Annotated in this window: 48 protein-coding genes and 2 pseudogenes (1 of these 50 running past the window's edge); 41 read left to right on the top strand and 9 right to left on the bottom strand. The window is 29.9% G+C overall.

All coding sequences use genetic code 4. From position 1 onward, the window contains the following. Positions 1-945, bottom strand: the 5' portion of a protein-coding gene (gene lepA / locus NW238_RS02590) for a translation elongation factor 4 (protein WP_216505535.1). Its footprint begins 849 nt before the window's first position; 945 of the gene's 1,794 nt are visible here — the first part of the coding sequence; it begins with the start codon at positions 943-945; its stop codon lies beyond the left edge, outside the window. Between the two features lie 82 nt (positions 946-1,027). Between lepA and NW238_RS02585 the strand changes: the two genes are divergently transcribed. Together NW238_RS02585 and NW238_RS02580 are read left to right on the top strand one after the other, a co-directional pair. Next, complete coding sequence (locus NW238_RS02585; RefSeq protein WP_216505534.1) at positions 1,028-1,756, top strand: phosphotransferase; 729 nt, start codon at positions 1,028-1,030, stop codon at positions 1,754-1,756. 14 nt (positions 1,757-1,770) lie between these two features. After that, entirely contained in the window at positions 1,771-2,361 is a 591-nt protein-coding gene (locus NW238_RS02580; protein WP_216505533.1) for a hypothetical protein, read from the top strand. A gap of 79 nt (positions 2,362-2,440) precedes the next feature. Here the strand turns inward: NW238_RS02580 and NW238_RS02575 are convergent, their stop codons facing one another. Then, a complete protein-coding gene (locus NW238_RS02575; RefSeq protein WP_258451767.1) occupies positions 2,441-5,626 on the bottom strand; it encodes a hypothetical protein in 3,186 nt (1,061 codons plus the stop codon). Between the two features lie 303 nt (positions 5,627-5,929). Between NW238_RS02575 and NW238_RS02570 the strand changes: the two genes are divergently transcribed. The 6 genes and pseudogenes from NW238_RS02570 (at position 5,930) to NW238_RS02545 (ending at position 11,264) form a co-directional block, all read left to right on the top strand. Then, positions 5,930-9,667: a DEAD/DEAH box helicase gene (locus NW238_RS02570; RefSeq protein WP_216505531.1), complete on the top strand. Its 3,738-nt coding sequence runs from the start codon at positions 5,930-5,932 to the stop codon at positions 9,665-9,667. Positions 9,668-9,913: 246 nt separating this feature from the next. Continuing rightward, positions 9,914-10,129 carry an ATP-binding cassette domain-containing protein gene (locus tag NW238_RS02565; RefSeq protein WP_258451778.1) on the top strand — a complete coding sequence of 72 codons (216 nt, stop codon included), beginning with the start codon at positions 9,914-9,916 and terminating at the stop codon, positions 10,127-10,129. A gap of 100 nt (positions 10,130-10,229) precedes the next feature. Beyond that, positions 10,230-10,493, top strand: a pseudogene (locus NW238_RS02560) (ATP-binding cassette domain-containing protein); the annotation flags it as partial. Further along, on the top strand, positions 10,486-10,761 hold the full coding sequence (locus tag NW238_RS02555; protein WP_216505529.1) for an ABC transporter permease: 276 nt from the start codon (positions 10,486-10,488) through the stop codon (positions 10,759-10,761). The pseudogene NW238_RS02560 and the gene NW238_RS02555, both read left to right, overlap by 8 nt. 22 nt (positions 10,762-10,783) lie before the next feature. Then, a complete protein-coding gene (locus NW238_RS02550) occupies positions 10,784-11,125 on the top strand; it encodes an ABC transporter permease (protein WP_216505528.1) in 342 nt (113 codons plus the stop codon). After that, the gene (locus tag NW238_RS02545; protein ID WP_216505527.1) at positions 11,061-11,264 is read left to right on the top strand and encodes an ABC transporter permease; all 204 of its coding nucleotides are present in this window, start codon (positions 11,061-11,063) and stop codon (positions 11,262-11,264) included. The genes NW238_RS02550 and NW238_RS02545 overlap by 65 nt, the downstream gene beginning before the upstream one ends. A gap of 18 nt (positions 11,265-11,282) precedes the next feature. Here the strand turns inward: NW238_RS02545 and NW238_RS02540 are convergent, their stop codons facing one another. The 3 genes from NW238_RS02540 to NW238_RS02530 are packed head-to-tail and all read right to left on the bottom strand — an operon-like array spanning position 11,283 to position 14,178. Next, positions 11,283-12,569: a glucose-6-phosphate isomerase gene (locus NW238_RS02540; protein WP_216505526.1), complete on the bottom strand. Its 1,287-nt coding sequence runs from the start codon at positions 12,567-12,569 to the stop codon at positions 11,283-11,285. 11 nt (positions 12,570-12,580) lie between these two features. Continuing rightward, positions 12,581-13,822 carry a glucose-6-phosphate isomerase gene (locus NW238_RS02535; RefSeq protein ID WP_216505525.1) on the bottom strand — a complete coding sequence of 414 codons (1,242 nt, stop codon included), beginning with the start codon at positions 13,820-13,822 and terminating at the stop codon, positions 12,581-12,583. A 2-nt stretch (positions 13,823-13,824) separates the two neighbouring features. After that, on the bottom strand, positions 13,825-14,178 hold the full coding sequence (locus tag NW238_RS02530; protein ID WP_216505524.1) for a S1 domain-containing protein: 354 nt from the start codon (positions 14,176-14,178) through the stop codon (positions 13,825-13,827). Positions 14,179-14,433: 255 nt separating this feature from the next. On the opposite strand from NW238_RS02530, the gene NW238_RS02525 reads away from it, so the two are divergent. The 6 genes from NW238_RS02525 to NW238_RS02500 all read left to right on the top strand — a co-directional run bounded on the left by NW238_RS02525 (position 14,434) and on the right by NW238_RS02500 (position 21,426). Then, a complete protein-coding gene (locus NW238_RS02525; RefSeq protein WP_258451766.1) occupies positions 14,434-15,321 on the top strand; it encodes a hypothetical protein in 888 nt (295 codons plus the stop codon). A 75-nt stretch (positions 15,322-15,396) separates the two neighbouring features. Then, the gene (locus tag NW238_RS02520) at positions 15,397-16,755 is read left to right on the top strand and encodes a glycine--tRNA ligase (protein WP_216505522.1); all 1,359 of its coding nucleotides are present in this window, start codon (positions 15,397-15,399) and stop codon (positions 16,753-16,755) included. A 2-nt stretch (positions 16,756-16,757) separates the two neighbouring features. Further along, positions 16,758-18,659, top strand: a complete 1,902-nt coding sequence (gene dnaG / locus NW238_RS02515; RefSeq protein WP_216505521.1) for a DNA primase — start codon at positions 16,758-16,760, stop codon at positions 18,657-18,659. Then, on the top strand, positions 18,659-20,158 hold the full coding sequence (locus tag NW238_RS02510) for an RNA polymerase sigma factor (RefSeq protein ID WP_373422571.1): 1,500 nt from the start codon (positions 18,659-18,661) through the stop codon (positions 20,156-20,158). The genes dnaG and NW238_RS02510 overlap by 1 nt, the downstream gene beginning before the upstream one ends. Next, positions 20,158-20,925 (top strand): Nif3-like dinuclear metal center hexameric protein, encoded by a 768-nt coding sequence (locus NW238_RS02505; protein WP_258451765.1) that lies wholly within the window; start codon positions 20,158-20,160, stop codon positions 20,923-20,925. The genes NW238_RS02510 and NW238_RS02505 overlap by 1 nt, the downstream gene beginning before the upstream one ends. Before the next feature lie 9 nt (positions 20,926-20,934). Continuing rightward, on the top strand, positions 20,935-21,426 hold the full coding sequence (locus NW238_RS02500) for a dUTP diphosphatase (RefSeq protein WP_216505519.1): 492 nt from the start codon (positions 20,935-20,937) through the stop codon (positions 21,424-21,426). Between the two features lie 203 nt (positions 21,427-21,629). On the opposite strand, the gene NW238_RS02495 is transcribed toward NW238_RS02500, so the two are convergent. The 3 genes from NW238_RS02495 to NW238_RS02485 form a co-directional block, all read right to left on the bottom strand. After that, a complete protein-coding gene (locus NW238_RS02495) occupies positions 21,630-22,562 on the bottom strand; it encodes a hypothetical protein (protein ID WP_216567820.1) in 933 nt (310 codons plus the stop codon). Between the two features lie 104 nt (positions 22,563-22,666). After that, positions 22,667-22,852, bottom strand: coding sequence for a hypothetical protein (locus NW238_RS02490; protein WP_258451764.1), 186 nt, complete (start codon positions 22,850-22,852; stop codon positions 22,667-22,669). Between the two features lie 281 nt (positions 22,853-23,133). Continuing rightward, complete coding sequence (locus tag NW238_RS02485) at positions 23,134-23,964, bottom strand: TIGR00282 family metallophosphoesterase (protein ID WP_216505517.1); 831 nt, start codon at positions 23,962-23,964, stop codon at positions 23,134-23,136. Positions 23,965-24,093: 129 nt separating this feature from the next. On the opposite strand from NW238_RS02485, the gene NW238_RS02480 reads away from it, so the two are divergent. Then, the gene (locus tag NW238_RS02480; RefSeq protein ID WP_216505516.1) at positions 24,094-24,330 is read left to right on the top strand and encodes a hypothetical protein; all 237 of its coding nucleotides are present in this window, start codon (positions 24,094-24,096) and stop codon (positions 24,328-24,330) included. A gap of 46 nt (positions 24,331-24,376) precedes the next feature. Here NW238_RS02480 and recA read toward each other — a convergent pair whose 3' ends face one another. After that, positions 24,377-25,393 carry a recombinase RecA gene (gene recA / locus NW238_RS02475; RefSeq protein WP_373422573.1) on the bottom strand — a complete coding sequence of 339 codons (1,017 nt, stop codon included), beginning with the start codon at positions 25,391-25,393 and terminating at the stop codon, positions 24,377-24,379. 559 nt (positions 25,394-25,952) lie between these two features. Here recA and NW238_RS02470 point away from each other — a divergent pair. The 26 genes and pseudogenes from NW238_RS02470 to NW238_RS02345 form a co-directional block, all read left to right on the top strand. Continuing rightward, complete coding sequence (locus tag NW238_RS02470; RefSeq protein WP_216567817.1) at positions 25,953-26,174, top strand: hypothetical protein; 222 nt, start codon at positions 25,953-25,955, stop codon at positions 26,172-26,174. A 14-nt stretch (positions 26,175-26,188) separates the two neighbouring features. Next, positions 26,189-34,939: a hypothetical protein gene (locus tag NW238_RS02465; protein ID WP_258451763.1), complete on the top strand. Its 8,751-nt coding sequence runs from the start codon at positions 26,189-26,191 to the stop codon at positions 34,937-34,939. After that, complete coding sequence (locus tag NW238_RS02460) at positions 34,939-43,752, top strand: hypothetical protein (RefSeq protein ID WP_258451761.1); 8,814 nt, start codon at positions 34,939-34,941, stop codon at positions 43,750-43,752. The genes NW238_RS02465 and NW238_RS02460 overlap by 1 nt, the downstream gene beginning before the upstream one ends. A 479-nt stretch (positions 43,753-44,231) precedes the next feature. Continuing rightward, positions 44,232-44,540: a 30S ribosomal protein S10 gene (gene rpsJ, locus NW238_RS02455; protein WP_216505512.1), complete on the top strand. Its 309-nt coding sequence runs from the start codon at positions 44,232-44,234 to the stop codon at positions 44,538-44,540. Positions 44,541-44,600: 60 nt separating this feature from the next. After that, positions 44,601-45,260 (top strand): annotated as a pseudogene (rplC, locus tag NW238_RS02450) (50S ribosomal protein L3); the annotation flags it as partial. A 181-nt stretch (positions 45,261-45,441) separates the two neighbouring features. After that, positions 45,442-46,464, top strand: a complete 1,023-nt coding sequence (gene rplD, locus NW238_RS02445) for a 50S ribosomal protein L4 (protein WP_216505510.1) — start codon at positions 45,442-45,444, stop codon at positions 46,462-46,464. 2 nt (positions 46,465-46,466) lie between these two features. After that, positions 46,467-46,913, top strand: a complete 447-nt coding sequence (rplW, locus tag NW238_RS02440) for a 50S ribosomal protein L23 (RefSeq protein WP_258451760.1) — start codon at positions 46,467-46,469, stop codon at positions 46,911-46,913. Between the two features lie 71 nt (positions 46,914-46,984). Beyond that, positions 46,985-47,830, top strand: coding sequence for a 50S ribosomal protein L2 (gene rplB / locus NW238_RS02435; protein WP_258451759.1), 846 nt, complete (start codon positions 46,985-46,987; stop codon positions 47,828-47,830). Then, the gene (gene rpsS, locus NW238_RS02430) at positions 47,830-48,105 is read left to right on the top strand and encodes a 30S ribosomal protein S19 (RefSeq protein WP_171110856.1); all 276 of its coding nucleotides are present in this window, start codon (positions 47,830-47,832) and stop codon (positions 48,103-48,105) included. Before rplB ends, rpsS begins: the two co-directional genes overlap by 1 nt. A gap of 2 nt (positions 48,106-48,107) precedes the next feature. Beyond that, a complete protein-coding gene (gene rplV, locus NW238_RS02425) occupies positions 48,108-48,443 on the top strand; it encodes a 50S ribosomal protein L22 (RefSeq protein ID WP_171110851.1) in 336 nt (111 codons plus the stop codon). A gap of 13 nt (positions 48,444-48,456) precedes the next feature. Next, positions 48,457-49,110, top strand: a complete 654-nt coding sequence (rpsC, locus tag NW238_RS02420) for a 30S ribosomal protein S3 (protein WP_216505508.1) — start codon at positions 48,457-48,459, stop codon at positions 49,108-49,110. Beyond that, entirely contained in the window at positions 49,110-49,541 is a 432-nt protein-coding gene (rplP, locus tag NW238_RS02415) for a 50S ribosomal protein L16 (RefSeq protein WP_216505507.1), read from the top strand. The genes rpsC and rplP overlap by 1 nt, the downstream gene beginning before the upstream one ends. Beyond that, positions 49,541-49,735 carry a 50S ribosomal protein L29 gene (gene rpmC / locus NW238_RS02410; protein WP_171110846.1) on the top strand — a complete coding sequence of 65 codons (195 nt, stop codon included), beginning with the start codon at positions 49,541-49,543 and terminating at the stop codon, positions 49,733-49,735. Before rplP ends, rpmC begins: the two co-directional genes overlap by 1 nt. Then, positions 49,735-50,004, top strand: coding sequence for a 30S ribosomal protein S17 (gene rpsQ, locus NW238_RS02405; RefSeq protein WP_171110843.1), 270 nt, complete (start codon positions 49,735-49,737; stop codon positions 50,002-50,004). Before rpmC ends, rpsQ begins: the two co-directional genes overlap by 1 nt. Further along, positions 50,004-50,372, top strand: a complete 369-nt coding sequence (gene rplN / locus NW238_RS02400) for a 50S ribosomal protein L14 (RefSeq protein WP_216505506.1) — start codon at positions 50,004-50,006, stop codon at positions 50,370-50,372. The genes rpsQ and rplN overlap by 1 nt, the downstream gene beginning before the upstream one ends. Before the next feature lie 15 nt (positions 50,373-50,387). Then, a complete protein-coding gene (rplX, locus tag NW238_RS02395) occupies positions 50,388-50,708 on the top strand; it encodes a 50S ribosomal protein L24 (protein ID WP_216505505.1) in 321 nt (106 codons plus the stop codon). 2 nt (positions 50,709-50,710) lie between these two features. After that, on the top strand, positions 50,711-51,256 hold the full coding sequence (rplE, locus tag NW238_RS02390) for a 50S ribosomal protein L5 (protein WP_216505504.1): 546 nt from the start codon (positions 50,711-50,713) through the stop codon (positions 51,254-51,256). A gap of 2 nt (positions 51,257-51,258) precedes the next feature. After that, positions 51,259-51,444, top strand: a complete 186-nt coding sequence (locus tag NW238_RS02385; protein ID WP_171110835.1) for a type Z 30S ribosomal protein S14 — start codon at positions 51,259-51,261, stop codon at positions 51,442-51,444. 2 nt (positions 51,445-51,446) lie between these two features. Then, on the top strand, positions 51,447-51,842 hold the full coding sequence (gene rpsH / locus NW238_RS02380; protein WP_171110832.1) for a 30S ribosomal protein S8: 396 nt from the start codon (positions 51,447-51,449) through the stop codon (positions 51,840-51,842). 10 nt (positions 51,843-51,852) lie between these two features. Continuing rightward, positions 51,853-52,392, top strand: a complete 540-nt coding sequence (rplF, locus tag NW238_RS02375) for a 50S ribosomal protein L6 (protein WP_216567812.1) — start codon at positions 51,853-51,855, stop codon at positions 52,390-52,392. 18 nt (positions 52,393-52,410) lie between these two features. Beyond that, a complete protein-coding gene (gene rplR / locus NW238_RS02370; protein ID WP_246526107.1) occupies positions 52,411-52,767 on the top strand; it encodes a 50S ribosomal protein L18 in 357 nt (118 codons plus the stop codon). After that, the gene (rpsE, locus tag NW238_RS02365) at positions 52,767-53,387 is read left to right on the top strand and encodes a 30S ribosomal protein S5 (protein ID WP_216505502.1); all 621 of its coding nucleotides are present in this window, start codon (positions 52,767-52,769) and stop codon (positions 53,385-53,387) included. The genes rplR and rpsE overlap by 1 nt, the downstream gene beginning before the upstream one ends. A gap of 91 nt (positions 53,388-53,478) precedes the next feature. Next, the gene (gene rplO / locus NW238_RS02360; protein WP_216505501.1) at positions 53,479-53,919 is read left to right on the top strand and encodes a 50S ribosomal protein L15; all 441 of its coding nucleotides are present in this window, start codon (positions 53,479-53,481) and stop codon (positions 53,917-53,919) included. 269 nt (positions 53,920-54,188) lie between these two features. Beyond that, positions 54,189-55,892: an APC family permease gene (locus NW238_RS02355; protein WP_216505500.1), complete on the top strand. Its 1,704-nt coding sequence runs from the start codon at positions 54,189-54,191 to the stop codon at positions 55,890-55,892. Between the two features lie 205 nt (positions 55,893-56,097). After that, positions 56,098-57,042, top strand: a complete 945-nt coding sequence (locus NW238_RS02350; protein ID WP_216505499.1) for a 2-dehydropantoate 2-reductase — start codon at positions 56,098-56,100, stop codon at positions 57,040-57,042. A 377-nt stretch (positions 57,043-57,419) separates the two neighbouring features. After that, a partial coding sequence (locus tag NW238_RS02345; RefSeq protein WP_258451757.1) for a hypothetical protein occupies positions 57,420-57,671 on the top strand: 252 nt, incomplete at its 3' end.

Here is a 57,671-nt window from a genome sequence, read left to right as displayed (position 1 = left end):
AATTTTCTCTAGACTTTCTTTTAATTCCATATAATCGCGTGTGTCAACTGGGTAAAATCCCGTAAAAACAACCGGTTGTTTCTTTTTGTAACCAGGCAACGGTTTTTCCGCCGGGTTTTCTTCTAAGGTTATAGTATCACCAACACTTACATCTCTTGCATCTCTAATTGTGGCAGCAACTCATCCAACCTCACCAGCTTCTAGATAATCTTTTTTAACTTCGCGAGGTGATTTTACCCCTAATTCAGAAACTTGATTAATACGCCCTGAAGACATAAATTTAATTTTGTCATTACGCCTTAATTTACCTTGCACAATTCTAACTAACATTACAACTCCACGATATTCGTCAAAATATGAGTCGAAAATTAGTGCTTTCAAAGGTTTTGAATCATCTGCTTCAGAGGGTGCAGGTATGTATTTTTCAATAGCTTCAAGTACTTGTTCACAGTTCAATCCGGTTTTAGCAGATATACAAACTGCATTGTCAGTTGGTAGTCCAATTACTCTTTCAATCTCAGCCTTTGTTCTTTCGATGTCCGCAGATGGTAAGTCAATTTTGTTTATTATTGGAATAATTGTTAAGTTATTTTCAAGAGCTAAATAGACATTGGCTAATGTTTGTGCTTCAATACCTTGTGTTGCATCAACAATTAATAATGCACCTTCAGTAGCGGCTAAAGAACGTGAGACTTCATAGGTAAAATCGACATGGCCTGGTGTGTCAATAAGATGGAAAATATAATCTTTGTACTTTATTTGTACCGCGTTCAACTTAATTGTAATTCCTCTTTCTCTTTCTAGGTCCATTGTGTCTAGGGTTTGTTCCTCCAATTCACGTTGGCTAACTGTTTGAGTAAGTTCCAAAATTCTATCAGCTAAAGTACTTTTGCCGTGGTCGATATGGGCAATGATTGAAAAATTTCTAATTTTTGTTTTGTCCATTATTTGCTCTCCTTATAATATATGTATTAAATTTTATAATAAAATGCAAAAAATACAATAAATTCCATTTAAAAGGAGAATTATGAAAACAGAAATTACAACTGGACATACCAACATTTCTTATCGAATCGGTGATGAATTTGTTCAAGAAAAGCAATTTAATGGCTTCAATCACAAAATTGATTACCACATATTAAGTAAATTTAATTTTGTTCCTAAACTTATTGAAAATAAGCTAGATATTATAAAATGAGAATTCATTGAAGGTAAACAACCAACACTTGATTTCTCAAACATTGAACTTATTGCTCAACAAGTAAAACAAATCCATGATTCAAAATTAAGTTTTCCTAAATCTAATCACGCTGCGAGAGTAAAAGAATATCGCAGAATATTAAAACAAAAAAACCGCAGTGTTCCTGTTTTGGAAGAATATTATCGCTGTGTGAATTTGACGCTATCTAAAATGGATAAAACAACTCCGTTGCACAATGACCTATGACCATTTAATATGATTCAGACTAATGGCAAAATATTCTTTGTTGACTGGGAATACTCGACCCTGGGAGATAAACATTTTGAATTGGCATATATTATTGAAGCAAGTAATTTAAGGGGTGATTTAGAAACAAAATTTCTAAATGCTTATGGAAATTACAATTATATTCATCTATTGCGTCATAAGATTTTAGTAAATTATTTGGTTGTTTTGTGGGTGCAAACTCAAACAAAACCTCCATTTAATACTGAAGAATATGAAAAAAGAATTTATAATTATGGTAATGAATTAAAGAAATTAACAAATTCTTAAAACACGGAGGTAGTGTGAAAAAATTAAAATTAAGTAAAATAATTTACTTTTCAGTTGTGATGTTGCTGCTAATGGTTTTTTTGTTTATTATGCAGTTAAAAGAAATTGCAAACATTAATAAAGGTAACTATTTTAATTGAACAAATTCAGAAAATGTTACTTTGTATTTTGTATCTATTAAATGGTTTATGGCCGGTTTTATCTCTAATATTAAAAGATTATCAGATTGATTACAGGAACCTATGAATAGCGGGATGAATTCAAGCAAAGTTGTGATTTACTATTTTGGAGTAGCTTGTGGCGCTATTTTGTCTGTATTGCTTAGCATTTGAACTATAGTAGTATTTATTATGGCTTTATTTTCAATATTCCAAAAAAGTTTCATTTTAGCACCAATTGTATTGCTATTTATTGTTGTGGCAGGAGGTATTATTGTAAGTATTTTCTTGAATGGATTATTTAGTAAGTATATAAATAATGATGAAGTAAATAGATATTTAAATATACCATTTGTTGTATTGCCAATTATAGATGTTGTTATAATAGTTTTAAGTTCTATTGCTTCTATACATCATAAAAGAAAAAATAAAAATAATCTAGATTAAAAAAATAGTAACCGCTGAATGGTTGCTATTTTTATACTCATTTTACAATTGAATTAGCAAATCGAAAAATGATTAATCACTATAGGTTTAATTTGTTAAATTTATTAATAATATCGTCAATCTTTTCACTAAATGTTTTTTTGAAAGATTCAAATTCATTAGTTAGTTCATCTGGTTTTTTATCTATATTAATATTTTTAATAAATGTTAAATATTCTTCAAGCAATGAGGAAATGAGATCATAATTATGTCCAAGATAAGTATAAAACATAAATTCTAACAAACAATAATTTGTATCGTTGTGATTATTAGGATTAATTTCACGGATGAATGCTTGAATTTTATCGTGAAAACTAGGCTCCGAAGTTAGTATTATTTTTTCAAAGAATTCTCAGTAGAAACTTTTTTGAGTAGAAATTAATGATTGTATGCTCTTACAATATTGTTTGTTTTCTATTTTTAAGGTATCAAATTTCGATATCTTATCTATATGGAAAATATTATTAATTTGATATGGATGGAGATTTAAATTAAATTCGTGCTTATATATCTCTACATAAATTTGATTTAATTTTGATAAAAATGATTGAGCTTTATCGTTTAAATCGGGACCCATAGATATGACGGTTTTCCCACGGTTTTCATGTATTGTTATATTTCTATCAATTTTTTTCAAGAGATTTAACTTATTATCAGTATCTTCATCGAGTATTAATTTATATCCTGAGACATTGTTATTAAAATTAATTCTCAATCGGCCCTTACCTCAATCAATGAAAGTGCAAAGATTAGTGTTAATGTTATTTTTTAAATTAGAATGTAGTTCGATAAAATTACGTATATTTCTAGCTTGCAATTCTAATGAGAGTGCTTCAATCACTATTCTTCCTTTTTCATTTAGTATTTTAAAAAATTCTTCATCGCTTATATTATCAAGTGCTTTCAACCTTAATGAAAACTCTAGTGAATATTTAGAATCAAGAGAACTTCTTAATTCTTTAAATATCGCATCTTTTTTTATTCTTAATTTATCTGCAACATTTCTAAAGTAGGTTTCTTCATCTAAAAATTCTAAAATATCATTAATTTCCTTTTCAAAACTGTCAATATAAGAATTATCAGAATCTATCGGCATTCCGATAATTTTCCCGAGGAAAGAAGAGGTTATGCGAGATAAATCTAAGTCTTCTATACTTTCACGTTTAGCTATATTTCCTAATGAGCTAAAGTGATTTATGTTTTCTAGAATTATTTTTTGAACACTTGTTATGCTATTTCGAATTAAATCATTAGCGTTATTAATAGATCTTTCTTTCATCTTGAAAAATTTGTATGAAAACCGTGTTGGGTTTAGTGACAACAATAAATCATTCGAGATAAATCTAATCAGATTTTCTAAATCATAGATATTTAATTTAGTTTCTTCTTTCGAAGATCATGTTTGATGATACTTATCTAAAATATCGAAAGAACTTGGATTCGCTTCAATTTCATTTATTAATTTACGTAATTCGTTTTTATCAGTATATATGTTGTTTACAGATTTGGATTCACACTCATTTAGTAACGCGTTTAACTCATTTAAGATTATTTGTATTTTACTATGGTAAGGTTTATAGGGTCCTTCATCATCATCATCCTTCGTAAATAGAGAATATTTTGCAATAAAATCAAAAATTTTATTATTTTTTATATTTGATATCAGTTGGTCATAATTTATTTCATTCAACATTGCAGCTGACATCATGTTTCAAAAATCAGCTAAAAATTTTATTAGATTTTCGCGTGTCAAGTTTAAGTTTTTGGCGAAGGGATATTTTTCAATATTTTTAATAAGATTGATCAATTCTCTTTTACTGACAACTTCCATGGCTCCCATATCGGGCCCAAATGAAAAAACCATACCTAAAAAATTTGTTAATAACATGTCAGCTTCTGTGTAAGATCTTACTATTAGTTCCTGTATTGATTCTTGATGGAAATCAATATAGATTTTTTGTACGTTCTTAAATCATGATGTAAGTTTACTTAAATCAAAACCTTTATCATTTAATTGGTTACGAATTTTTGTTATTTCATTGTTGTCTATAGTTTTTTGATTTTTTCTAATTTTAATACTGATTAAATTATTTGTGTCTTTTTCACTTAAAATGGTTCTGATAGTATTAAAAATAATTTCTTCTTCTGGTGAAGATTCATCTATATATTGATTTTCAATTAGATATGTTAATATTGCCTCGACTGCTAAGTTCAAATTATTTATTTGTTCGGCGGAAATTATTTTGCTTAAATAAGGATTATAGTGAAACATGTAATTTTGACGGTTTAATTTATTTTGTTTTGTCCCCAATACAGATTCAATATTATTATAAAAAACTGATGCGTATTTTCGAGGGTGTCAACTGAATTTCTTTGGATTATTTTCCTTAAAATCCATAACTCTTAAGAATTTCAAAATTTCAGAAATGCTCTTAATATAATTGAATTGATTTGTGTTCTCACTATCTTTAACTTGATCGACGATAAATTTAAATTCATCATTTCTTTTTCAAATTGCATTTTCATTTGTAATTTGTTCATTGAGGTACCCTGATTTTGAATATAACTCATTTAGTAATCGAGAAGAAAATGCTGAAATATAAATGTATTGACCATAAAATTCTTTCTGTTTGGGAGTGATGTTTTGCGGGTTAGTGTTTAGATACTTAAATAATTCATATTTAATAATCATTTCCGCTTTTGCTTTAATTAAAAACTCACGAGTTTTTTTATCTCAATCTTTGCTGGGATCAGGAATATAAAAAGCAAAATTTTCGGAGCCTCTTCCTACAACAGGCATTGAGTTTGCTAACATATTAATTGGCATTACTCGGTATTTATTCGAAGAATTTTTTTTCTTTGCTTCTAACACAACTTTATCTATTTGGGATTGGTTTTTGAGATCGATAGTCAACTGAGATATGTAATTATTCTTGTCAACCATATTTATGTTTTTTAAATTAGTAATTTCTTCTTCTGCTTTTTTTAATGAATTTTGCTTATTTATATTGTTAATTTGTAAAAAATAGCGGTATTTTTCGCTACGCAAATCGTTGGTTTTAAGTTTGTTTATTTCTTTTTGCGCATATTCCTTATTTTCAAGAAAATTTAAATTCTTAATATCAAATCTATTTAAAATGGTTGTAGATGCTAGAATTGCCGAAAATGCTGTTACTGTCGTTGTGGCCAATATTAACCCAATTCCGAATGCATGTTTTTTTGACATATTAATTACCTTTCATAAATTTACTGTTATTTTTTTGTTTTTTAAAATTATTTATTTTCGAACTTACTTATATAAATATAAATAATTATTCATTTTAAATTATACGGAATAGTGATAATGATTGCAGTTTTCCACCGCCTAAACTATTAAAAATATGAAAACTTCCATATTTTTCGGACGATAATTAGTTTTTTACTTATAAAAAGACAAATATTTTTATTATGGTTTTCCAAGTTTTATTATATTTAATAATTAAACTTATATTTATATATATAATTAAATAACTAATGTAAAGGGGTCTGTATGTTTAGTGAAAACGAAAAAAGATATAAAACAATTTTGAGTAATTTATTGGATGTTAGTCCTAATGATAAGGCGGTTTTTACAAAGGTTGATAATAACTACTTTTTTGATTTACATAAATTATTTAGTGAAGAAACTTATCGTAAAATTTGAAACAAAAAAGAATTTAAAATCGAAATCATAGAGGAAAAATTAAAATTTGCATCTCAACAGTTGAGTCAAGCGCAAAATTATGAAGAAGCATTAAATCTAATTGAAGATTTTGATTTATCAATCTCTGATTTTAAGTTGAGATTATTAAAAAAAGATTTTGAAATTGGTATTAAAAAAATAACTGAAGAATTGCAAATGCAATTTCAAAAACAATCAATAAAATGAAAAATGTTTTTGAATAGAGCCAAGGAAATTAACGAACAAACTAATATTTGACCAATTCATTTGGGTTTCATGTATATAAAAGTAAATATTGATGGAAAATCAATTTACGGGCCATTATTTTTGAAGGAAGCTTATGTAATAATTGAAAATGCTCGTCCAAAACTTTATTCTAATTCAGATATTAAACCAAATGAAAAACTGCTATTCTTATTGAATAATGCTAACTTTGATTTAGACACCAGTATGAATATTTCTGACTTAACAATCAAGGATCTTATTGATTTTGTTAAATCCGAATGAGAAAACATTTACCCTCACATACCGGATATTTTTGGAGAATTTGAAAAATTAAGTCCAGAAAATGTCTTGAACGAATCTCTTGAATTTTGCCCTGGTGTTGTCTTGGGTCTATTTCAACCCGCCGGCGGTTATATAAGAAATCGGATGATGGAAATAATCAAAAATGATGATGTTGGAAAAATTATTAAAATAGAATTCAAAAAATCTAATTACACTAAAGCGGTTGATAATTTAATTTTCAATCCTCGTAGCAGTATTTTTAAAATTACACCAACTAACTTTAGTCAAGATAAAGCTATAGCATCCTCATTGCAACAAAACACTGTAATTTGAGGTCCTCCGGGAACTGGTAAGTCGCAAACAATTGTTAACTTGCTAACTAACATTCTGGTTTATGGTAAAACTGCAGTAGTTTGTTCGCAAAAGAAAGCTGCTCTTGAAGTAATCCGTAATCGTATGGGAATGTTAAAACCATTTTGTTTATTTATGCTTAATTCAGCCGAAATGAGCAAAAAATCCTTTTTCAAACCCCTGAAAGAATATATTGATTATATTGAACAATTTGATTCAGTAAGTAATCTAAAAGCATTGAGAGTTCTAAGTAAAAAGGAACTTAGATATATCAAAAACATCGCAAATTTTTCTCAAGATATAAGATTTGGTGAAGTGGCAAAAATATTGCCAACTTTGAATAAATATATGGGTGATTTAAATATCAAACGATGAGAGGTTCTCTTGAATCTTCCAGACACTTCATTTTTTAAATATCCAAATGAATGTAAGTTTGATAGTGTTAAACAAATTGAAAAATGAATGCTTAAGAACAATAAACTTTGTTGAAAATTCTGATCGCGCAAAAGAAAAGATGCAATAAAAAAAGCAGAGAAGATTTTTGAAGAATTTAATAATACAAATATTAACATTAACGAATTAAAAGATATCAGCAAAGATATGGATTTAGATCATTTCAATTTCATAACATCGTTACTTGCAATTTTACCACCTAAAGACAAGCCCGAGGTTAGTGATCAAAACGAGCTAAAAAAATATATTGCTAAATTGATTATTGATCGTGTTGAAAATTTGAGTGATGAAGAAAAAGAAGATTATGGTGAATTTGCACTAACTATAAGATTAGGGAAAACGGAACCATATAAATTTGTTAATAGATTTTCTAACTTGATTAAAAAATTATTCCCTGTAATTATTGTCACTCCTGAAGCCGACTTATCTGCATGAAATAAAGAAGAATTTGACTATGCAGTGTTAGACGAGTCAAGCCAAATTTTTATTGAAAAAGGACTGCCAGTATTATACCTAGCGAAAACTAAGGTTTTAGCTGGCGATGACCAACAAATGAAACCATCAAATTGATTTGGCATCAGAGTCACCGATGAAGATTCTGTTTACGGTATAACTGAATCATTGTTAGACTATGCTTTAGGTTTGGGTATTCACAGCATTTTATTAAACAAAAACTACCGTTCAAATCATGCTGCCCTAATGACTTTTAGTTCTAAACATTTCTATAAATCAAGTCTAGATGTTATTGATTCGGCGCATGTTAATTCTTCATCTAAACCAATTAAAGTAATCGAGGCCAGTGGTGAATGAATAGATAACCAAAATGCAGTTGAAGCAAAAATTGCTCTTGATTTAATTTCTAAGAGCTTAAAAGAATACAAAAAAATAATTTTATTGTGTTTTAACGCTAAACAGCAAGAGGCGATAACTAAAACGATTTTTGAGATTCATCCCGAAATTGAAAATGCATTGAAATCTAATCAATTGTTATTAAGGAATATTGAAAATATACAAGGTGATGAGGCTGATTTAGTAATCGCTTCTCTAGGTTATGATTCAAACGCTAAGATACATTCAACATATGTAGGTCGCCCGGGCGGAAAGAACTCATTGAATGTTGCCATATCAAGAGCAAAAGAAAAAATGATTGTTATAAAATCACTTCATTCAAGTGACATTAATGTTACATTCGATAACGATGATGTATATACATTCAAAAAATGATTAGAATTCTTGGAATTATCAGATGCTGAACGTAAAGATTTTTTATCAATTGACTTAGAGGAAACAAGAACCAATACAATAGACTTATCACAACACAGTAATTTGTTCAATGAAATACACGATTATTTATTAAAATGTATTGAAAATAAGCCTTGAATTCAATTATATGTAAATAACACGCTTGGTACTTTAAATGTTGATTTTTCAATAAAGTCTAATGACAAAAATATATTTTCAATCGTAGTTGATGACTATAAATATGCTAACAATCCTAAAAAATATTTAGAATTTCAAGATTTATGTAAATTTATTGAAGCGAAAAACTACAAATTGTTCAAACTAGACAGATTAAATTGAGAGTACATCAAGCAAGAAATTACTGATTTAATAAATAACATAGTTCTTAATGAGCAAAAATTAGATGATACCTTAGACAATATTGAATATATATATCCTTTAGCATTGACAACTTCAAATGGTGCAGAAATATTACATGAAGCCAGTGAAGAAATAAATGCTCCTAATGATGATATTGACCAAAAATTAGATGTTTATCCATCCATAGAAAACGTAGAAATAGCAACAATTACGAGTGATTATCAAGAAAAAACAATTGAAAATTCAGTTAATAAAGAAGAATTGGAACAAATTTCCGATATAGAGGATGTTCAACAGCCCAATGAATTAAGGGTTAATGATAATGAGAATCTCAATTTCTATAAGAAACTATTACTTTCATCTTCGGCACAAATTCATAATTCATTAACGGTTCAAGATTTAAATAAACCAACTGATGATCTTTTTGTCGATCAAAGAGATTCAAATGATGTTTTGGGTAAAAAAGAAAACAAGAACGAAAACGAAATAAAGCAAGATTTTAAGGAATCTTTAAATATTCACTCAGATAACGTTGATATTACAATTGATAAAGTGATTGACGAAGATGGAGAATGAGATATTGATGCCAAATTAATGGATGAAGAATCTGGTGATGATTTCGATGAATTATTTGAAGAAGGTATTTACGATTAGACAATCCTTACTTTAAATTATAAATAAAACCGTGTTTATTAATTTATTACACTCGGTTTTATTTTTTATTTTATTACTAAATTTAATAATTAGTTTTACAAATAAATTCATTATAAGGGCTATAAGTAAAAAAATATATTTCATTGAGTGATTAAACTTTGTTTATATTTTTTAAATATTAGTAAGCGAAATCTTTGAATTGAATGACATAAAATACGAAAATATTTTAGACATAAAGCACCTTAAATTTGAAAAGGTAAAGTCAATGTAATTATGGGGCCTAGTGGCGCTGGGAAATCAATATTGTTGAAGATGTGAAATAAGATGACCTCACCAACATCAGGTAGCATTATTTGCAATGAACGCGATCTAGATTTAGTTCCTTCTTTAGATTTAAGAAGAGAAGTGGGTATGATATCCAAATCACCAATTATTTTAGGAGAAACAATAGAGTATAACTAAAAATTGTATTTCAATTTCTATCTAGAACAGTACCAACTAAAGAAGAAATGACTAAAATATTATCAGATGTTAAATTAGATAAAAACTTGAAGATGAAGCTAAAAGTCTTTCGGGTGGAGAAAAACAAAGATTTTTGCTCCCAAGAGTTTTATTAGTTAGTACGAAAGTTTTTCTTTTGGACGAACCTTCATCTATGCTAGATGAAGACACTGAAGATTTAATTTTAAATTTATTGTCAATATTTACTAAAGAAACTAAAAAAACTATAATAATGGTAATTCACACTCCTGAAGTTGCTACTAAATATGTCCAAACATTAACGCATATATATGAAGGTAAAATTAAGGAGTTAGATCATGAATAGTATCCATAATGTAAGTTACATAAGATTGCTTTTTGTATATCTTTATCTTGCGGCTGTTATTGCTATTGTTTTAATGATTGTATTAAAATGAACTAATGATATTTTAATTGCGACTATAAGAATTAGCGTTCAACTATTTATCATGGGATATGCTCTTGGCTATATTATTGATAATCAAAATCCATTTATTACAATCGCTTTTTTATTAGTTATGAAATTTTTTTGCAATTTTAGACATTTTAAAAATAAAATGTCTAAAAAAACTTAAATTAATTACAGATATTGCCATGATGTCATGTAGCCTCGCTGTAATATTCTATTTTGTATTTGTTGTCGTTGGTATCCCAGTTTGATATAACCCTCAGTATGTAATTCCATTGGCGGGTATGCTGGTCGGTAATTCAATGAACGGTATTTCTCTTGGAATTAAAGTATTGGTTGAACAAATGAACGAAAAAAGAGAAGAAATTGAAGTAAAATTAATGCTCGGAGCAACTCCTAAAGCTGCTTTTAAAGCAATACTGTTAAAAACTTTTTGATTCAGCAATTATACCAACAATCAACTCCATGCTAGGAATGCGAATAATCTTCTTACCTGGTATGGCGACTGGTCAAATTCTTTTGGGTGCTAATCCTTCAAACACAATTATGTATCAAATAGCAATTATGCTGGAAATATTAGCTTCAGTATCGATTTGCGTCATGATTACATTAAAATTCGGTTATCGCACATATTTCAATAAATTTATTCAAGAAAAAAGTGGCAAATAAAAAAAGCGTTGCCGCTTTTTAAATTTCTGATAATGTTTTGATCATGTTGGTTTTATAAACTTCAACACCAGGTTGATTAAATGGATTTACGCCTAATAAATAAGCTGACATTGTTAAAGCAATCATAAAGAATTGGAATAAATAACCCAGCGTAAACTCATCAGTTTTATCATATTCAATAATAATATTTGGTATTTTTGCAGTCTGATGGTGAGCGCCCAATGTTGCTTCAAAGATTGCTCAATTTACTTTGTGCACTTCTTTGCCATCTAGATATGAGATTTTATCTAAGTTTTCTGAATCCTTTGAAATTTTGAAGTTTGTATTTGGATTTTTTAAAAACAGAGAAGTTTCAAATAAAACTTTATTGCCATCTTGTATAAATTGACCAATTGAGTGCAAATCTGTTGAAAATTGCGAACTCGCAGGGAACAGTCCTCTACCGTTTTTGCCTTCGCTTTCAGCAAATAGTTGTTTTCATCACTCTTGAAAGTATTGTAATTTTGGTTCATAACTAACAAGCAACTCTAATGAATAGTTTTTAGATAAATAATGTCTTGTAACAGCGTATTTGTAAGCATCGTTTTTAACAATTTCTTCACTAGAATTATTTTTTAGAGCCTGTTGAGCGCCTAATAGTAAAGATTCTGTGTTTAGTCCCGCACAGATGAATGGGAATAATCCGACAGGACTCAAAACACTAAAACGACCACCAACATCATCGGGGATAATTAATTTATCATAACCTTTTGATGTTGCTAAATCATAAAGAATACCCTTTGATTTATCGGTGGTAGCAACAATTAAATCTTTTGCTTTGATTGAACCAACTTTAAGTTCCAATAATTTTCTAAATTCTCTGAAAGCTATTGATGTTTCAAGAGTTTTACCACTTTTTGAGATTACATTAATAGCAAAACGTCTATTTTCAACATACTGTAATTGTGAAACTAAACTTTCGGCGCTTACACAGTTGCCAGTAAAAAGAAGTTCCATTTTAGGTTTTTTATTTGAATAAGGCCCATAAATAAATTCATATCCTGCTTTAGCGCCTAAATACGAACCACCAATTCCAATAACTACTACAACCTCAATATTTGAATTAATTCAACGTTTAGCTATGTTTTGCATTTTTTCATATTCTTCATCTTTGAGTTTCTTGGGCAAGTCAATTCAGCCTAATCAATCTTTTTCAATAACTGTTTTAGTTTTAATTGCATTGTGAATTTTAGATACTCTTTCTTGGTATTCATTAAATTCTTTTGAATCGATAGCTTTCGATACATTCAATTCTATAGTTTTCATATATACTCCTTTTAAACCACAAACGGGTTAGATTTATTTAAATATGATTCATAAATTTGTGATCAGTAAATGAAACAAACATATGCTCCTAAGACACCTTCTGAATTATTATTAAGTATTATCTGACATAAAGGGATATTAGCGATGTGCGACAATGTTGTCAAAACTCCATCTGTTATTAATTTATTCGCGTCACTTAACCTATTTTGTTTAAATGCTGGAATTCCGTCACTCTCATTCAGTTCGGGCGTAATTCTGAAATCGGTTTTTTCTTGGTAAAAAGTAATATAGGAAGCGAAAAATCTATGATTCATACCAATCGTGTACGGTGCGTATGTATAAATATCTTCAGGAAAGCACATGGTATTTGTAAGATTGTTGTGTTTTTGTATATTTTCGTTACTCAATCTAGCTTGAATTAATAAGATTTTATTGAGGCCTTGGTTACCGCCGATTAAAATATTCTGCTTTTTTTCATGTTTAAGAACACTGTTTATATACCCATATTGGAAGGCTAAATTATTTTTTATGTCTTCACTGGTAAAATCGATTGAGGCGGATGTATAACCATCTAATACATTATTAATATTTATGCCATTCATATGCATTAAAAGTAAGTTTATCTCACTAAAAAAAGAAAATCTTTCGTCTAAAATATTTGGACTTATAAGTCTATTTTCTTCAATAGTTTCAATGAAATTTAACTGGTCTTCAAGGTATTGTTTTCCAATTATAAAACAGCGTTCAAGTGTCCTATAATAACCGTTTTTTAATTGTATATAATTTAAAAATACTTTGATGAATTCTACGAATGAATCAGTAAAAATATTGAGTTTGGTAAAAATGAAACTTGTTTTTTCAAAGCAGTAAGTTCTTTTAAAATATTCATATTTGTCGAATCAATTAGTATAGTTTTCATCGCAATTTATAATTTCATATTTGATTTTATTATCACCTAGAAGGTCATAAAAATAAACGAAATCCATTGCAGCGTTGATATTATCCCGCGTTCTGGAATCGGTAAATATGATTATATTTTTGGTATTTTGTTTGATTATTCTTTCAGCAAAATTAGTAATTTCATTTAAATTGAATTGACCAAAGTTTAAAGCTAGTTCATGAAAACCAAAATTTTCGAAGCCGACTATAGTCTTTAATTTAATCCCTCGGATAATTCCTGTTGCTTTTTCAATAAGGCTTTCATTATTGAAATCGGGGTGGTAATTGAAAGCTTTTAGTGTTAATTTAGACATTGTTAACTCCGGTTATTTTGCATATCTCAAACATTAACTTCAGCATCAATAGATTTTTTTAAGTTTTTAAAACCGTGTTTTGTTTCCTTTAATTCTTCAACAAATGGTGAGCGAGCAAAATAACTGTGGTTTGCCTTAAAATTTCCAATTCCAGTTTTGTTTTCGTTGTCTATTTCCTCTACGATAAAGTTAACTTTATCTCTTATTTTAAACTCATTGAACAAGTTTTTCCAAGCTCAATCAGTTACATTTTTTTTAGGAATTTCGAATACATATTTTTTGTTTGTGAAGACCGTCAATCCATCAATACAAATATGTATTATTTTCCCAAATAATATATCACCTTTTTTATTCATATTACAATTATAAATTAATATTTAAATTTACTGCAAAATAATAAAATAAACGCATATTTTTTTTAAAAAAAATCTGCCGTTATGATTTTTTTCGAATCGCTCTTAAATTCAATATAATTCGCATTATAACAAAGATTATTGATATTTATATATTTAGTATATAATTCTAATATCAATTATTATATGGGTTTTTGGTTGTAAAAATGCGAATTGCATACCCGTTGTAGTTGAATTAAAATTAGTAAAGGAAATATTATGAATCAAGCAAATAAAAAAATTATTGACTTAGAATACTATGTCAATTTAGATCAAGATGAACTAATTAATTCATTAAAAAAATATGTTGAAAAGGTAAAAACCATCAACGCAATAATAACTCATCAACAAGTTAGTCAAACTGACTACTTTCGTGTAAAACATAATTTTGATGACATAGATGATTTGTTACAAGATTTGGTAACAATTAAGGCATACATACATGTTAAGGAAACAATTAAAGTACATGAAGAATTAAATGTAGAGTTTAAACAACTTTTATCAAAACTATGTATCGACTATACCGCTAAGGATACCACTGATAATCAAGCGTTTTACAAACCTGAAAATTCTAGTGAAAATGTTTCTATAGCTTGAGAAACATCAAATGTATTGTTAGATGATAAATTTATTATTTTTGTACCAAAAAATGAATACAAATATGCGGTTATAACTTCAAATACAACAGCTCAAGATTTAGTCGTTGCACCTCAAAAAGAAAATTTTGAACCAGCGCAAGAACCCGAACTAGTTGTGGCAACTGAAAAAGTTGAAACCGAAAAAGTCGAACCGGCATCAGTCTCAGATCAACAAACATCTGAACCAATTAATGTTGAAGTTGTTGATGCAAGCAGCGAATACGAAAAAATGTCAAATGACGATGTAATAGTTGAGCATGAAAACCTAGAATCAAAAGTTGACATTTATGAAACAGAAGAATTACTAATTCCTTACGAGCAAGAAATTAAAGCAACTAAATACAATTTACCAGCGAAAAACAAATTTGCGACAACATTGTTAGTGATTGCAATAATTATTCTTTTAGCATTCGTTGTAGTAATTGGATTAAGATTATTCGAAATCATTACAAAGACAGCTTTATTTTAAATAATTGTCAAATTTTAATTCATTGATTTAAATAGTCAATGAATAAATTTTATGATATGAAATGAGGAAATAAATATGTTAAACAAAGACAAAAACATAACTACTCTAATTAACCATCTTAAAGCCTCTGGTTTTGTTTTTCAAGGAAGTGAAATTTATGGCGGATTAGCAAATACATGAGACTATGGTCCGTTGGGAGCTACATTAAAAGATAATATTGAAGTAGTATGAAAACAATATTTTGTTCAAAGCGAAAAAAATAATTATTTATTAGATTCAAAGATTTTGATGAATCCGCAGGTTTGAGTAACTTCGGGCCATGTTGTCAATTTTAATGATCCCTTAATTGAAAATAAAGTAAATGGTAAAAGATATAGAGCCGATAAATTAATTGAAGAATTTAATCCTAATATAGTTGCTGAAACATTGAGTTTCGACGAAATGAAAGAATTTTTAGTTAAAAACGTTACCAAATATGAAGGCGATAAATGCGAATGAAGCGACATCAGAAAATTTAATTTGATGTTCGAAACAAAACAAGGTGTTACAGAAGAAACAAAAAGCAAGATTTATCTTCGTCCCGAAACTACTCAAGGTATTATGGTTAATTTTAAGAATGTCCAACGTTCAATGAGAGCAAAAATGCCAATGGGAATTGGTCAAGTTGGTAAAAGTTTCAGAAATGAGGTTACACCAGGTAATTTCATTTTCCGTACTAGAGAATTTGAACAAATGGAATTAGAAGTTTTTTGTCACCCCTCACAAGCTGACGAGATTTTTGATTATTACATCAATAAATCGATTAAATTTATTAGAAAATTAGGATTAAGTGAGCAAAATACAAGATTAAGAGCTCATGACCCTAAAGAATTGTCACATTATTCATCAGCAACCAGCGATATTGAATATTTATTTCCATTTGGTTGAGGTGAGTTATTAGGTATTGCTAACCGTACAAATTATGACTTAACCGCCCACCAAAATGCTACTGGCGAAAGTTTGGAATATTTAGAACCAACCACTAATGAAAAATATATCCCCTACGTAATTGAACCATCTATGGGTCTAGATAGACTTATGTTTGCAATTTTAATTGAAGCATATGACGAAGAAGATTTGGAAAACGAAAAAAGAATTGTTATGCATTTTTCTAAAGAACTAGCTCCATACAAAGTTGCTGTTTTGCCGTTAGTTAAAAAATTGAATGATAAGGCAACTGAAATTTACGAACTGCTTCTAGAAAAAGGCATTAGTGTTGTTTACGATGAAACTGCTTCTATAGGTAAAAGATACCGTAGACAAGACGCAATTGGCACACCAAAATGTGTAACTATTGATTTCGATACTTTAGAAGATGAATCTGTTACTATTCGCGACAGAGACACCATGGAGCAAAAAAGAGTAAAAATTAGCGAATTAATTAATCACATTTAAATATGAATACAAATTTTAAGCAATTACAAGACGAAATATTATCACGCTACGACATTGTTGAGGTAATAAATAAATATATTGCTTTGTCTAAATCAGGTCAAAGTTTTGTTTGTTTATGCCCTTTCCATGATGATTCTAACCCTTCGATGCATGTTAGTGAAACTAAACAATTGTTTAAATGTTTTGTTTGTGGCATTGGCGGAAATTTGATTTCATTTTTGATGAAATTTAAAAAACTTACTTATCCCGATACCTTGAAACTGCTAGCCGATGAAGCAAGCATTAATTATGATTCACATATTTTTTATCAAAAACCCTCGAAATATTCACAATCTGATTTAGAAGTTTTAGATCTTTTAGATAAGGTCAATTCATTCTTTAAGCTGGAATTTACTAGACTTAAAAATACTACATTAAACAGTTTTTATAACTCAAGGGATTTATCAAACGATCTTTTAAGGAATTTTGATATTGGTTTTGCTTCTAAAGAAAACTTTTTGGAATTCTTTGCTGGCGAAATCAAACAAAATCCAACATTATTTGCTAAAGCAGGTTTAATTAATCCAGAATCATTGCAACCATCATTTAACAATCGCGTTACGTTTGGTATCAGAAATGATGATGGAAAAATTGTTGGATTTAGTGCCCGTACTTTAGACAAAGACGTTAAACCAAAATATATAAACAGTGTTGAGTCTCATTTATTTCAAAAATCTGAACTTCTTTACAATTTCTATAAAGCTAAAGATTTTCTTGAAACAAAAGAATTAATAATTACAGAAGGTTTCTTCGATGTAATCGCTCTACATAAAGCAGGCATTATTAATGCGGTTGCTTTGATGGGTACAGCTTTAACTCACAAGCACTTCAAATTATTGAATAATAAAACTATAATTATGTTTTTAGATGGGGATAATGCCGGACAACACGCAACCCTAAAATCATTATCTTATTTACTATCTAAAAATATTCACGCGAAAGTAGTTAAAAACAAAACCAGACTCGATCCTGATGAAATACTCAAAAAATATGGTTCCGAATATTTAAATAACCTTATCAATGATTCAGTAGATTCGTTAGATTATATTTATGAAAATGGTAAAAATCAATTTTTATTAATCGCCGGTGGTGATAATAGACTTAATAATATTCAAAATTTTGTATCTTATTTTTCGAAATATATTGAATATTCAGAGTCAAACGTAAGAGATTTCTATTCTGAAAAAATTTACAATGACTTTAAATATAAAATTATTTTCAAAGGTAATTTGCAGGAATCTAATGAATATTCAATACCTGATGATTCTTATTTAAATAATTCGCAAATAGATACAGCAACATTCATGAATATGTACCAAGTTCCTGATTATGTACCGGATTTGCCTGAGGACCCATATGATATTAATCTAATTCCTCACAATGGAATTTCATCACCTGTTAACATTGTTAAAAAACACAAATTACCCACATTAAGCTGGATTGATAGACTATTTTATTTAATTCTTGATTTCCCTGACCTAATTAAGTTTTATTTAGAAAAAAATAAAGAAGATCAGATGAATTTCAATGTTTTTGATGACTATAAAGAGCAAATACAAAACATTCTAGAAAATGGTGAATTAACTCAATCTAATAAAAAATGAATTGAAGAAATGATAACTAATAACGGAGAATTAAAATCTGAATTTGAAGCAGTAAAACAAGATTTCAAAAATTATCTCGGAGATAAAGAAAAGTTATCAATGAATTTTGAAATGATTTACGAAAACGCATTAAAAGAAAACGATGATAAATATATTGCGTTCGTACAAGACCCCAAAACCAGTAGGCTTATTGCCTCAAACCCAGCAATGTTTGAGCAAATGACTCAAAACATGCTAAGAATAAATAGGAGGAAAAAATAATGGCGACAATGAACAAAGAACTGGAAGCAGTAATTAAATTAGTGCAAAAGCATGCCAAAAAACAAAATCGCGAAAAGTTATCTCAAGCTGATATTTTTGAATATTTAGACCAAATCAAAGTAGAGATACCTGACGAACAAATGGACGAAATGTTAGAAAATCTTCATGAAATGAATCTAATTTCAGATGAAGTTGATGAGGGAGATGATTTAGAAGTTGGAGAATCAGACATCACCGATGAAATGGAAGATATCACTGATGAAGAAGTGGAAGAAATAGTCAACGAAGAAGACACATTTAAAAAGCGTATACTTGTTGAAGAAGAAGATTTTGGACATGATAATGAGCTTGATGGAGCAATCGATATTGATGAATTTGATGATGAATACACTCAAGAATTCACTTACGATGACGATTATGAATACTCCGATGATTCTAGCTATGCTGAAGAGGAAGAAGAAGAGATAGTCGAAAAGAAAAATCGTAAAAATGCCAAAAAAGACGCCAGAAAAAAATCTAAAGACATAACTGACGACGATTTAGAAATCGAAACTTTCGAAGATGAAGAAATTGATTTATCTAAAGAGGAAGATAATATTTCTGCTCATGATTTGCGTAATAAACTAACCGAAACGAATGATATTGTTAAATGATACATGCGTTGAATCGGTAAATACGGGAAATTGTTGAACAAAGAGGAAGAGGAGGCTCTTGCTCGTGAAATGGAAAAAGGTGGATTTAAAGGCAAACGTGCACGCGATAAACTAATTAAGCGTAATTTACGTCTTGTTATTAATAATGCTAAAAAATACAAAAACCGTGGATTAAGCTTTATTGACCTTATTTCGGAAGGCAACTCCGGAATAGTTAAAGCAGTGCAAAAATACAATGTTTCGAAGGGGTTCAAGTTTTCAACATATGCAACTTGATGAATTCGTCAAGCTATTACACGTGCTGTTGCTGATCAGGCACGTACTATTCGGGTGCCGGTTCACATGGTTGAAACAATTAACAAAATAACCAAAATTGAACGTGAACTACACCAAGAAAACGGAACGGAACCAACCGATGAAGAAATAGCAGAAAAATTTGGTAATGGATATACAGCTGAAAAAGTTAGATATATTCGTAAAATAAACATTGATCCTATTTCATTGGATAAACAAATCGGAAAAGAAAATGATTCAGCATTTTCAGACTTCGTAAAAGATGAAAGTGTTGTTAGTCCTACTGATTTTGCTTCACAAGAAGAATTAGTCGATGTTTTAAATGAAATTTTAACAGATACCCTTGACCGCGACGAATACGTTTTAATTTGTAAACGATATGGTGTTGGGGCTGATGAAAATGGCGAAAAATATCAAATAACACCTCTTGAAGAATTAGCAAAAGAACGTGGTGTTTCTAAAGAACGTATTCGCCAAATTGAAAATAAAATTTTACGTAAACTAAAGAATTCAACTCGTAAAGGCAGACATTTGAAGGATTTCTTTAAATAATGCAATTAAAAAAAATTACTCAATATTTACTTAATAACTACCCATTGGAAGCAGCGGAAATTTGAGATCCATCAGGATTTAGCGTTAAGTTTAATTTAAGTGAAAAAATAACTGGCGTTGTTGTCGCAATTGATTTAACAACCGCAGTTTTAAATAAAGCTTTAGAAACTAATTCGAATTTAATTCTAGTTCACCACCCATTTAAATTTATGCCGACATGAAATGAAGAATTTTTGGCAGCGTCCTATAAAAAGTCAATGCTTGAAATTATAAAAAAACATCGTATAAATGTACTCGCCTTTCACACTAATTATGATAATAATGTGTTGGGTACATCACATCAAATAGGTTTTAGATTAGGTTTTAATGACCATATTGACTATCACGAAACATATCCATGTGTTCTTAATGCAGATTTATCTATTAATGAACTTACTAATAGATTAAAGAACAATTTGAAATTATTTAATTTCAGAACTAACGTGTCAGATTTAAACAAAAAATACAAAAAAATTGCTATTTTATCTGGTTCGGGCCCAGCTGTGCTAGCTCATGAATTAAATAATAAAGGAATAGATTTAATATTAGTTAGTGATATTAAATGAAATGAATGAATATTATATAAAGAACATAATATAGATATTTTGGAATTATCACACTTAGATGAACAAGTCTTTGTAAGCGATATAACACAACAATTACAACAAAAATTTACAACCATAAAAGTTACGCCAATTTATATTAGCGAACCTTACAAAAATATTTAGGAGAAAAGAATGGATTTCACAAATATATTTGAAATGCAAAAAACATTAGACGATGCAATTAGCTCTCGTGAAGATCTTGGAAATGTTCAACCAGAGGAATGAGAAGCTAAATGACTGTTAGCAGTTTTAGTTGAATTTGCAGAATTTGCTAATGAAGTTCAATGTTTTAAATATTGAAAAAAACATAAAAACGTAAATAAGGAAGCCGCTTTAGAAGAATTTGCAGACGTGTTACATTTTCTAGGATCGTATGCATATAAATTGAATGTAAATCCTATTATTCAACCTAAACTTGTTTCAAAATTTCCTACAGATCAAATCCTAGAAATATTTAAAATTGCTAGCGATGCTAAAGGTAAAGTAAACGCAGATATAATCAGTGAATTGTTAAGTTTATCACTTGGATGTGCGAAATTGCTTGACTATACCGACGAAGAAATTTTTAAATGATATGAAGTTAAAAACAAGAAAAATTTCGACCGTATCAAAAATCATTATTAAAATCATTCATTAGCCTTATTACTTAATTAAACATCAAGTGCTATACTAAAACACTTGATGTTTTTATATGTTTTACTGACACATACGATAATAACTTTATATAAACTAGATAAAAGCAGTAATCTTGATTTTGCAAAATTATGTCTAACTGAAATCTAAATTGTAATTTGGTATATAAAATAGAACAAGATTTTATAGACATTTTATTGTTTTAACATTTGTATATTAATGTTCAGATAAACAAATTCAAAGAATTTTTCCATTTCATCTATTTTAATTTGTTTCTTATTTTTGTTTCTATCAAGATAAGAAACAAATTCATTGAACGATTTGTCAAACACTTGATTTATATCATCTAAAAAATTAAAAATAGTTCTGTACTCTTTATTGATTTGGTCTAATTTATTTTTATCATGTATGATTTCGTCCAATTCTTTTTGTTGAATATGTTCAAAAACCATTTTTATTGTACTAAGAATGTTTTTAAAAGTTTTAGTAATCCATTCGGCAATTTTTTTGTTTATTTCAATTACTTCTTCTTGTTGATTTAGAGATGAGATTTTTTGAAAGTCGTCACTTAAGTCTTTTAATTTATCTTGTATTTCTTGGGAACCGATATTATTCAGTTGTTGCAAATCTCCAATTTTATGTAACGTTGTTTTAATTAAAATTTGTATAAATTGTTGCACACTATCAAGGTTAATTAAAGTTTCAAAATCCTTCATAATCTTGGATAAATACTTATTATCTTTCGCAAGGTTAGCAAAATCCTCTATTGCGTCTATAACAACCTGCTTTATCCCATTAAAAATTTTTTCGTTTTTTAATATTTTTTTATCTATTAATGCGATTTTAGCAAGAAATAAATTTGCCAATTGTTCTTCTTTTGAAAAAAGTGTTTCAAAATATTTTCCGTCCGCATTTAATCTTCTAACATCATCTTCGGTAAAATTGTCAATTAAAGATTCGACCGCTCCGTCCAATAATTGTTCAATACTTTTCCTAGTTTTTTTATCTACAATAGAATTATTTGCGAATTTCCCCCTTGGATTTGTGCTGCAAGACGCAGATAATAATGTTACACTAGGAGTAATAATGGATGCAACTCCTGAAATAATATATAACTTTGGTTTCATCTCATTCCTTTCACATAACATAATTATGATTTGTTTTTAATAACATTTTAATTATAACCAAACATATAATTCAGAATATACGTTAATTTTAGATTTTGTTATCATTAATTATTCCATCACGAATATTTAATATATACAGATTTTTTTGTTATTAATGGTTCAACATTATTTTGTAAGTTGTTATTGTATTTCTCTAAAATAGTCATTATGAAATTTTGTTTTAAATCATAATTTTTTGTAGTAATTTCGTATTTACTTAATTCAAATCCTAAAACAAAAAATTGTGTCATTTGTTCTGTCAAACAATGCAAGTTTTATAAGTATGTTTGGCTAATTATACAACAAATAACAATACTAAATATTTTAATTAATAGGAACCTAAGGTGACAGCAAAACTTTATCTCTTAAAATGCTGTTTTCTTTATTTTTACGTATTTTTATATTGATAGATCTTCTTTAAATTTTCTAGAATAAATTTAAAATTTACTAATCAATTACTGGTGGTGTTTTTTTACGAATATACTCATTTTTGAATGAAAAAAGAAATATAGCATTTTAATTCAATGCTATATTAATATTTTCGATTATTTTGGGGTAATATAGTGATTGTTTTAATCTTGTTATTTTTTTTGTTTATTGTGTTTAATTCCATAACAACAGCATTAAATTGACAACAATTTTTTGAAACTTGGAATTTACTAAATGCACCATAACGCATATGTTGATATACTTCTTCAAAATTAGCGCCAATTGCACAATTATATGGACCAACCATACCAGCATCTGTTATAAAACAAGTTCCTTTTTCTAAAACTCTTGCATCATTTGTTTGTACATGAGTATGGGTTCCACATAATGCATCAACTTTACCATCCAAATAGAGACCTAACACTGCTTTTTCACTGGTTGTTTCACCATGAAAATCAATGAAGTGAAAATCTGTTTTTTCGCCGTATTGAATGACATTATCAATAGCATCGAAAAAATTGTCTGCGAATTCGTGTTTTCAAGGATTTAATAATTTGTTGAATGTAATACCCATCAAAGAGGTTACTCTTAAATTTGTATCGTTTTTTAATTTAATAATTGTAGTTCCGTGTCCAGCATAAGAGTTAGGAATATTTAGTGGTCTAACAACATCATTATTATTAATGATTTCAAAAATTCCATCTTGAGCTCAAACGTGATTTCCGAGCGTGCATACATCTACGCCACAACGCTTTAGTTGTTCATAATCGCTTTTAACAAATCCCTTGCGATTAGTTACGTTTTCACATTGCGCAACGATAACATCAATTTTATATTTTTCTTTTATGTATTCTATATGTTTCGCTACTGTGTCGATACCGGGTTGTCCGAATATATCTCCAATGAACAATAAATTAATTTTTTTATTTGGCATTGATACCTTCTTATCTACTAGAATAAATATTATCACATTTGGCAAAGAAATCTTTGTGAGTTACGATTCAATATACTCATTCAGCAAAAAAACTTTACTAGTATGCTATACTTATACTGCTTAATATCTATGAAAGGCACAAAAATGAAAGATCAAACACTTAAAACTATAACCAAAGTTTTTTTAATAATCAGTATAATATTTGGATTCTGATTAATTTTTCCACTTGTGCTAGGAATTCTTGCTCTTAAGAAACTTGACTCAAATGATAGTGATGAAATTTTAGTGTGGGGTATAATTAGCTTATTATTTGTCAACTTGATTTCAGGCATCTTAATGATTGTTGATAGTTTGTCTAAGAAATAATTAATAATTTATAAACAAATATTTTTAAAAAAAGCGCGGAACTTACTTATTCTGCGCTTTTTTCTAAACATAATTTTTCTATTTGTTCTTTCAGTTCTTTATTTAGTTTCAACAATTCTTTTAAAGTTTTTTTTCCTTGACATAAATTTTCATTTTTATATGAATATCAGGACCCTTTCTTCGTTATGATGTTTTTTATTGAGGCTAATTCAATCAATTCGCCAAGTGAATCTATTCCTTGGCCAAATACTATTTCAGTCTGTAATGATTTAAAAGGTGGGGCTAGTTTATTTTTAACGACCTTAATTCTAACATCGTTACCGATTACATCTTTTCCGTCAATAATAGATGAAATTCTCCGAACCTCTAATCTTATGGAAGCATAAAATTTCAAAGCTCTACCACCTGTTGTTGTCTCAGGATTGCCAAACATTACTCCGATTTTTTCTCTAATTTGATTAACAAAAATAATAGTAGTATTTGTTTTATTTAATGTTGCGGTAATTTTTCTTAAAGCCTTAGACATTAATCTTGCATGTGCGCCAATTTGTTGTTCACTCATTTCTCCATTTAATTCGGCTTCTGGGACCAACGCAGCTACTGAGTCAACAATAATTAGGTCAATAGCTCCGCTCTTGGCTAAATAGTCCACAATTTGCATTGCTTGTTCACCACTATCGGGCTGAGATAATATAACTTTAGAGAAATCAATACCTAAATTTTTAGCATAACTCGGATCAATTGAGTGTTCAGCATCGATAAATGCTGCAACACCTCCCATTTTTTGTACTTCGGCAATCGCGTGTAAACACATAGTTGTTTTACCACCGCTTTCTGGTCCGAATATCTCAACTATTCTTCCTTGAGGATATCCTCCTATACCGAGCGCTTCATTTAATAAATAAGAGCCAGTTGGTATGATTTTTACAGGTGTATTTATAACTTCATTATCAAAAAACGTTATAGCTTCATCACCAAATTTTTTAGTTATTTCTGATATTGCTTTTTGAACAGCTTCATTTGTTTTGATTGTGTCTTTCATTTTTTTCCTTTCAGTGTTTATAACTGCAAAACAGCAAATTTTAAACCTAAAAAACTTTTTTAATATTTTAAATTGATTTTTAATATTTTAATCTTTTTTTGAAACGATAATTTCTTTAAATTTTAAAATTCATTTATTTTTTCTTATTAGAATCACTGAAATTATTGATTTAACTACTATAATTATAAAAAAATGTGGAAATATTTCATTTTTTTATATATAAACTCATATATGAGTTAACTATTAGTCGGTATATAGTTATTTTTTATCTGATACTGACATAAAAAATTTACTAATTCATTCATATTTCAATTGAATTCGTAAAAATCTTTAAATTTTTTCAGTTTTTATTTATTTTTTTAAATATGAAAGAACCGAAAAATCAAAAAAAGAATCTTTTTTTAATCATAAAAGACAGATTTATTGATGAAAAAAATGTATTTTTTGTAATATGTAAAATCCAAAGTAAATGGAATATAATTAGAAAATAAATAAAATTAATAATCTTATCTATTATTCTATTATCTAGATTTTTTTAGAACTAGAACTAGAAATAGATAGGATAGATTGGAAGGATTTTATGAATCAAACATCAGAAAATGTCATTTCGCAAATAAAAGACAAAAAGAATGTTGCGCTCAAAGTAACTACAATTATTTTTACAATTATATTTATTGTAGTTATAGCGTTAGCGATAGCGTATATAGCAGATTTTTTAATATATCAAGGGTCACACAAAGATGGTTTATTATGAACAGTAAATCAGCGTGCCCACGGATTATTTAATCTGTTTAATAAATAACAAAAGGAGATTTTATGTCAGAAAACAAAAAGAAAAACAAAAGAAAAGCTTTAGCAACGTGATTGATAGCTGGAATCCCAGCTTTGGCGTTAGGCATTACTGTGCCTTTGTTGCATTCAAAAGCCGACTTATACGTTAAAGATATCCAAACGGTCGCTTATACACAATTAAATGATGTCACTAAAAATGCCGAGAGTTTATTGAAGACAGATAGTGTTGAGAGTTGAAGTCAAGAATCAAAAGAAAAATTAAGAATTGCAGTTAATTCTTCAAAGCAATTGATAGCAAATAGAGTCAAGGATCAAACTAATGATTCGAGATCTGCTATCATAAATATGCTTGATAGCAGAAATAGTCTTCAATCCTTAATTCCAACATTGAAACTAACCGAAGCAAAGACAGATCAGGAAATTAAACAAGCAATAAAAGAATTTAGTTTATTAATTAAATCGCCTGATTTGTTGAACGATTTTAACAACGCGGTAAAAAAATTGACTAAAAATAAAAATAATCAAGAGTTTATTAAAGAATTCGCACGAATTTACAAATTACAAAATAAGATTGTTTTTGATTTGGAATTAAAAACAAATGTTTTTGTATTAGATATAATTGCAAATAACGACAACCTTCATTTAGCTAAAAAAGTTGATAAGGTTACCAAAACAATTGATTTTATTAACACCCGTTTGGCACAAAATGTAATTTCAAGAGATAATGTTGAAACTCTTAGTCAATTATTTGATATGCAAAGCGCAAAACTATATGATGCTGAAACCATAAATAATCAACAACAAGTTGATAGGATTTTAAGTCAAATAATTGAAGCTAAAAAACAGGTTTCAGCCTTCAATCTTGAGCTATCAACTAAAGATAAAATCTACGCAGAGTTAGATATGGTCGAATTGTTTGTCCAAAAAAACAAAGGACATTTAAACTTCAATGTGGTTAATTTAAGTGATGATACACATGTTGAAATGGGACAAATTTTAAGCGATTATGTTTCTTCGATAACAAACAGAACTGCTACTTACTTTTTATCAGGTGAAGAACTTAAGGGCTATATTGAAGAGGTGATTAATGAAGGTAAAAAAATATTAGATAAAATTGAACCTCAATTTAAATTGGCACTTGAAACTTCATTAAAAGCGGCACAAAAATTCATTGACGGACAAGACCGCACCGATTCTCATAAAGCAATCTCGATATTAGCAAAACAAATTAATTCAATTAGAATTGCAAACAGAGTATTATTGGACGCTAAAAAGACAATTAAACATAACCTAAGTGATGATGAAGAATTATCTAACCAATTAAATGCCGATGTAGACCAATTAGTTTACAATGATTTCTTTAAGTATGTAAGTCAACTAAATGACATAATCGCCATAGTTGAGACAACTAAGGAAATCAAAGATTTTTATCAACAAAAATATACTGAATTAAATCAACAAATTGAATTCTCGACCGGTAGTGATCTTTCTCGCGTTTCAATTGTGAAAGATTCAAATAAAATAAATGTTTTAACCGAAACTAACAAGAAATTACTTTCAGTTGATTTTAAAACTGCAAATTTAAACACTATTGCTGACAACTATGAAAAAGCAGTTGAAGTCGAAAGAATCATCAACAAAGAAGAATTATCTATTTTACTATCTCAAATCCAAGAACAAATTGATAAAGACACCATTTCTCCTGAACTTAAAAAATTATGGTCACAGGAAAAACCGCTTTTTGAAAAACTGGTTAAAGTAAATTCAACTGCCATGCGTGGTGAAATGGCAGCCTTCACATCAGAACAAATAGGTCCTAATAATTTAAATATTATTGATGGTGGATTAGTTAAGTTTGCTTTAGATTTACGCGATAAATCAATTATTTCTAATGAAGCTAATGTTGTTATCAACAAAACGAAAGAAACATTGGCAAAAATTAATGAATCTTGAAATCAACAAGGTTCTCCTGTTGAGAAACAATTGAGCGAACATGTAATTAAAATCGCTAACGAAATTGAGTTATTACAAACTAATGATAAATTAACTTTCGAACAAAAACAACAACGTATTAATGAATTGAGCGAATTACAAGATGTCTATGCGCAAAAAATTACTGAAGCAAAAGACCTTGAAAAAACTCGTGATGAAGCTTCAAACATTTTGGAAGTTGTTAAAGATAATGACAACGTTAAAATATATCTTGCTGAAGAATTGAAAAAACTTTCTACTTTAAAACAACAAGCCGACCAAGCACTTAACGATCCCACGCAGCACAATTTACCTGAAATCCAAGAAAAACTTAAAAAAGCAGTGGAAGATTTCAGCATAAAACGTAGTAATCTTGAAGCACAAAATGCCTCGGGTGTTATTTCAAAATTACTTGATGATACATTCGCCAAAAACCGGAAACCTGGTGAAGAATTTACACCCGCTGAAGCTAAAATGCGCGATGCTTTGAATAAACTAATTGAAAAAGCCAAAGTTATTAATGATGATAGAACCCACTATGATTCAGAGTTAGATAAAAAAGACGCCCGTCAGGAATTGGCTAATCAAATGGATGTCCTTCGTGATGCTATTGAGGTAGTGTCTGAAATGGAATTAAGCTTACAAAAACTTATCATTGAGCATAAACAATCCCGCGACGTTGCTTTAAGCTTAAAGAGTGATGCAGAAAAAGATTCGTTATTTAAGACCGAACAAGCTAAGAAAGACATAAAAGCGATTGCTGATGAGTTGAGTTCATCTAATGAAGATATATCAGTTCAAATTGAAGAATTACAAGATATTATTAATAATGTAATGTTCAACCCTGATGAACACAATCGTGGTTGAATTAATATGAAAAATCGTGATATTGATGATTTAACTAACCAGATTAAACAAAATGTGGCCAAAGCAAAACTTAAAAAAGAACAATTAATTTTAAATAATCATAAAATTGCTTCTAGCGAGATTGGGCCTGACCAAATTACCAGTGATCCATATAGCATGTTGATTGAAGATATAAACATCTTTGAATCCGAGAAAAACAAAGCATTATTACAATTAGAAGAGGTAAATAACGAAATTAAATCTTTAAATACCGAAATCGCAGAAAAACAAGTTAAATTAGATCATTTATATCAAGAAAAATTAAATATTAAAGACGATAGACAAACTTACAATCAATCTCAAATTGTAACTGCTGAAGAAAAAATAGCTCAAAACAATAAACAAATTAAATTATTGAGCGATGAAATAAAAACATTGCAACAAAAGGTTGCTGACATATATCAAACATCTAGTTTATATGCTGATTCAGTAGCCGCTAAACTGGCCGACCAACAAAAACTCCTTGCCAAAATAAAAGAATGTGCTATCGAATTTTCAAAAATCAGTGAAACAGAATATCCAGAATTACGTACTAATTTTAAAGGCGTAATTAATAATAGTCGTGCCGTTATTTCGGATAAACCTAATAAAATAAATGATAAAATTCTTGCTCTTGAAGAAATGCTTGCTAAAATCGAAACATCTAAAGAAGCCAAAATAGAATTAGATAAATTAATACAAATTGAAAAAAATCAACACAATTCACCTGTAAATAATAAAAATAAGAGAGTTATTTTTGCAAAAATTGATAGTGAAATTAAAGAAAAAATAGCTGCCGAACAGGTTAAATTGGCTGATCCAAGTTCAACCAAAGCTGATTTAGAAGCAGTTAAAGGCAGGGTTAAACTTTATGTAGATCAATATTCTGTTGCTAAACTTAAAATTGTTGCTGATTTTAATAATATTAAAAACAGTGTAGCCGGTTCATTAAAATCATTACTAAATAAAGAGAAAGAACAAAAATTTGATACTTTAGTTGAGGATGAAAGCGCAACTATTAATAATGGTTCTCAAATTCAGAGATTGAAAGCTAAATTTGATGCTCTTATCAGTACAAAATCACCTGATGAAGGTGGGCCCAGCGCTCATGACAGAGCAATTATGGAAGATTTTGAAAATATTAGAAAACAGTTTGATATCTGCTTCCAAAAAGACTCATTTAAAAACGAAAAAGCATTATTAGAAGCAAAAGTAAATATTCTACAAAATGCAATTAAATCTGATCCTGCTTTAATTATTATAAATGGTCAAAACCCAGAATCTTTGATTGAAAAAATTAATACTATAATTAACTCTATTGACAATGTTGTTAATGGTGTTAATAAACCTGAAGAAGTTATTGAGCAAAAGAGAAGAATTGAGTCAATGAAACTTCTGCTAGATGAACAAAAAACAGTTGTGTATAGAATTAAGAAAGTTGCTGACCAGCAAGATAAGAGAACAGTTCTTGAAAAAGCCCTTATTGAATCGGTGCCATCCGAATCAGCCTTGGTGACAGATATTGATAATGCAACAATTGCATTACATAATCAATATATGGACTCAACATCATTTGAGGAATTGAAAGCAAACGAAAGCGAGCGTATAGACGCTGTAAAAACAGAGTTTGAAAATAAATATAAATCTAATCAACATGATGCTGAATCTCTAGAAGCAATCACCGGTGCTCAAGGACTAATAAAAAAATATCAAGAGGAATTAAAAAATGTCCCTAATACAGGCAACAAAGACAAAGACAATGCATCTATTTTAGAAATTGATAGTAAAATTGCAATTATAAGAAATAACATTGATAATATTTTAGATCTTGCCGAAGTGGTTAGATCGGTCGAAGAAGAAGTTAAATCTATCAATGAAACAACTGGCCCTGTAATTGATGTGGTTAACTCAATCAAACAAGAACTTGAAAAAGAATTTCTACAAGCTCGTGAAGCGTATAAAGACCCATCACAATTTAGTAAATTAACTAATATTAAGCAAACTATTAAAGCCACTTTAAGAAAATTAAATAAGACTGATTCATTAAATAAAAATATGATGCAGTTAAAAACCTTAGTTCAAGGCGCAACATATAAACTAGGTCTAAATGGAGAACAAGATCTCGAATTAAAACAAACCAAAACCAGAAGTTATTATGAAAAGCTTGAACAATTTGCAAAAGACCCACTAATTAACTCGGATACCACAAAAATTCAGTCACTTGATAGTGTTGTAGTTAAATTTAAGGAATTAGTAGAAAAACAATTAAAATTACTTGAAGAATATAATAAAGAAGATTGATTATTCAACAATCAAGTTTATGGTTATAAAATTGATAAATTGAATCTTGGACAGTCTGTTTTAGATTCAGTTGTGTCAGTGCCTGAAGATACTTTTGACTCAACTGCTTTATCAAACGATATAACAATTAAATTTAAAACATTACCAGAAAACTTCAAAAAAGCAAAAGAGCTTTACGAAGCACGTAAAGAGGCGTTTGAAGCATTGAAAAAAGCCTATGATGATGAAGGTACATACATTACAAATAATTATAAGAATGTTAGTTCTGCAACTTTCAGTGAATTAAATAATGATCGAAAAATATTCTATGTTGAGAAATTAGGCGAAATTTCTAATGTTAAATCGACTGATGATTTGGAAAAAATCAAAAAACTTAAAGATGAGGCTCTTACCGCACATTCACTATTTAGTAAATATGTTGAATTAGCTATTATTGTTGATGAAGCCAGAAAAGAAGTAACATCAGCAAAAGCTGAATCAAACCCTTCACAAGATTTAACGGAACTTTTGGATAAAATTACCAATGAAGTTGAAGAAATCAACAAAACTGGCGCAACAACTGTAAAAAATAATTTCTATTTTAAAGAAATTAACTCATTTAATGTACAAACAAAAACAAAACAAATTAAAACAGATACAGTTAAAATCCATTTATTGATTTCTCACTCAAAAAAATTAAATGAGCTTAAAGCAAATATAGACTTATCAGAAGACGAAAAAACTCCATTAAGTGCTATTTTGAATGCAATGATAGTCGAATTAAAATCCAAGGATAGTATTGATATTCAAGGCCTTAAAATTCTTGAAGAGAAATATTTAATCAAGGGCATCAACAGCTTTGATGTTAGTCTAAAAAATAGTATAAATCTTAGAAAAGCAATAGATGAAGTTAAATCATTTGTGCCAACGACAGTTGATGTTGATTATAGAAATACTGAAACTGATGCAATGAAAGCGCTATATACTGAACTGGATTCATTAATCGACTCTTCTACAACTAATTTAAATAATGTTTCACACAATGAAAATGATAAACTTGCTTCAATTTACTACTTGACAAATACTACCGAAGGAATCATTGCCAAATTAAAATCTCAAAAGCAAACCGAAACACGTTTACTAAAATCTGAAATTGATGATGTTAAGTCATATCTTACCGATTCATACAATCAAACTGAAACTCCGCTTATGACAGACTTCACAAACAAGGCTGTAAATGTTATTGACGACAATCCAACACTTGACACATTAGAAAACATTAAAACTACCCAAAATAATCTTGTCTCTGCAAAAACAGTTTTAGAAACCCAAAAACAAGCAATTATAAAATACGAAAAAAATCGTTTAACATTGGCAGTAGAAAGATTGCAAGCTTATGTAAACCTATTAACAGGTAAAAGTGTATCTGCTAAAGGACAAACCGAAACATTAAATTCTGCCGAAGCTCAAAAACTAGCCGTCTCATTAGGTCTTGATAAATTGTTGAATGATTATCAAAATAATGTAGTCGAAGCTATGAATGTTTTATCAAGCGTCGATAATAACTTTAAAACATATAGTAAATCATTGAAAAAATCATTTAATACTCTTGATAAAAACTACACAACAGTAAAAGATTTAAGTAGAAAATCAGCTGAATTATTGAAAAATCAAATTGATTCATTTAATGCTCAGTTGCAACCTTCTATAATTCAGAACACTAAAACATTACGCGATTATATTGATATTCTTGATAAAAAGGTTAATAACAATAATGATAAACATAGTTCGTTAATGGCTGCTGTATCTAAAGTTGGTACATCAAAAGACCAAATCAATAGCGATTTAACTAAACTTGAAACAAAACAATTAACTATTAACTACAATCAAGACATAAATGAACAAGTTAAACAACCCATTCAGGATGAATTTGACCAATATTTTGAAATAACACGTGCAATTTTAAATACTTTAAAGGACATCGATTTATTAATATATGGATCAACCAATGAAATTAAGAACGCCAAAAATAACACAGATACTTTAATAGGTCTATATTCAGAATTTATTAAAGGTCGTGAACTAACTCATATGTTAGAACTTATTGCCGGTGCAAACAATAGAGAAAACAACAAAACTACTAACAAAGAATTTGCAAACCTTATTAATTCGTACAAAATTGATTATGATTCTTTACTAACTCAACAATCAATATCAAATGATTTATTAACCGATGCCCAACTAGCTCTTAATACCAAACAAAGTGCATTGACCAATATTTTCAAACCATCGGTCGCTCTTTATGGTTGAATGCATAACCCTTCGAATAAAAACTTCATGTTTGATTACATTAATGCTCAAAATTCTGAAAATATGAAAAATATTAAGCCTAAAAAGAATATTCTGCTTGAAGATTTTGTTGAAAAAATCAATAAAATTCAGAATCAAAATACTTCGTTAGAGGTTGATATCACTAAAAATCAAGAAGTTCTTGATTTGTTTAAGACATTTAATATCTTAAAAGGAGTTACTCCTTACAACTTAGATAACGTTAAGGTGTTTTTAACCAGAACTTCTACTTCTGATCCGTGACTGCCAGTATTTCTACAAACAGATACATCTATTAAGAAAACAAAAATTAACTTAAAAGTTGTTTACAATCAACCGCAAAACTCTACTAATTTTTTCAATGATGTTACTTCAATGAGTTTGACGTTTAACGATATCTGAGTCACTTTTAACACGCAATCATTCATGAGGATTCAAAAAGATAATTTAGGTTCTGAAGATAAAGGACGTGCAGAAAACAATAATCATCAAAGAAACACGATTATTTTCGAAGCCTCGAGAGCCGGTTGAAATAATAAAACCATGAATACAAACATCATGGCTGCTGTCAATAAAGGTGCTGGTAAATATTTAACTAAAAATAATATGTCATTCTTTACTGAAGATGTAACGTTTGATGATGAACATTGAGATGATGCAATGTTTGATAGATTATCTAAACATTCGAACCCGAACCATCTGAAGGTGGAGGATATTGAAAAGGTAGATAGAAATATAGATATTTCTAATAGTACTGAAAACATGAAATTTAAGATTAGACTTAAAGATAGTGGCGTTGAAATGGGTGGAACCACATGAAAACACGCCTCATTATCAAATGGTAAAAAAATTATGTTTTGAATCCAATCTGGTTCAGATCTTGAATGAGTAGGAAACGGATACACTAACTGAATGCCATATGGTATCACCATCCCAGTTTATGAAGAGGGAACAGGCAGATATGGAGTTCTTCACGGTTGGGAAGAAACGGTAATTTACAACTCGTGAGAAGGTAATGACGCAAGTTATAAAAATAATTTTGAAATGTACTGAGAGGTATACCTACCGAAAGGTGATAAGGTCGATCTTGAAATTAAATACCCTGGCCGAGATGTTCAATTCTATGCCAATAAATTTGCTGAAAGATTTGCTGGTTTATTTACTGATAAAGGTAATCGGGCATCAAGATCCGGTTCATTTACCAGTTCCGATAAATTAGGTTGAAAATCAATGAACGAGCCTACTTCTATTAGAGGGATTGATAAATACGATTTCTTTTTAAGATTACATGAAGATAAAGGAGATGAATAATGACAAAGAAAAACGCAATAAATGGATTATTAATAACGGTTGGTTCACTAGCTGCGGCCGGTGCTACAACACTATCATTGCTTGAACAAAGAGCAAATTTTGATAGACAAAGTTACGTTGAAAAACAATTTGAAAATTCGATTAAATTATTTGACAAATATGTTGATTTAATTAATTTATCTCCTGAAGAAAAAGCAAATCTTGAGTCAGAAAGAGATAAAGCAAGACTAATTCTTTCAAATCCTGATACTTCAGTCCTAACAAAATATAAAGAAATCAATAGAATTAATGATTTACATAAAAAATACATTTTCAATTTCGCAAATAATGTTGCGAACCTAGATAAAATTTCTAAAGACAATTTAAAAACCCTAAATGTTTTATTATCAGATCAAGCTAACCGTTTAAGAGAAAAAGATTTGGTAAGCCAATTTGGTTCAAACGAACTTACAAACCTAAAAATTAGTTTGCATGATTTTGATAAAATTAGTAAATCGCAACGTGTCCAATGAGTTAAAAATTATCAAAACGAGTTAGATAAATTTTTAACAAAGCAAGACTCACTGATTAATGATTATTTAATACAAGATGGTAATACATTTGATGATAATATCGCAGAATTAAACAAATTATTGCCAACAAAAGCATTAAAAAATACCATCAGTCAAAATATATCGCAAATTGAACATGATGTATTAGCTAGAGAATTTAGAATCAATGACATCGAAATTAATAAAAGAATTATAGAAAACAAAATTATTGATGCTAAAGGTCAAATTAATACAAAATTCAATGAAGAATATGTAAAAATTACTGGTGAAATAACATCTCTTGTTAATGCTAATGTTGAAAGTGTTGGACAAACATTATTTGATAGTGCTATAACCAATAATAAAAATGAAGCTAATTCTGAGGTTATTAAAAAACTTATAAATTTAAAAGATTTGGTTAAATCAAACAAATCTATTGAAGAAAATAGAGTACTTATTGAATCAATGATTCAAGTTATTGAAGATTCTGGACTTTTAAATACTTCACAAATTAATAGTCTTTTAATTAGGGAATCAATTAACAATTACTTCAAACTTTCTGATTACTACTTAAACAACACAAAACTTAAGTTAGAATCAAGTCAAAATAAAGACGATATCATCCAAGCAAATGAAGATATTAGAATTTATCATTCCGTGCTAAATAATTCATCGCTATCAAATACTGAAATTATCCAGAAACTGAAGGAACGTGTTTATTCTTATCAATACTTATCTAAATCAAAATTAAAAAATGTTTGAAACAGGATAATTACAGAGAAAAATATAGTTGCTTTAACCAACAATGAAAAACCAGATAGTTTTGATAAGGCGAAACTATTGAGTCAAGTATTGGGTTATACATCGCGTTTAAATTCAATACGTTATTTCAACGATAAACTTTCAAATTCATTGTTATATTTTGAACAAGAACATAATAAGAATGCTAAATGTGTCACTCAACAAGAAATATTAAAATTAAATAGAGAAATTGATGAAATTATTGAAAATAATACTGATTTAGCAAAAATCAAATCATTAGTTGATTCGAAATTAGAAGCAATGTCAACCTTAATTGAAACCAGAAAAGAATTAGATGAAATTAAGGATCAAATCAAAAATTCTATCCTAAACCTTAATGATTATCCTCAACAAGTCAAAGATAAATATCTAAGTAAATTAGTTGAGCAACAAGCGACAGATTTAATCAACCAAATTTCTGATGCAAATATTTTTGTAGATTTAGTCACTAATCAAATAGTTGCTAAAAAATATTCAATCAGAGAACAATTAAGATCGTTACAAAAAGTTGAACTATCTTATTTATATTCGAAAACTAATGCTGAAGTTAAGTTAATGAAATCATCATTACAATTATTAAATCAACTAACTAAGCAACAGGAACATGATTTAGAATCGCAACAAATTGATACAACTTTACTTGAAAAATTAATTAATGAATTAAATACTGAAACTCAAAAAATTGTTTCTGTGAAATTTAATCCGGTTGTTTCAACAGTTGTTTTAGATCAAATCAAGAAATATAAATTTCTGGTTAATGTTTTAGAAACAACTATTCTTCAGAATCAAACCGCTTATAATCGTTTGCAAGCTCAAATTTTTGCTGAAAGAACATTTAACCCAACTGCAGAAAATCCGCATGAGTATACCACTAACGAAAAGATTCAACTAGATAAATTACAATCTAATAAAGACTTGTTGCAAAAGCGTGCTCAAAACATTAACGATTTACTTGGTGCTCTGGATCGTTCACAAAACGGCCAAGGCAATTTAACTCATGACCAAAAAATGCAATTAGAAAATTCGAATAATTTTGCTAATGCTGAAAGTGGTCAATTGAAAATTTTAAATGATGTTGCAAATCAAATCGGCGATATTCAAAATTCAACAAGTATTATTAGGGATTTAAAAGACTCGCTAAAATCATTAGACAAAGTAGTTGATGAGATTAAAGCGGATGCTGACATTGTAGGACAATTTACTGAAGAATTTGAAAAAATTGATGTTATCAAAACACAAATTTCTAACGAACTTAAGCAAAATCCTGTCAATTTAGATAAAATCAACAAGCTCCAACATCAAGCTACAGAACTAATTAAAACTTTAAAAGAAAAACGTAACAATAACTCTGTTGAAGCTAAATTGAAGGCTATTACAGCAGATATTGATAAATATTATCCAGCTGAAGAAGGCAAACAAACTTCATCTGGTGAAAATGCTTTACGTAAACGTTTAGAAGATTTAATTAAGGAATCTAAACAAGAAAACTTAACAACAGAACAAAAGAAAAAAATTCTTGAAAAAGCTGAACTTCTTAAACAATCTATTGCTAAGGTTAAAGAAATTGAAGACAATTTGAAAACTTTTGAAGCTAATTCTGAAGAGTTTAATGCAAGTCCAGACAAACGTTCTGAAGTTCCTAAAGCAATTGCTGATTCTGAGTTGATCAAGAATAAAATGGATGGTATTTTTAAGGTTATTCAAGCCGGTGAAGAGATGCCAACTCTTGCAAGTATTGAAGATGCTGTTAAGAAAACATCTCAAATGAATGATGGTCTAGTTTTGGCATTTCGCAAGGATCAAATCAAAGCACGTAATGAATCTATTCAATCTAAAGCATATCCTATTACCGGACAAAGTGCCGACACATTGAAAAACCTTGTTAATAAAGCGATTAAGGATATAGATTCATACGCTCAAGAGAAAGACAAAGCCAAGTCAGATGCAACAGCTAAGGATGCCGTTGCTGTATTGACTGCTCAAAATAATTTAATTGAGCAAATTAAACGGGCAATAATTGAAAAAGAAAACATTCAAAGCGACCCTGCTTTAATACAAAGCGAGTCAGCCAAAGAGGCAAACAATTTAGGTGAAGTCATTAAAATAAACATGCCTGCTAAAGGCGATACTAGTGAAATGACCGCAGCCAAAATGAAAAAAATCACTGAAGCTATTGAAATCGCAAAAGCTAAACATGAATTGCGTAAAGTAATGGTTAACGAGTTAAACAAAGTATTATCTCCGGACCAAGAACAACGCACTCTGTTAGCTAGTGTAAAAACGGCTGTTAAAACAAACAAAACAACATATAATGACGTTATAGAAAATACGAGTTATACCCCCGAAGCTATTCTTCAAAAAGCGAAGGAACTGCATGATAAAGTGGTTTCTTTAAATGCTGAAAAAGAACAATTAATTGCTACATACAACAAGGAAAAGGCACGTATTGACTTGTTTGTTGCTGAACTTGATCAAAAATCATATCATGAACAGACCAAACCAGACCAATACACTAATTTTGATGATTATGAAAAAGCCCGTCAAAATTACGTAACTGATTGTGCTAATATTCTGACTTCAACAATTGATTCAATGCAACAAGCAGAAAAAGCAATGAGATTTGCTTACAATAAAGATCTCGTTCAAAATAGATTATTAAAATATTCTGCATTTGTTGAAAAAGAAATTGATAATACAACCAGCACTAAACCTACGGGAACTTCTAACGTGATGGATCACGTCGGTGCATTTAAAGACAAATTAAATAATGAAATTAATAAAAATATTGACGGCGCTACCGCAGATTTAATTATTCAAAATATTGATGCTATGGAAAACTTCAATAACCGTCAAAAAGATATTATTGATTTAATTCATGAATACGAAAATGACCCAGATATCGACACTCATAAAAAAGCTCTTGAAGATTTAAATGCTTTATTAGGAGCTCAGTATCAACCTTTAACCACAGAACAGCTTAATTTAAAAGACAAAACCTTATTAAGTGAACTAAAACGAATTAAAACTGAAGCGGGTTTGAAGAGCGAAAACAAAAAGCAAGCAAACATGCTATTGCAACACTTTAATAATTTCAGATCAATTCCTGAATTAAACAATAATTCAAATGAAATTAGAGTTAAAGTTAATGAAGTAATTACTCAAATTATGGGTGAACCTGTAGATTTAGGTAATTTGGTTGATAATTCATTAACTCAAAACTCAGCTAAAATTATTAATAGTATATTGGCTGAAAACTTAAAAGAAATCGCAAACAAAGATGCGTTAAATTTAATCAAAGACAGAATCGAAATCATTAATCAAAATAAAATTTACTATGATTCGTTAGGATTACAAGTAGGTTCAGCAGAAACATTAAGGCAAGCAAATGCTAACACTATTTCTGACATTGTAAAAAGTTATCTTACAAGTGATTTACAACCGCTTATTGACAAAGCGAGAATCCTGTTTAGTTCCGATACCAAAACTGATACTCAAAATTCAGTTGAACAAAAAGTTCAAGAAAATAGAGAAAAATTTATTGAAATAATTAAAGCAATTGAAATTGCAAAAAATAGAATTAAAGAAACTCTTGAAATAAGTGGTACTGTTGATGAGGCAAAAAATATTAACCAGTCTGTTGATTTCTTTGAAAAAGACGGCATTAGCGGCACACAAAATACAGAAAAATTACAAAACTGATTAAATTCGGTTGTCAGTGAAGCAAATAACAACATTGATGAAGATAGTAATGCCAAAGATGCTAGAATTTCACTCGTCAAAGAAAAATCTGTCAAGGCTCTAGAATTCATTAAAGTGCTAAATGAAGTATCTAAAATAATTCAAGAATGGAAAACCGAACGAGAAAGTGTTCCTAAATATAATGTAACTGTTGCTGACGAAAAAGCGTTAATCCAGAATCTTTGAGATATATTACCTAATGACAACGAAATTCTTTTACCTTCCCAAATTGAAGAAAGAATAACCAAAATTAAAAGTCAACTAACAAATCAAACCACACTAAGAAATAAACGTAAAGACACTTTAGACTCATTAAATGAGTTTAAAAACAGCTCTGATTACAACTCTGCAACAAAAACACATTATTTAGGTAGAGAAATTGATAAGAAAATTGAAACTCTACTGCATGATACAGAAAATGCCAAGGATAATTCTAAAATGAACGATGTAATTGTGATGGTAAATAACCTTAAATCGTTTATGCCTAAATTATTGGAATTAGCTACTAAATTAAAAGAAGTCAATGATTTTAATAACTCATTAGTTCCTCTTAATGACTCAATTTCTCAAGATAAGGATCAATTATCAAAAGCTATTGATTCAGGAACGTTATTATTTAGACAAGATATTCCAACCGATTCAACCATAGTCGCTAAACAAGATGAAATTGATAAAAATATTAAACTTTTAGATTTACACATGGTCCGTTTAGATGTTAACCAAGATAGTGCTAGAATTCAAAGTGAAATAGAAAATGACACTTTAATTACCAAAGAGGAAAAAGATGTAATTAATGCAAAAATTACCGAATTTAATAAAGAATTAAAAGCAATTCCTCTATCAGACACTACACCAGCTAAAAATTACTATGATTTAAGAGATAAATGATTATCTGGCGAAGGTAATGATTCAATTAAATATGTAATTAAAAACTCAAGAAAATTAACAACTAAATATCGTGAGGCTGAATCGTTATTAAGATTACAACGCAGTGGTTTAACAGAAAACGTAGATTCAAATAATGTGAAAAACGCATATGATTCATTAAGTGCTGTGGTCAACAATGCAAAAAATGCTAATAAAATAATACAAAATAACGAAGAATTCAAGGTATCCTTATTGTCTGAAATAGACCAAAAAATCAGTAAACTTGTTTCCTCTAAAATAGCTTCTGCTAAATCATTAAAAACTAAAACTAAACAATTATTAGATTCTTTAAAATTAGAATCCAACAATGCCAATAGTTCGTCACTTTTTGATAATTACGAACAAAATGCCGTTAATGTTTTAAACTATACAAAACCAGAAGATGCAACTCCTGAGGAAGTTATTGAATCAGTTAATAAATTAATTGAGCAAGCATTGGATGAATACAAACGTCAAATTAAAAATGCTTTTGATGTTCAGCACAATGAAATAAATAAATCATTAACTAACTTAACAAATTTTAGTGAATTCTTGATTGATTCATTGTGAGGACAAAAAACCAAAGATAACTTTAACGCTATAATTAAAACAAAAGATTTAATTAAACAATTTATTGATGATAATAATACTCTAGGAGCACGCATCAATTCATTCGTCAAAATTGACGCGCCTGCTGGTCAAGATACTTTTGTGACTGGCTACTTGAATAAAAACTTTGAATTAATAAATAACGCTAAAGATAAAATTGAAAAATTTATTAAACAATTAAGAATTGATTTTGACCAAATGATTAAAGATAAAACTGGTTTGATTGATTTATTAAATACTACATTCAAAGCGGGTTCAAAAGAAAAAGATGGTACAACCCTATTTGAAAAAGCAGGGTTAATTCAAACTCAAAAAGATTTCAATGAATTTAGTTCAGCTTTTGAAAAAAATAAAACCGAATATACTCAAATGATTGCTTCAACATCAGCAAATGATTTACAAAATTATGTTGATTCTATTAATTCATCTATCACTCAATTTGACCAAATGATTACAACATTTAAAAACGAAATATCAGGTTTACTTGCAAAACGTATAGATTTAAGCGAAATTTACAAATATCTGTTTAAATCAACTATAACTTGAGGCAATGAACCGAAATTGAGCAATTTAGAACAAGTTTATGGGCAAACCCTTGCTCTAATTACGTCTGAAGTAGGTAAAATTAGTAAAAATAATGACTCTGATAATTGAGTTAAGGAATTTAATACGACAACAACAAATAATGATGCTATTAAGAACATTTTTACTCAGTTACCAACATTATTAAATTGAGCGAATACTAATAGTAATTTATTCTTTGAAAATGTTATTGGTACTGTTGATCCCGATGAACAACAAAACCTTGTTAAACCATATTACCAAATAGTTGCTAAGCCATCGATAACACGTGAAGAATTTAAGACGAATTTTGAAAAAATTACAAATGGAATGGAAAATTCATCTCAAACAGAAATTGATATTACAAACAATGACCAATTCTTAAATATGTTTGATAAATTTAAATTTACTAAATTAGACGATGATTCTATTTATAATCCATTAAATATGAAGGTTTATATTGTTAAACAACCAGACATTAATTCGTTCCTTCAAGAAACGAAGAGTTCACAAGTTGCTAAAAGCATCAAGATTAAACTTAGATACAAATATCAACCTTCAAACCTTTCAATTTATAGCGAATTCAAAGGATTTGAAACAGATAGAACTGTGGAGATTTCCTTTACAACCAAAGATGAACTCAAACTTCTTGACGGCTCTGCAGATATATTCTTCAAAGATTACAACAAAAATAATTTGGGTTACAATAGTAAACAAGTTATTGCTAAAGCTGATGAACTCGGCTGGGAAGAAAACGATTTAAACTCAATTAGTGCTAAAACTCTCAATACATTTAAAAAATCGTTTGGAATTGTCGATGAAACTGATGAAGTAATTATTGATTATGCAAATCATAAAATTTATGATATAAAAGGTGGAAATGTTAGTGAGAGAACTGGGTTTATAAACTCTCAAGATTCTAAATTTGACTTTAAATTCTTATTCCCTGAATTCTACATTTACCAACAATTTAGTCAAATAAACGCTGATTCAAGTAAGCAAATGCTGAGAATTAGAGTTAAATACCATCAAATTTATATAGAAGCAGTTTTACCTTCAGTATTATTGATCGGTAATTCAAATATTGATCATAATACCAAAACTGTAACTGCCAAACAAAAAGGTAATTTCAAAATAATTCAAGATGAAAAAACAATGCCGGCCGCCACAACAGTATCGATGAGATTCGCGGTTGATTATGATGCTAATACTAAAAATATTTATCTATTTACCACTCGTTTTGAAACATGAATTGTGGCAAAACATAGACAATTAAATGACCCATCAATTAAACCGACAATTACATGGGAGCAAGATGGGAAAACTGCCTATAACTGATCTAATATTGATTTCAGTAAATGATTGGTTACTCATGGTAGTGTATGACAAACCGAGGGTAATAATAATAATTCATCTCCTTTGTATAACCTTAACAATACTGGAGCTGGTTGAGATAAAGGTAATAGAGATGATTTGGATATAGCGGTTGGGAATGATCAGATATGAACTAAAAACCCTCGTTCTGCAGAGTGTTATATATGATCTGAAGGTACAACACCCGAAACATTAAAAAATACTCGTGTTGTTGATAAGTTCCAGAAATTATCGACTGTTTATAACTCCGGTGTATTTAGATTTATGTTCAAGGACATAAAACCAACTAAATAATCTGTCATTTAAAGCAAGCAAAAAGCTTGCTTTTTTGTTATTTGTCCACAATATTAATTATTTCAGACAATCTCTTACCCATTATATATAGGTAATAAGTTTAAAAATATAATTATTATTTAACAACGCTTTTTGGTGTATCATATATCCGTTAAACACAAATTGATTTGTTCTAACATTAAAATCAAACTTTTTTTGTTAAACAGTGCTGGAATTATTAAATTATCAAAAACATTCAAAATCGTAATATTAATTAACAATTTCATATTTTTTGATAACAACGCTTTTTGGTGGTTCATAACAAGTGATAAGCCAATATAAAAACATGAAATATTTATTTACGAAATTCTAATTTTAATATAGAATATAAAAGCAACTATTACTGTGAAGCATAAGGTTGTTAAGTGGCCAATACGTTGTTGAGGACTACTTAAGTAATTTATGTGGAGTAACGTTCGCATATGAACAAAGGAGACAACATGAGCAAAATTAATATCAAGCTAAAAGCCTTCGAACATGAACAATTAGATTTTGCTGCGAAAAAAATCGTTGAAATCGCACAAAAAAATAATGTTAAGTTCTCAGGACCTGTAGCAGTGCCAACAAGAAGACACGTTGTTACAATTCTTAGATCGGTTCACATTAACAAAAAATCTCGTGAACAATTCGAAGCAAGAGTACACCAAAGACTTGTTACTCTAATCAACGCTGATGCTAAAACACTAGACCAAATTCGTAGATTCGAATTTCCAGCTGGTGTTCAAATTAGCGAAATTACACAAAAATAAAATAAAGCCAACTTGTATATCAAGCAATGGTCGTTAGTTTTCTAACGAGAAGGAGAAATTATGAAAGGAATCTTAGGACGTAAAATTGGTATGACCCAAATCTTTACTGAAGATGGACAAGCTGTTCCAGTTACAGTCATTGAAGTTAGACCAAATGTTGTGTCTAAAGTTTTAACTGCTGAAGTTAACGGGTATGTTGCAACCCAATTAGCAGTTGAGGATTTAAGAGCTTCAAGAATTAACAAACCTTTAGCAGGTCAATTCAAACAAGCAAATACAACACCTAAGCGCTACATTAAAGAAATTCGTGGCATGCAAGGCTATGAATTAGGACAAGAAGTTAAAGCTGATTTATTCACATCAGGACAACTTGTTGACGTTACCGGTACATCAAAAGGTAAAGGTTTTGCCGGAACCATTAAAAGATGAAACCAACACATCGGACCTAAATCACACGGTGGTGGTGGTGGTAGCCAACCAGTTAGACAAACTGGATCACTTGGTGATATCGCTGGAAACAAAGTTTTCAAAGGTATGACAATGCCTGGTCATTTAGGTGCTGTACAAACTACTGTACAAAACCTTGAAGTTGTTAAAGTTGACACTGTAAACAATATTTTATTGGTTAAAGGATCGATTCCCGGACCTAAAAAATCACTTGTTATCATCAAAGAAGCTGTTAAAGGTTTACCAAACCATAAACCAGTTGTTCTAGTTGATGTTGATGAAGTTATTAAGATGAATGAATTAGTTGAAAGAGCTAAAAAATTCGGTATTGAAGTTAAAGTTGGAATGCACTCAAGTGAATTGGAACCTCTAATTCTTGAAGCAGAAGCAGCTAAATTAGCAGAAGAAGCTGCTGCTAAAGAAGCAGAAGCAGCTAAAGAAGGAGAAAACTAATATGTCAGTTAACAAATTTTACTTATCTGAAAAATTCGGTAAAGACAATGTAATCTCGTTCAACCTTAAAAAAGAAGGTGCAGCCAGATCAAAAAACTTCAAAACATTTAAAGAAGCTCTAGAACAATTTCAAAAAGATGCTGATAAACTTGAAGGAGAATCAAGAGTTTGATTCCATAGAGGTGGACAATTTTCAGGTTCAACAACCTCAGCGAAAATTGTTAACATTATTGATGCTGTCGCAAGCAAAAATGTTAAAGATGAAAATGCAATTGAATTCATCAATGAAGAAAAACTAGTTGATGTTTCAGAAGCGAAAGAAAAAGCAACCAAAAAAGTTGAATCGACAGAACCAAAAGCTAAAGTTGCTAAAACAACAACTAAAGCTAAAACTTCTAAAGTAACTAAAGTTGATGAACAAGCGAAATTTGATTTCGACAATTCAAAATTACCTGCTGAAGTATTCAACTTAGAAAAAATTTATGAACAAGCAATTTTTGACACAATTATGTCAGAAAGAGCCTCAAGAAGACAAGGCACCCACTCAGTTAAATCACGTGCTGAAGTTAGAGGTGGTGGTAAAAAACCTTGAAGACAAAAAGGTACAGGACGTGCTCGTGCCGGTTCGACAAGATCACCAATATGAGTAGGTGGTGGACGTGCTTTTGGCCCTAGAACCGAAAGAAACTACAACCTAAAAGTTAATAAGAAAGCTAAAAAAGCTGCCTTCCTAAGTGCTTTAACATTATTGGCACAAGACAATGCAGTTATTGTTGATGATTTTAAATTAGCAAACATTTCAACTAAAGAAGCGGTTGCTAAATTAGACACATTAAAACTAACACACGTAAAACACGTTTTAGTTGTATCAAGTGATGAAACAGTTTACAAATCATTAGGTAATGTTGCCAATGTTGCGGTTATTAAACCTGCATCAGTTACTGTTGAAGCATTAATTTGAGCAGACGTATTAGTACTATCAAACGAAGGTCTAACTCATTTCGTAGAAAAAGGGAGAAAATAATTATGGAATTAACACAAATCATTCGTAAACCTATTCTTACAGAAAAAACTAACCTTCTACAAGCTCAAAATAAATACACTTTTGAAGTTGACTATCACGCAAATAAATACCAAATCAAACACGCTGTGGAATTTATTTTCCAAGTTAAAGTAACTGACGTTAATACAATCAAAGTTGATAAAAAAGCTAAGAGAGTAGGACGTTTTAATGGTTTTACTAACCGTTACAAAAAAGCTATTGTTACATTAGCGGCTGATGACAAAATTGTTTTCTACCCTAATGAATCAGAAGCACAAGACGAAGCTAAACAAGCTCAAAAATCCGCTAAAGCACAAGAGGCTAAAGCAGCAGATAAAGCTAAAGAAGAAGAATTAGCAGCCAAAATCGCAGCTAAAAAATCTACTAAAAAAGCTACAACAAAAAAAGCCGCTACTAAAAAAGAAGCGTAATAAAGAGGATTAAAAAGATTGCTTAAAAGACAAACTTCCTCATATATTTTTAAGCAAAGGAGTATATAGACATGGCAATTAAACATTACAAGCCAATTACTAACGGTCGTCGTAATATGTCATCTCTAGACTACGGCAAAAACCTATCAGGACATGCTCCTGAAAAATCTTTACTAGTAATTTTAAAGAAAAATGCTGGTCGTAATAACCAAGGTAAAATTACTGTAAGACACCAAGGTGGCCGTGTGAAGAGATTTTATAGACTAATCGACTTCAAACGTAATAAAGACAATGTTCCGGCAGTGGTTAAGTCAATTGAATATGACCCAAACCGTTCAGCTAATATTTCATTATTAGCATATGCTGACGGAGAAAAAAGATACATTTTAACTCCAAAAGGACTTAAAGTGGGACAAACAGTTATTTCAGGTACAGATGTTGATATCTTAGTAGGTAACACATTACCTCTATCATCAATTCCAGAAGGTACCTTAATCCACAATATCGAGATGCAACCAGGAGGGGGCGGTATTATCGCTCGTTCAGCTGGTACCAGTGCACAAATCTTAGGTAAAGATGACGACGGAAAATACGTTGTTCTACGTCTAAAATCAGGCGAAACACGTCGTATTCTTGCTCGTTGCCGTGCAACAATTGGAGAAGTTGGAAATGAAGAACACCTACTAGTTGACTTAGGGAAAGCTGGTAGAAACCGTCACATGGGTGTGAGACCTACAGTTCGTGGTTCAGTTATGAACCCAGTAGATCACCCACACGGTGGTGGTGAAGGTAAACAACCTATCGGACGTAAATCACCTCTTACACCTTGAGGTAAAAAAGCTCTTGGTGTTAAAACTAGAAAAACTAAGAAATCTTCAAACAAATTGATTCTAAGAAGAAGAAAGGATGCTAAATAATGGCTCGTAGTCTTAAAAAAGGCCCATTCGCCGATGATCACTTACTAAAAAAAGTTGATGCAATCGTTGAAGGTGGCGCAGCTAAAAAACCAATCAAAACTTGATCAAGACGTTCAACAATCTTCCCAAGCTTTGTTGGTCTAACATTCCAAGTTCACAATGGTAAAAACTTTATTGATGTATATGTAACTGATGACATGGTAGGACACAAACTTGGAGAATTTGCTCCAACAAGAACTTACAATGGTCACGGTGCTGATAAAGGTAAAAAATAGTTATGCAAGCAAAAGCACACGTAAAAATTCAACGTATTAGTGTACGTAAAGCTAATTTAGTAGCTGCCTTATTTAGAGGTAAAGACGTACGTGAAGCATTAGGTATTTTAAGAAATACAAATAAAAAAGCTTCAGAACTATTTATTAAATTAATCAATTCAGCAATTGCCAACGCAACAAACAACCACGGAATGGATGCATCAAAATTATTTGTTAAAGAAGTTATAGTTAATGAGGGACCAACACTAAAAAGATTCCAACCTCACTCACAAGGTAGAGCATTCTCAATTTTTAAACGTACATCAAATTTATCTGTAGTTTTAGAAGAAAGAAACTAAGAAAGGCAATATTATGGGACAAAAAGTTAATCCAAATGGCTTTCGTTACGGTGTAACTAAGGCACACAACACAACATGATTTGCAGACAAAAAAGAATTTGGATCATTATTAGTTCAAGACGATAAAATTTACAAATTCTTCGATAAATTAGTACGTAAATACCAAATCGGTCAAGTGGAAATCAAAAGAACACAATCAAATAAAGTAACTGTTATTTTACATGTAGCAAACCCAGCCAAAATTTTAGGCGAAAACGGTGCTAACATTGAAGCTCTAAATGTAGCTTTACATAAACATTTAAAAGACAAAAAACTTGATATTAATTTACAAGTAATGCAAATCGCTAAACCAGAATTAAACGCTCGTTTAGCTGCGGAAGCTATTGCGATGAAACTCGAAAATCGTGAAAGCTTTAGAATTGCTCAAAAATACATTATCAACGATGCATTAAAAGCAAGAGCAAAAGGTATCAAAACAGCTGTTTCAGGCCGTTTAAACGGAGTTGATATGGCTCGTACAGAAGGATATTCTCGTGGAGAAATGAAACTACATACCTTAAGACAAGATGTTGATTACGCACAAGCAACAGCGCGTACAACATACGGTGCAATTGGTGTTAAAGTTTGAATCTCTAAAGGTGAAATTTTGGAAGGAGGAAATAAATAATGCTTCAACCAAAAAGAACCAAATATCGTAAACCTTTCGTTTTACGTCACGATAAACGTAAAGCTCACAAAGGTAACAAAGTTTCATTTGGCGAATTCGGTTTACAAGCCATAACATCTGCATGAGTAGATGCTCGTCAAATAGAATCAGCCCGTATTGCGATTACTCGTCGTATGGGTCGTGAAGGACAAGTTTTTATTAGAATTTTCCCTCACTTCCAAAAAACATCTAAACCAATTGGTGTTCGTATGGGGTCAGGTAAGGGGTCTCCAGACAAATGATATACACCAGTTAAAGTCAATACAATGATGTTTGAAGTTTCAGGTGTTAAAGAAGAAATTGCTCGTGACGCTCTACGTTTAGGTGGACACAAGTTACCTGTTAAATGAAAAATTATTACTAAAGATGAATCACAAGGAGGTCAACAATAATGCTTTATAAAGATATCAAATCAAAATCAGTTGATGAATTACAAAAACTTATTAACGACCTTAAAGCGGAATTATTAACTTTACGTTTTAAAAACGCTACCGGACAATTAGACCAAAGCCACAAAATTAACGCTGTTAAAAAAGACATTGCAAAATGTTTAACTGCAATTGAACAAATTAAAGGAGACAAATAATGGAAAGAACAACAACACGTAAAAGTTTAACTGGTAAAGTTACTTCTGTTCGTGGCGACAAAACAATTTTTGTTGAAGTTGAAAGCTACCGTTCACACTCTTTATACTCAAAACGTTATAGAGTTGTAAAACGTTTCGCTGTTCACGACGAAAAATTATTAGCATCAGTTGGTGACATTGTTTCAATTATGGAAACACGTCCACTATCAAAAACCAAACACTTCCGTTTAGTGGAAATTAAACAAAAAGCTGCTAGAGGAGAAGAATAATGGTTATTGAATTATCTAAATTAAAGGTTGCTGATAACTCAGGTGCTAAAGAAGTTGGTGTTATTAGAGTTTTAGGTGGTTCACGTAAAAAGACCGCCAACATCGGTGACATCATTATTTGTTCAGTTAAAAAGGCATTGCCAAATGCAGCAGTTAAAGAAGGTCAAGTTGTTAAAGCGGTGATTGTTAGATCACGTTACGGTATCAAAAGACCGAATGGTTCGCACATTAAATTTGATGACAACGCAGTAGTTATTATTAAAGATGATAAATCAATGAGAGGAACTCGTGTCTTTGGACCAGTTGCTCGTGAACTACGTGACAAGGGATATTTAAAAATTGTTTCTCTTGCACCAGAAGTTTTATAGGGAAGGATTAATATTATGAAATTTAAAGTAAACGACGAAGTTGTTGTAATTTCAGGTGCTCACAAATGAGCACAAGGACGTATTATCCGCATTGACTCTAAAAATAACCAAGTTTTCATTAAAGATGTTAACATGCAAATCAAACACAAAAAACCTTCACAAGCATCAGATGGCGCTATTAAGAAACAAGAAGGTCCAATCCACGTATCAAACATCGCAGTAATAGCTAAAAAAGGAACTAAAACAACAGCTCCTACAATTTCAAGAATCGGTTACCAAATCGATAAAAATGGTCAAAAAACAAGAATTATCAAGAAAACTAATAAGGAATATTAATTATGAACTTAAAGAAACACTATTTAGAAAAAGTCGTACCTGCATTAATGGACGAATTCAAATTTAAATCAATTATGCAAGTACCTCGTCTTGAAAAAATTGTTTTAAATATGACCGCAGGTAGAGAAGTTACAAACTCAAAAGCAATTGAAGAAGTTTTAAACGAATTAACACTAATTTCTAGCCAAAAACCCTACCAAACAGTTGCTAGAAAATCAAACGCATCATGAAAATTAAGAGAAGGCATGCCTATGGGGGGTAAAGTTACTCTACGTAGAGAAAAAATGTGAGACTTTTTAGAAAAATTAATTCACATTTCAATGCCTCGTATCCGTGATTTCCGCGGGGCAAACCCTAAAGCCTTCGATGGCAGAGGAAATTACTCATTAGGAATTAGAGAAGAAATCATTTTCCCAGAAATTGATTTTGACAAAATCAGAAGAATTAAAGGATTAGACGTTCAATTAATTACAACAACTAACTCAGATGTTGAAGCTAAAAGAATGCTTGAATTAATTGGAATTAGATTTGCTAAAGGAGATAAATAATTATGGCTAAGGTTTCGTTAAAAGTTAAACAAAAGAAACATGCGAAATTTTCAACACGTGCTTACACACGTTGCGAAATTTGTGGTCGTCCACACGCTGTTTTAAGAAAATTTAAAATCTGTCGTATTTGTTTCCGTGTTAAAGCACACGCTGGACAAATCCCAGGATATAAGAAAGCGAGTTGATAATTATGTTTATTACAGATCCAATCTCAGATATGATTGTGCGTATTAAAAACGCCAACCAAAGAAAATTTAAAACAGTAAACATTCCATTCTCAAGCAAAAAAGCTAAAATCCTTGACATTCTATTATCTGAAGGTTACATTCAAGCCGTAAACGTTAAAGGTGAAGGCATTGAAAAAACTTTAGAAGTTAGCCTGAAATACAAAGGAACTCAAAGAGCAATCATTGATTTCAAACGTATTTCTAAACCAGGTCTAAGAGTTTATTCTTCAGCTCAAGACCTACCTACAGTATTATCAGGTTATGGTACAGCTATTGTGTCTACTTCAAAAGGCATGATGACTGAAAAACAAGCGCGTAAGGAAAATGTTGGCGGTGAAGTTATCGCTATCATTTGATAGGGGGTAGATTATGTCACGTGTAGGAAACAGAATCTTAACAATCCCTGCTGGTGTTGATGCAACATTAGATGGAACCAAATTTAGCGTAAAAGGTAAATTGGGTACTCTAGAAGCAAACTTTTCACCACTTATTGCTATCAAAATTGAAGAAAATAAAATTAGCACACTAAGAGCAAACGAAGAAAAATCAACCAAACAATTACATGGAACTACTAACGCTTTAATTTCAAACATGTTAATCGGTGTTAGTGAAGGTTTTAAAAGAGAATTGGTTATTAAAGGGGTTGGTTACAAAGCAGTTCTAAAAGGACAGCAATTAGAATTAGCTGTTGGTAAATCACACCTTGAATTATTAGACATTCCTGCCGATGTTAAAGTTGAATTACCAAAACCAACTGAAATTACATTATCATCAATTTCAAAAGAAAGCGTTGGCCAATTCGCTGCCATCGTTCGTGCAACAAGAAAACCAAGCCCTTACTCAGGTAAAGGTATTGCTTACAAAGACGAAGTTATTCGTCGTAAAGAAGGGAAAACTGCTGCGAAGTAGTTTCGAAAGGACAAAATTATGGCTCAATTATCAAGAAATCAAGCACGTCAAAAGAAACATTTACGTGAACGTCAATCAATCATTGGCACCAGCGTGAAACCTCGTTTATGCGTTTTCAAATCACACCAAAACTTTTATGCACAATTAATTGATGACTCTAAAGGTGTTACATTAGCTAGTGTATCAACATTAGTTAATGGACAATTTGCGGGAAACATCGAATCAGCTAAAAAAGCTGGTGAATTAATGGGTGAAAAAATCAAAGCTCTTAAATTAACTGAAATCGTATTTGACCGTTCAGGTTACGTATACCACGGTCGTGTTAAAGCATTCGCTGAAGCAGTTAGACAAACCGCACAAGGAGTTAAATTCTAATGACAGATAATATTAATCAAACACAAGCAGCTCCAACTCAAGAAGTTGTAAAACCTCAAGAAAAAGCTAATAGCGACGCAAAACCTGTTCGTAAACAACAAACTCGTGAACGTAGACAACCAAGAAGAAGAAACGATTCATTCCAAAACGAATTTAGTGAAAAAGTAATTTCAATTTCTAGAGTATCTAAAACCGTTAAGGGTGGACGCAGATTCTCATTCTCAACTTTTGTGGTTGTTGGTGATAAAAAGGGACGTGTTGGATTTGGTCACGGAAAAGCAAATGAAGTTCCCGATTCAATCAAAAAAGCAGTTAAAGACGCTAAAAACAATTTAATCTCATTACCAATTCTAAATGGTACAGTACCACACCAAAACGAAGCTAAATTCTTGGCTTCTAAAGTGTTATTGAAACCTGCCGCTAAAGGTACCGGGATTGTTGCTTCATCAACTGTACGTGCAGTTGTTGAATTAGCTGGTTACACTGACGTATATTCAAAAACATACGGTTCACGTTCAAAATCTAACATTGTTAGAGCAACTTTAAAAGCCTTAACCCAAATGAGAACACCAGAACAAATTGCCGACATTAGAGGTAAAGACGTCAAAGACTTACTATAATTAAATATTTAGTTTAGTTTAGCAACTTGAACTCGTTTTCAAAAGTACTATTCAAACAGTCGATAATATTTAATTAACGAAAGGAAATATAATGAACAAAAATTTAGAATCATTAAAACCAACCCACGGTGCTCGCAAAGACAAGCACCGTGTTGGTAGAGGTCACGCCGCTGGTAAAGGTAAACAAGCTGGTAAAGGTCAATCGGGTCAAAATAAACGTCACGGACACAGACCAGGATTTGAAGGTGGACAAACACCTTGATTCCGTCGTATTGGTAAACGTGGTTTCACAAACGTTAACCACGTTGAATACCAAGTTGTTAATTTAAAAGATTTAGAAGAAAGATTTAACGAAAACGATCAAGTTAATTTAGAAACTCTAATTAAAGCTAATTTAATCAAAACTAACTTACCTGTTAAAATTTTAGGTAATGGTAAACTTACTAAAAAACTTTCAGTATCTACTCACGCAGCTTCTCAAACAGCTATTGATGCTATCGAAGCAGCTGGTGGATCATTCACACTACTTTAATTCCAATCATTAAAAAGTAAGCGCGACTTACTTTTTATTTTTGCTTTTTATGAGTTATCTGAATCGATTTAATATAGCAATTTAGCAGTTTTTGGCTTAAATTTAGTCCAAAAACGGCGTGTTTGTAAATTTAACTAAAACTTCATTTTTCCTAAAAAAATAAAAACTTATTTATAGAGCTTTTTTTGATGCAAAAAATGATTTTTTTATTTCTTTTCAATTGGTTTTATGTATAAAATAAATAAGTATTTTTAATACGGAAAGGAATTATGAATAAAAAATTTAGCGGTAAAAGTTTTATTTTTTATGGGATTAACTATATTGTTGGCTTTGGATTTATTGCTACTATCTCTAGCGTGATTAAAACTGGTAACTATAGCTTGTTAATTTTTGCCATCACGGCTTTTATTGCTGCTGGTGTGATGCTGGCTTTTGCTAGAGGTTCACAATGGTATGGGCAACAAAGCGGAGGATCTTATGCATATGTTAAAAATGCATCCCATCGCCGTTGATTATGGTATATCAATGGCTGAAATCAATTTATGCAAGCACCTCTTTTTAGCGCAACTACTCCATTATTTTTTTCAACATTAGTAAGCTTTTTTGTGGCTGATTTTAAATATCAATTAATATTACAAATTTGTTCACTATTATTTTTCATTGTTTTAACAATCATTTCTGCCTTAAGTTTAAACATTTCTAAAAAAGTGATTTTTTACTCAGCTTTAATTAAATGAATTGTACTAGTATTTATATTTGCGGTAATTATTTATCTAACAATCACTGGCTCAAGAGCTACCAATATTTTTACAACCAAAACCGGAACTATCACACCCTATTTAATTATTAGTGCGATATTAAGTTTCATTTATGCTTTTGCCGGTGTTGAAGGATTAGCAGGGTTAAGCACCGAGGTTAAAACAAAAAACTTTAGAAAAATATTGCTTTATCTATTTGGTATTATCATTTTCATTTATCTAGTTTTTTACCTAATTTTTATTTTTGTTCCGCCCTTGGCCAATTCTACACAGTCTAATTATGTGGCGGCTTTAATGGAAAAAGCTTTAGGTGTTACCGGTTTAATTATCTTTACTCTGGGTTTGTTGTTTAGACAAATAACTTCAACAATTTTTTCAATGGTTTATTATGCTAAAACCGTTGTTCCACTTGCGCAAGATGGTTTTATCCCTCATTCTTTATCAAAAGTGGCTAAAAATGGTCAACATAAAAATGCTACAATTTTTGTGACCTTAATAACCGTGCTTTCTATGATATTTTTATCAATTATTCCATCCATATTTAAAATACAAGATAGTTTTGCTACGATTCTTAATGCAGGTAATTTAGTATTTTTTATTCAATATCTATTTGCCATCGTATCAATTTTGGTCATATCCATACGAAATAAAGAGTTAAAAGTGAGATGATGAGAAAAAGTAATTTATATATTAGTTTCGATAATGATTGCTTTTGTTGCGTTATCGACATTGTTTCCTCCGCTCGTTGGTGCTGATTACGATGCTAATGTGATTATTATTGTTGGATCTTATTTGGCACTTATGTTTATGGGTTTAATATTTTTAGGCTCATATCAACTATATTTAAAATTCCGCAATGATTTTTTTAAATATAGTTCAACATTCAAATTTCAAAGTCAAAATTCAAAGATTAATATTAAAAATTGTGAATTTAGCATTAAACCTTTAATTGCTCAGCCAAGCAATCTAAACAATGTTATTAATTCGCTACTTAATTCTTATCCAACAGAAACCATCTTATTAAGAAGATTTAATCACAAAAAATTTCAAAATGACCACCTAGATTTATCGATGTTTGCGCAACTAATTCAGAGCTCAACCAACCTTCGTAATATTTTAATTATTGATTCGTTGCCAGACAATTTAAACTTCGACGCTATCTTAAATTTGCAATCAAATACTAACATCCAAGTAATTTTGATTACTGAATATTAATTGGCACATTTAAATTTAAGCAAGCAATCGCTTGTTTTTTATTTTTAAATACTTAAGTGCTAATATTAAAATATTTTTTTGTCAAACTATACTATTAATTTGCTTTTATGCTCATTTATAAATCTAATTGGAAATATTATCTTATTAATAAGCAATTCTAAGATTTTAATATAATATTAAAAGTAAAAATTTAAGGAGACAAATTATGAAAATTTTATTTGCCGGAGCGGGTGCTTTGGGTTTAAGATTTGCTTACATGATGCACAAATCTGGCCACGATATTGTGGCTATTGATGGTTGAAAAGACCACGTCGACGCTATGAAGGAAAATGGTTTGCAAGCTATTATTGATGGAAACAATGAAGGATATTTACATTTCCCTGTTTACCACACAAGTGAAGTTAACCAAATTAAAGATAGTTTTGACTTGGTTTTTGTTGCTACTAAAGCAATGGGACTAAAGGATATGTTAAAAACTATACATCCTTTAATGAATCCAAAAACAAAAATTATCTGCGTACTAAACGGGTTAGGACACATCACAACTCTAAAACAATTTATTACGCCTGAAAATATATTGATTGGTACTACTGTTTGATCATCTGGTTTAGGTGGGCCTGGTGTTTTAAAAACTGGCGGTAGTGGTAAAATGGATTTAAAACAAGTTGAAGAAAAAAATCTAGATTACACTATGCAAATTGTTGAGGAGTTGAATAAGGCAGGTTTGAATGTGAGTTATTCACAAAATGTTTATGCTTCAATTTGAAACAAAGCAGTAGTTAACTGTGTATTGAACACGATGTGTACTTTAATTGACTGTAATATTAATGAATATGGTTCATACGAACACAACTACGAAATATCAAAAGCTATTATTGATGAAATGGCCTTAGTTGCTAAGGCTGAAGACAATGTTGATATGGATAAGGAATTAGTTCACAAAATTGTTGCCGGTACATTCCCGGTTGATAAACAAGGGTTACACTATCCCTCGCTATATCAAGATATGAAAAACAAACGTTTAACAGAAATTGATTATTTAAATGGTGCTGTTGCACGTATGGGCAAAGCCCACAATATACCAACACCAATTAACACCTTTATTGCCCATTTAATTCATTCGAAAGAAAATAAAAACGGTAACAAATAATTTTAAAAACACTTTAATTAAATTGAAAAATAATATTATCACATTATTATTAAAATTAAATGCCAAGCGTTAAGAGTATGCGCTTGGCATTTTTTAAAAAAACTGATAAAAACACAACTTTATTTATAGATTGATAAAATAAAAACCGTATCCCCAGAATTGTTGTTATAGAAATATAATTATCTACATCAAATTACAAAATCACTAATTTAACTTATATTTGATAAGTTGAAATCTGAAAAATATCATAATTTAGAGCTATATTCCTTATTAAAATTAATAATTATATGTATATATAATTGAGTATTATATAATTTACACATATTTGCCTATCACCAAACTATTAATTATTAAAATGAAATTCAAAGGAAAATGAAATGAGAAAAATTTTAAAAACAATTACAACACTTGCATCCTCTGCCACAGCTACTGCAACTATCATTGCATTAATTGACAATAAAATTCAAGCAAAATTAAAATCTGGTTCCGAAAATAAAAAAGTCGGTTCAATTACAAGCGATGATATTATTTTTATCTACAAAGGTAAAAATATTAATCCAGACGATTACGTTCTTGATAATATTTCATATGATTTAATTAATACAAAAAATGATAAGAAAATAGCAAGA

It is taken from the genome of Mycoplasma zalophidermidis, from assembly GCF_024742155.1.
Taxonomy (GTDB): Bacteria; Bacillota_I; Bacilli_A; order Mycoplasmatales; family Metamycoplasmataceae; genus Mycoplasmopsis; species Mycoplasmopsis zalophidermidis.
Note: the sequence above shows the minus strand (reverse complement) of the source record. Positions and strands in the feature narration are given on the sequence as shown.